The organism is Cryobacterium sp. W22_MBD10_FK3, from assembly GCF_052113745.1.
Classification (GTDB): Bacteria; Actinomycetota; Actinomycetes; order Actinomycetales; family Microbacteriaceae; genus Cryobacterium.
The window spans coordinates 1-55,686 of record NZ_JBGQOH010000023.1 but is presented as its reverse complement, the minus strand read 5'-3'; the positions used below and the strand labels follow the sequence as shown (position 1 = coordinate 55,686).

55 protein-coding genes and 2 tRNA genes are annotated in these 55,686 nt (G+C 68.3%); 35 read left to right on the top strand and 22 right to left on the bottom strand.

Going from position 1 to position 55,686, the window contains the following annotated elements; genetic code table 11:
- The first annotated feature begins 2,033 nt into the window (after nt 1–2,033).
- The 3 genes from ACEN2M_RS16465 to ACEN2M_RS16455 are packed head-to-tail and all read left to right on the top strand — an operon-like array spanning nt 2,034 to nt 4,672.
- Entirely contained in the window at nt 2,034–2,807 is a 774-nt protein-coding gene (locus ACEN2M_RS16465; RefSeq protein WP_441649228.1) for an ABC transporter ATP-binding protein, read from the top strand.
- The gene (locus ACEN2M_RS16460; protein WP_441649224.1) at nt 2,783–4,357 is read left to right on the top strand and encodes a hypothetical protein; all 1,575 of its coding nucleotides are present in this window, start codon (nt 2,783–2,785) and stop codon (nt 4,355–4,357) included. Before ACEN2M_RS16465 ends, ACEN2M_RS16460 begins: the two co-directional genes overlap by 25 nt.
- Nucleotides 4,358–4,375: 18 nt before the next feature.
- Nucleotides 4,376–4,672 carry a DUF3039 domain-containing protein gene (locus ACEN2M_RS16455; protein ID WP_441649223.1) on the top strand — a complete coding sequence of 99 codons (297 nt, stop codon included), beginning with the start codon at nt 4,376–4,378 and terminating at the stop codon, nt 4,670–4,672.
- Between the two features lie 38 nt (nt 4,673–4,710).
- Here the strand turns inward: ACEN2M_RS16455 and ACEN2M_RS16450 are convergent, their stop codons facing one another.
- Both ACEN2M_RS16450 and ACEN2M_RS16445 read right to left on the bottom strand, forming a co-directional pair.
- On the bottom strand, nt 4,711–6,048 hold the full coding sequence (locus ACEN2M_RS16450) for a nicotinate phosphoribosyltransferase (RefSeq protein ID WP_441649222.1): 1,338 nt from the start codon (nt 6,046–6,048) through the stop codon (nt 4,711–4,713).
- A gap of 165 nt (nt 6,049–6,213) precedes the next feature.
- A complete protein-coding gene (locus ACEN2M_RS16445) occupies nt 6,214–7,515 on the bottom strand; it encodes a beta-ketoacyl-[acyl-carrier-protein] synthase family protein (protein ID WP_441649221.1) in 1,302 nt (433 codons plus the stop codon).
- A 109-nt stretch (nt 7,516–7,624) separates the two neighbouring features.
- Here ACEN2M_RS16445 and murI point away from each other — a divergent pair, with 109 nt between their 5' ends.
- The 4 genes from murI (at nt 7,625) to ACEN2M_RS16425 (ending at nt 10,867) form a co-directional block, all read left to right on the top strand.
- The gene (gene murI, locus ACEN2M_RS16440) at nt 7,625–8,512 is read left to right on the top strand and encodes a glutamate racemase (protein WP_441649220.1); all 888 of its coding nucleotides are present in this window, start codon (nt 7,625–7,627) and stop codon (nt 8,510–8,512) included.
- The gene (gene rph / locus ACEN2M_RS16435; RefSeq protein WP_441649219.1) at nt 8,509–9,243 is read left to right on the top strand and encodes a ribonuclease PH; all 735 of its coding nucleotides are present in this window, start codon (nt 8,509–8,511) and stop codon (nt 9,241–9,243) included. Before murI ends, rph begins: the two co-directional genes overlap by 4 nt.
- 1 nt (nt 9,244) lies before the next feature.
- Complete coding sequence (gene rdgB / locus ACEN2M_RS16430; RefSeq protein ID WP_441649218.1) at nt 9,245–9,835, top strand: RdgB/HAM1 family non-canonical purine NTP pyrophosphatase; 591 nt, start codon at nt 9,245–9,247, stop codon at nt 9,833–9,835.
- 111 nt (nt 9,836–9,946) lie between these two features.
- Nucleotides 9,947–10,867 (top strand): cation diffusion facilitator family transporter, encoded by a 921-nt coding sequence (locus tag ACEN2M_RS16425; RefSeq protein WP_441649217.1) that lies wholly within the window; start codon nt 9,947–9,949, stop codon nt 10,865–10,867.
- Nucleotides 10,868–10,880: 13 nt separating this feature from the next.
- Here the strand turns inward: ACEN2M_RS16425 and ACEN2M_RS16420 are convergent, their stop codons facing one another.
- The 4 genes from ACEN2M_RS16420 to ACEN2M_RS16405 all read right to left on the bottom strand — a co-directional run bounded on the left by ACEN2M_RS16420 (nt 10,881) and on the right by ACEN2M_RS16405 (nt 13,278).
- Nucleotides 10,881–11,612 carry a DedA family protein gene (locus ACEN2M_RS16420; RefSeq protein ID WP_441649227.1) on the bottom strand — a complete coding sequence of 244 codons (732 nt, stop codon included), beginning with the start codon at nt 11,610–11,612 and terminating at the stop codon, nt 10,881–10,883.
- A gap of 109 nt (nt 11,613–11,721) precedes the next feature.
- Complete coding sequence (locus tag ACEN2M_RS16415) at nt 11,722–12,399, bottom strand: DedA family protein (protein ID WP_441649216.1); 678 nt, start codon at nt 12,397–12,399, stop codon at nt 11,722–11,724.
- 3 nt (nt 12,400–12,402) lie between these two features.
- A complete protein-coding gene (locus tag ACEN2M_RS16410; RefSeq protein ID WP_441649215.1) occupies nt 12,403–13,065 on the bottom strand; it encodes a heme oxygenase (biliverdin-producing) in 663 nt (220 codons plus the stop codon).
- A gap of 131 nt (nt 13,066–13,196) precedes the next feature.
- Nucleotides 13,197–13,278: transfer RNA gene (locus ACEN2M_RS16405), tRNA-Leu, on the bottom strand.
- Nucleotides 13,279–13,388: 110 nt separating this feature from the next.
- Between ACEN2M_RS16405 and ACEN2M_RS16400 the strand changes: the two genes are divergently transcribed.
- The 10 genes from ACEN2M_RS16400 to ACEN2M_RS16355 all read left to right on the top strand — a co-directional run bounded on the left by ACEN2M_RS16400 (nt 13,389) and on the right by ACEN2M_RS16355 (nt 21,432).
- Nucleotides 13,389–14,621 carry a CpaF family protein gene (locus ACEN2M_RS16400; RefSeq protein ID WP_441649214.1) on the top strand — a complete coding sequence of 411 codons (1,233 nt, stop codon included), beginning with the start codon at nt 13,389–13,391 and terminating at the stop codon, nt 14,619–14,621.
- On the top strand, nt 14,618–15,478 hold the full coding sequence (locus ACEN2M_RS16395; protein ID WP_441649213.1) for a type II secretion system F family protein: 861 nt from the start codon (nt 14,618–14,620) through the stop codon (nt 15,476–15,478). The genes ACEN2M_RS16400 and ACEN2M_RS16395 overlap by 4 nt, the downstream gene beginning before the upstream one ends.
- On the top strand, nt 15,466–16,425 hold the full coding sequence (locus tag ACEN2M_RS16390) for a type II secretion system F family protein (protein ID WP_441649212.1): 960 nt from the start codon (nt 15,466–15,468) through the stop codon (nt 16,423–16,425). Before ACEN2M_RS16395 ends, ACEN2M_RS16390 begins: the two co-directional genes overlap by 13 nt.
- 66 nt (nt 16,426–16,491) lie before the next feature.
- Nucleotides 16,492–16,680 carry a hypothetical protein gene (locus tag ACEN2M_RS16385; RefSeq protein WP_441649226.1) on the top strand — a complete coding sequence of 63 codons (189 nt, stop codon included), beginning with the start codon at nt 16,492–16,494 and terminating at the stop codon, nt 16,678–16,680.
- Nucleotides 16,681–16,697: 17 nt separating this feature from the next.
- Entirely contained in the window at nt 16,698–17,111 is a 414-nt protein-coding gene (locus tag ACEN2M_RS16380) for a TadE/TadG family type IV pilus assembly protein (RefSeq protein WP_441649211.1), read from the top strand.
- Nucleotides 17,077–17,556, top strand: coding sequence for a hypothetical protein (locus ACEN2M_RS16375; protein WP_441649210.1), 480 nt, complete (start codon nt 17,077–17,079; stop codon nt 17,554–17,556). Before ACEN2M_RS16380 ends, ACEN2M_RS16375 begins: the two co-directional genes overlap by 35 nt.
- A 5-nt stretch (nt 17,557–17,561) precedes the next feature.
- Nucleotides 17,562–18,023 (top strand): pilus assembly protein TadG-related protein, encoded by a 462-nt coding sequence (locus ACEN2M_RS16370; protein WP_441649209.1) that lies wholly within the window; start codon nt 17,562–17,564, stop codon nt 18,021–18,023.
- Nucleotides 18,024–18,142: 119 nt separating this feature from the next.
- Nucleotides 18,143–20,053, top strand: coding sequence for an alkaline phosphatase (gene phoA / locus ACEN2M_RS16365; RefSeq protein ID WP_441649208.1), 1,911 nt, complete (start codon nt 18,143–18,145; stop codon nt 20,051–20,053).
- An 87-nt stretch (nt 20,054–20,140) separates the two neighbouring features.
- Entirely contained in the window at nt 20,141–20,425 is a 285-nt protein-coding gene (locus ACEN2M_RS16360; protein ID WP_441649207.1) for a hypothetical protein, read from the top strand.
- 122 nt (nt 20,426–20,547) lie between these two features.
- A complete protein-coding gene (locus ACEN2M_RS16355; RefSeq protein ID WP_441649206.1) occupies nt 20,548–21,432 on the top strand; it encodes an EamA family transporter in 885 nt (294 codons plus the stop codon).
- 102 nt (nt 21,433–21,534) lie between these two features.
- On the opposite strand, the gene rmuC is transcribed toward ACEN2M_RS16355, so the two are convergent.
- Nucleotides 21,535–22,860 carry a DNA recombination protein RmuC gene (gene rmuC / locus ACEN2M_RS16350; protein WP_441649205.1) on the bottom strand — a complete coding sequence of 442 codons (1,326 nt, stop codon included), beginning with the start codon at nt 22,858–22,860 and terminating at the stop codon, nt 21,535–21,537.
- A gap of 98 nt (nt 22,861–22,958) precedes the next feature.
- Nucleotides 22,959–23,576 (bottom strand): exonuclease domain-containing protein, encoded by a 618-nt coding sequence (locus ACEN2M_RS16345; RefSeq protein WP_441649204.1) that lies wholly within the window; start codon nt 23,574–23,576, stop codon nt 22,959–22,961.
- Between the two features lie 129 nt (nt 23,577–23,705).
- Here ACEN2M_RS16345 and ychF point away from each other — a divergent pair, with 129 nt between their 5' ends.
- The 5 genes from ychF (at nt 23,706) to ACEN2M_RS16320 (ending at nt 28,185) form a co-directional block, all read left to right on the top strand.
- Nucleotides 23,706–24,779, top strand: coding sequence for a redox-regulated ATPase YchF (gene ychF / locus ACEN2M_RS16340; RefSeq protein WP_441649203.1), 1,074 nt, complete (start codon nt 23,706–23,708; stop codon nt 24,777–24,779).
- A gap of 128 nt (nt 24,780–24,907) precedes the next feature.
- The gene (locus ACEN2M_RS16335) at nt 24,908–25,507 is read left to right on the top strand and encodes a hypothetical protein (protein ID WP_441649202.1); all 600 of its coding nucleotides are present in this window, start codon (nt 24,908–24,910) and stop codon (nt 25,505–25,507) included.
- Nucleotides 25,508–25,573: 66 nt separating this feature from the next.
- Nucleotides 25,574–26,014, top strand: a complete 441-nt coding sequence (locus tag ACEN2M_RS16330) for a hypothetical protein (protein WP_441649201.1) — start codon at nt 25,574–25,576, stop codon at nt 26,012–26,014.
- Nucleotides 26,015–26,047: 33 nt separating this feature from the next.
- Complete coding sequence (locus ACEN2M_RS16325; RefSeq protein ID WP_441649200.1) at nt 26,048–26,491, top strand: hypothetical protein; 444 nt, start codon at nt 26,048–26,050, stop codon at nt 26,489–26,491.
- Between the two features lie 17 nt (nt 26,492–26,508).
- On the top strand, nt 26,509–28,185 hold the full coding sequence (locus tag ACEN2M_RS16320) for a cryptochrome/photolyase family protein (RefSeq protein WP_441649199.1): 1,677 nt from the start codon (nt 26,509–26,511) through the stop codon (nt 28,183–28,185).
- On the opposite strand, the gene ACEN2M_RS16315 is transcribed toward ACEN2M_RS16320, so the two are convergent.
- The 4 genes from ACEN2M_RS16315 to ACEN2M_RS16300 form a co-directional block, all read right to left on the bottom strand.
- Nucleotides 28,076–28,429: a UBP-type zinc finger domain-containing protein gene (locus ACEN2M_RS16315; RefSeq protein ID WP_441649198.1), complete on the bottom strand. Its 354-nt coding sequence runs from the start codon at nt 28,427–28,429 to the stop codon at nt 28,076–28,078. The two genes, ACEN2M_RS16320 and ACEN2M_RS16315, sit on opposite strands and share 110 nt — an antisense overlap.
- Nucleotides 28,430–28,431: 2 nt before the next feature.
- Nucleotides 28,432–29,043, bottom strand: a complete 612-nt coding sequence (locus ACEN2M_RS16310) for a GNAT family N-acetyltransferase (protein ID WP_441649197.1) — start codon at nt 29,041–29,043, stop codon at nt 28,432–28,434.
- A gap of 104 nt (nt 29,044–29,147) precedes the next feature.
- Nucleotides 29,148–30,227, bottom strand: coding sequence for a hypothetical protein (locus ACEN2M_RS16305; RefSeq protein WP_441649196.1), 1,080 nt, complete (start codon nt 30,225–30,227; stop codon nt 29,148–29,150).
- 330 nt (nt 30,228–30,557) lie between these two features.
- A complete protein-coding gene (locus ACEN2M_RS16300) occupies nt 30,558–31,436 on the bottom strand; it encodes a LysR substrate-binding domain-containing protein (protein WP_441649195.1) in 879 nt (292 codons plus the stop codon).
- Between the two features lie 111 nt (nt 31,437–31,547).
- On the opposite strand from ACEN2M_RS16300, the gene alsS reads away from it, so the two are divergent.
- Together alsS and budA are read left to right on the top strand one after the other, a co-directional pair.
- A complete protein-coding gene (alsS, locus tag ACEN2M_RS16295; RefSeq protein WP_441649194.1) occupies nt 31,548–33,314 on the top strand; it encodes an acetolactate synthase AlsS in 1,767 nt (588 codons plus the stop codon).
- Entirely contained in the window at nt 33,311–34,057 is a 747-nt protein-coding gene (budA, locus tag ACEN2M_RS16290; protein WP_441649193.1) for an acetolactate decarboxylase, read from the top strand. The genes alsS and budA overlap by 4 nt, the downstream gene beginning before the upstream one ends.
- Before the next feature lie 52 nt (nt 34,058–34,109).
- Here budA and ACEN2M_RS16285 read toward each other — a convergent pair.
- A tRNA-Cys gene (locus ACEN2M_RS16285) sits at nt 34,110–34,180 on the bottom strand.
- Between the two features lie 166 nt (nt 34,181–34,346).
- On the opposite strand from ACEN2M_RS16285, the gene ACEN2M_RS16280 reads away from it, so the two are divergent.
- Entirely contained in the window at nt 34,347–34,820 is a 474-nt protein-coding gene (locus ACEN2M_RS16280; protein WP_441649192.1) for a DUF1801 domain-containing protein, read from the top strand.
- 20 nt (nt 34,821–34,840) lie between these two features.
- Here ACEN2M_RS16280 and ACEN2M_RS16275 read toward each other — a convergent pair whose 3' ends face one another.
- The 3 genes from ACEN2M_RS16275 to ACEN2M_RS16265 all read right to left on the bottom strand — a co-directional run bounded on the left by ACEN2M_RS16275 (nt 34,841) and on the right by ACEN2M_RS16265 (nt 37,696).
- Nucleotides 34,841–35,470 (bottom strand): MBL fold metallo-hydrolase, encoded by a 630-nt coding sequence (locus tag ACEN2M_RS16275; RefSeq protein WP_441649191.1) that lies wholly within the window; start codon nt 35,468–35,470, stop codon nt 34,841–34,843.
- Nucleotides 35,470–36,564, bottom strand: a complete 1,095-nt coding sequence (locus tag ACEN2M_RS16270; RefSeq protein ID WP_441649190.1) for an S-(hydroxymethyl)mycothiol dehydrogenase — start codon at nt 36,562–36,564, stop codon at nt 35,470–35,472. Before ACEN2M_RS16270 ends, ACEN2M_RS16275 begins: the two co-directional genes overlap by 1 nt.
- 100 nt (nt 36,565–36,664) lie before the next feature.
- On the bottom strand, nt 36,665–37,696 hold the full coding sequence (locus ACEN2M_RS16265) for a PHP domain-containing protein (RefSeq protein WP_441649189.1): 1,032 nt from the start codon (nt 37,694–37,696) through the stop codon (nt 36,665–36,667).
- A gap of 108 nt (nt 37,697–37,804) precedes the next feature.
- Here ACEN2M_RS16265 and ACEN2M_RS16260 point away from each other — a divergent pair, with 108 nt between their 5' ends.
- A complete protein-coding gene (locus ACEN2M_RS16260) occupies nt 37,805–38,596 on the top strand; it encodes a ZIP family metal transporter (RefSeq protein ID WP_441649188.1) in 792 nt (263 codons plus the stop codon).
- Nucleotides 38,597–38,637: 41 nt separating this feature from the next.
- Here ACEN2M_RS16260 and ACEN2M_RS16255 read toward each other — a convergent pair whose 3' ends face one another.
- A complete protein-coding gene (locus ACEN2M_RS16255; RefSeq protein ID WP_441649187.1) occupies nt 38,638–38,958 on the bottom strand; it encodes a hypothetical protein in 321 nt (106 codons plus the stop codon).
- Between the two features lie 114 nt (nt 38,959–39,072).
- Between ACEN2M_RS16255 and ACEN2M_RS16250 the strand changes: the two genes are divergently transcribed.
- Nucleotides 39,073–39,651: an HhH-GPD-type base excision DNA repair protein gene (locus tag ACEN2M_RS16250; RefSeq protein ID WP_441649186.1), complete on the top strand. Its 579-nt coding sequence runs from the start codon at nt 39,073–39,075 to the stop codon at nt 39,649–39,651.
- Between the two features lie 11 nt (nt 39,652–39,662).
- On the opposite strand, the gene ACEN2M_RS16245 is transcribed toward ACEN2M_RS16250, so the two are convergent.
- On the bottom strand, nt 39,663–40,508 hold the full coding sequence (locus ACEN2M_RS16245; protein ID WP_441649185.1) for an alpha/beta hydrolase: 846 nt from the start codon (nt 40,506–40,508) through the stop codon (nt 39,663–39,665).
- 142 nt (nt 40,509–40,650) lie between these two features.
- On the opposite strand from ACEN2M_RS16245, the gene ACEN2M_RS16240 reads away from it, so the two are divergent.
- The 4 genes from ACEN2M_RS16240 to acsA all read left to right on the top strand — a co-directional run bounded on the left by ACEN2M_RS16240 (nt 40,651) and on the right by acsA (nt 44,759).
- Nucleotides 40,651–41,367: a DUF2461 domain-containing protein gene (locus ACEN2M_RS16240; protein ID WP_441649184.1), complete on the top strand. Its 717-nt coding sequence runs from the start codon at nt 40,651–40,653 to the stop codon at nt 41,365–41,367.
- A gap of 92 nt (nt 41,368–41,459) precedes the next feature.
- The gene (locus ACEN2M_RS16235) at nt 41,460–41,768 is read left to right on the top strand and encodes a hypothetical protein (protein ID WP_441649183.1); all 309 of its coding nucleotides are present in this window, start codon (nt 41,460–41,462) and stop codon (nt 41,766–41,768) included.
- Nucleotides 41,769–41,984: 216 nt separating this feature from the next.
- Complete coding sequence (locus tag ACEN2M_RS16230) at nt 41,985–42,905, top strand: hypothetical protein (protein WP_441649182.1); 921 nt, start codon at nt 41,985–41,987, stop codon at nt 42,903–42,905.
- A 51-nt stretch (nt 42,906–42,956) separates the two neighbouring features.
- On the top strand, nt 42,957–44,759 hold the full coding sequence (gene acsA, locus ACEN2M_RS16225) for an acetate--CoA ligase (RefSeq protein ID WP_441649181.1): 1,803 nt from the start codon (nt 42,957–42,959) through the stop codon (nt 44,757–44,759).
- A gap of 26 nt (nt 44,760–44,785) precedes the next feature.
- Here the strand turns inward: acsA and ACEN2M_RS16220 are convergent, their stop codons facing one another.
- Complete coding sequence (locus ACEN2M_RS16220; protein ID WP_441649180.1) at nt 44,786–46,471, bottom strand: FAD-dependent monooxygenase; 1,686 nt, start codon at nt 46,469–46,471, stop codon at nt 44,786–44,788.
- Between the two features lies 1 nt (nt 46,472).
- Nucleotides 46,473–46,808 carry a toxin-antitoxin system YwqK family antitoxin gene (locus tag ACEN2M_RS16215; protein WP_441649179.1) on the bottom strand — a complete coding sequence of 112 codons (336 nt, stop codon included), beginning with the start codon at nt 46,806–46,808 and terminating at the stop codon, nt 46,473–46,475.
- A 251-nt stretch (nt 46,809–47,059) separates the two neighbouring features.
- Here ACEN2M_RS16215 and ACEN2M_RS16210 point away from each other — a divergent pair, with 251 nt between their 5' ends.
- Entirely contained in the window at nt 47,060–47,812 is a 753-nt protein-coding gene (locus ACEN2M_RS16210; protein ID WP_441649178.1) for an ABC transporter ATP-binding protein, read from the top strand.
- A complete protein-coding gene (locus tag ACEN2M_RS16205) occupies nt 47,809–50,328 on the top strand; it encodes an ABC transporter permease (RefSeq protein ID WP_441649177.1) in 2,520 nt (839 codons plus the stop codon). Before ACEN2M_RS16210 ends, ACEN2M_RS16205 begins: the two co-directional genes overlap by 4 nt.
- Before the next feature lie 23 nt (nt 50,329–50,351).
- Here the strand turns inward: ACEN2M_RS16205 and ACEN2M_RS16200 are convergent, their stop codons facing one another.
- Both ACEN2M_RS16200 and ACEN2M_RS16195 read right to left on the bottom strand, forming a co-directional pair.
- Nucleotides 50,352–51,203 carry an LON peptidase substrate-binding domain-containing protein gene (locus ACEN2M_RS16200; protein ID WP_441649176.1) on the bottom strand — a complete coding sequence of 284 codons (852 nt, stop codon included), beginning with the start codon at nt 51,201–51,203 and terminating at the stop codon, nt 50,352–50,354.
- A gap of 100 nt (nt 51,204–51,303) precedes the next feature.
- Nucleotides 51,304–51,714 carry a GNAT family acetyltransferase gene (locus tag ACEN2M_RS16195; RefSeq protein ID WP_441649175.1) on the bottom strand — a complete coding sequence of 137 codons (411 nt, stop codon included), beginning with the start codon at nt 51,712–51,714 and terminating at the stop codon, nt 51,304–51,306.
- 153 nt (nt 51,715–51,867) lie between these two features.
- Here ACEN2M_RS16195 and ACEN2M_RS16190 point away from each other — a divergent pair, with 153 nt between their 5' ends.
- Nucleotides 51,868–54,690, top strand: coding sequence for a hypothetical protein (locus ACEN2M_RS16190; RefSeq protein ID WP_441649174.1), 2,823 nt, complete (start codon nt 51,868–51,870; stop codon nt 54,688–54,690).
- Nucleotides 54,691–54,926: 236 nt separating this feature from the next.
- A complete protein-coding gene (locus ACEN2M_RS16185) occupies nt 54,927–55,415 on the top strand; it encodes a GNAT family N-acetyltransferase (RefSeq protein WP_441649173.1) in 489 nt (162 codons plus the stop codon).
- Nucleotides 55,416–55,686 lie beyond the last annotated feature (271 nt).

Genomic DNA, 55,686 nt, shown 5'->3' with positions numbered 1-55,686 from the left:
TCTGGGTGGCCCCGCAATGGCCGGACGTTTTCGCCGAGTTTGCCTGCGGTTCACCCCTAAGTTCACATACAGACACACCGTTATGCCACCTTCAGACTAGCTGAAGACCCCGTTCTGGGGGAAGGGACCGCCCAATGCGTGTCCGGATCGTGACGATTCGAGCGGCGGGCGGATCAGGGATTCCGGTCGGAAGTTTAGTGGGAATCCGCCTGCGGAACCCGTCGGCCTCAGCGAGGTCAGACGGTCCTTGGTAAGTTAGCGAGGTGACTCCAGTGCCTCCGAACTCCGAGCCTGACGAGCAGACTCCGGTCTTGCCCGTTCCCGATACGGAGCTGGAACGCGAGGGTAGTGCCATCGAACACGCCACCCCTGCGGACCGCCCCCATGAGCCCGTTTCTCCTGATGCTGCTGCCGCGCCGAAAACCGGCGCGAAGGCCCCTCGCAAGGCCCCCGTGCGCCGTGCGCCGCGCACCGTTGATTCAGCGACCTCCAACGTGGCGATGCCCGAAGCCGCAACGCCTGACGCCGTGACCCCGGAGGAATCTGCCACCCCGGTGAAGCCCGTGCGGAGCACGACCCGCGCACCGCGCACTCCGGCGGCCCCCCGAACCAGCGCCACCACCCGCACCCCGGCCAAGAAGAAGCCGGCCGCGTCCGCGCTGGCAGCGGATGTGACAGCGACCACCGCCCCGGACAGCGCTGCGACTACCGAGAGCGCTGCGCCTGCCGAGAGCGCTGCGCCTACTGACAGTGCTGCGCGCAACGAACCCGCCACGGTCGCCGCCCGGGTCACGGTGACACGCGCCCCCGCAGCTCGCAAGGCGCCGGTGAAGCCCGCCGTGTCCAAGGCCACCCGGCTTCCTGCCACTACGACCGCTACGGCGGACACCGCAGCGGCCGTTGCAGCCGCAGCAGTGATCGACCAGGACGAGCCCGCCGCCGCTGTCGGTGCAGCCCCGACCCCGGTTGAGGCCGGCACCGCCGAGACGGCCGCCGCTCCGGAGAAGCCCGCGAGCGCCGCTGCCCGATCGAGCAGCGCACGAACCGCCGCCTCGAAGGCCGCAGCGGCCAGGGCCGCCGCCGCCAAGACTGAATCGGCCACCAAGGCCGGAGCCGCCAGAGCCGCCGCGACCAAGGCAGCCGCGGCGAAGTCCGCTGCCGCCCGGTCCGCTGCCACAGCATCCGCACGCGCCGCCACCGTTGCTGCTGCGGCCGCCGCTGCGGCACGGTCGAATGCAGACGGTCCCGCGACCGCCGACGCGACAGCCGCGAAGCCTGCTGCTGCCCGGCCTGCTGCCAGGAAGCCTGCTGCTGCCAAGACCGCCGCTGCAGCGCCCGTCGAGGCCAAGCCGCCTGTCACCGAGGCGACTGCGGCCGAGCCGACTGTCGCTGAGCCAGTCGTCGCTGAGCCTGTCGTCGCTGAGCCTGTCGTCGCTGAAAACGACGCCCCTGCGCCCGTCGAAGACGCTCCCACCGTCGTTCTCCCGGTTGCCGTGGCCGGTGCGACGCCGACCGAGCCGGCTGACGCGAGCAGCGCCGACGCGTCTGGGCCCCAGAGCGATGTGAGCGCGTCCGTGCCGACCGGCGACGAAGAGACCATTGTTCTCACCCTGCCGACCATGGACCAGGACGACACGGCGGTGCTGACGCCGGCGCAAAGCACCCCGGCAATCAAGCCGTCGTGGACCGCGAAGCGCCCGTTTTGGCGACTGCCCGTATTCGCGCCGAAGCAGGCCGGGGAGAGGCCTCCGGGTGCAACAGAGGATGCTGCGCCGATCAAGGACGCTGCGCCGACAACGGACGCCGAGCCGACCAAGGACGCTGCGCCGGTCACGCACACGGCGCCCGTCGTTTTGGCCGCGGACACCACCCGGCCCGCCAAAGCAGTGCCGGCGCCAGCCGTCGTCGCACCCATCGTCGCTGCAACGGTTGACGTTGCACCCGTTGTCGCCGCGCCTCTCGCCGCGCCGGCACAGCGCATCCCGCCGGTCGTGCGCAAGCCGCTGGCTCCGCGCACCGGCGCATCCGCCGTCATCGGTGATCTCGCCCCCGTGGAGATCGCCGTCAGCGGGCTGAACAAGCGTTTCGGCCAGAACGTGGCCGTCGCCGACGTCAACCTCGAGGTGCGGGCCGGATCGTTCTACGGCATCGTCGGTCCCAACGGTGCGGGCAAGACCACCACCCTGTCCATGATCACCGGGCTGCTGCGGCCGGACTCCGGTTCGATTCACGTGCACGGTGTCGATGTCTGGGCCGACCCGGTGGCCGCCAAGCGCACCATCGGAGTGCTTCCCGACCGGCTGCGGCTGTTCGACAGGCTCACCGGTGCGCAGCTGCTCTATTACGCCGGCGTACTGCGCGGCCTCGAGAGCGAAACCGTGCGCGCCCGCTCCGCCGACCTCGCTGCGGCCTTCGGCCTCGAGGACGCCCTCAACCGCCTGGTCGCCGACTACTCGGCGGGCATGACCAAGAAGATCGCCCTGGCCTGCGCCATGATCCATTCACCGCGTGTGCTGGTGCTCGACGAGCCGTTCGAATCGGTCGACCCGGTGTCGGCCGTGAACGTGACCGAGATCCTGCAGCGCTACGTCGCCGCCGGCGGAACCGTGATCCTCTCCAGCCACGGCATGGACCTGATCCAGCGGGTCTGCGACCACGTGGCCATCATCGTGCAAGGCTCTGTGCTGGCCGCCGGAACCATCGACGAAGTGCGCGGCAACGTGTCGCTCGAAGAGCGTTTCGTCGACCTGGCCGGCGGACGAAAGGTTGCGGAGGGCCTGGAGTGGTTGCACAATTTCTCGGACTGAAACTGAGGCTTCTCGCCAATCTGTTCCGGCGCAGCCCCTGGCAGGTCGTGGGAGTGGTGCTCGGCCTGATCTACGGGTTGCTCGTCGCCGCCGCGCTGGTGGCGATGCTTGTCGCGTTCCGTTTCGTTGACGATGTCGGAGCCATCCGTGACGGCCTCATTGTGGGCGGTTCGGTTGTGGTGCTCGGATTCATCCTCGTACCGCTGGTCTTCGGCGTGGACGACAGCATGGACCCGCGCAAATTCTCCACCATGGGCATCCCGAACAAACAGCTCTCGCTCGGCTTGGCCGTGTCCGCGCTGGTCGGGGTGCCGGCGACGACACTGGCGCTGGTGCTGCTCGGCACCGTCGTGACCTGGTCAAGGGGAGTGGGGGAAACCCTGTTCGCCATCCTGGCGGCCGCGCTGCTGCTGGCGACCTGCATGCTCGCCTCCAGGGTGAGCACGTCGATCTCCGCCTTCCTGCTCTCCACCCGCCGGTCCCGGGAATTCACCGGAATCGTGGGCATCCTGCTGATCGTCATGATCACCCCGGTGGTGGTGTTGCTGGTCAACGTGGACTGGAGCAAGTACGGGCTGGACATGATCGGCGGATTCGCCGCCATCCTTGGCTGGACGCCGCTGGGTGCTGCCTGGGCTGTGCCGGGCGACGCCGCGATGGGCGACTGGGGCGTTGCCTTCCTGCGGCTGCTCATCGCCGCCCTCACCGTGTACCTGTTCTGGCTCGCCTGGCAGGGGCTGGTGGCGCGGATGCTCGTGTCGCCGGGTCGCGAGGCGCAGGCCAGGGCCTACGGCGGACTGGGCTGGTTCGACCGGATGCCGCACAACCCGATCGGCGCGATCGCGGCCCGCAGTATCACCTACTGGGGCCGGGACCCGCGCTACTGGGTCTCCCTGATCATGATCCCGATCGTGCCGGTTCTGGTGATCCTGCCGCTCGTCTTTGCCGGCATGCCATTCGAATACCTCGTGCTGGTTCCGGTTCCGCTCATGTGCATCTTCCTCGGCTGGACCCTGCACAACGACGTCGCCTACGACCACACCGCGATTTGGCTGCACGTGGTCTCCGGACCCCGCGGAGTGGCCGACCGCGTCGGTCGCCTGGTGCCGGCACTGTTCGTGGGCATCCCGCTGATCGGCCTCGGATCGGCCCTCAGTGTCAGCGTGTACGGCGACTGGGCGGTGCTTCCCGGGCTGCTCGGCGTGAGCACCTGCATCCTGCTCGCCGGACTGGGCTTCTCCAGCTTCACCTCCGCCCGGTTCCCCTACCCGGCGACGAAGCCGGGCGACAGCCCCTTCGCGCAGCCACAGTCCTCGGATACCGCGGCTGCGATCATTCAGTCGTTCACCTTCGTCGGGTCGATCGTCGTGGCGCTGCCGGCCATCGTCTGCGCTGTGCTCGGTATCTTCGTGGATCCGGTCTGGAACCTGCCGGCGTTGTACTGGGGACTCGGCATCGGCTTCGTGATGTTGGTCGGCGGGGTATGGCTGGGCTCGCGCACGTTCGAACGTCGTGGCCCCGAAATGCTCTCCTCCGCATTGCGCGCGTAGCTGCATACACTTGAAGTTATGACACACGACATTCGCGCGAGCATCGCAGAGCCCGGCCGGGGCCCCGAAACCGGTGGCGGAACGTCCACCCTCGATCGTGAACTCGAGGAGCTGCTCAACCAGGAGCAGATCGAACCCGGCGACCACGAGCGTTTTTCGCACTACGTGCCGAAGGACAAGATCCTCGAGTCCGCCATGACCGGCAAGCCGGTCAAGGCGCTGTGCGGCAAGAAGTGGTTGCCGGGACGCGACCCGGAGAAGTTCCCGGTCTGCCCGACCTGCAAGTCCATCTACGAGAAGATGAAGCAGGACTAACCCCGCTCCACCTCCGCTGGTTCTGCCGGCGCAGGTTTCTAGCGGTACACCGTCGGGATGACGGCGTCGCCGCGGCCGAGCCGGAACGCGTCGATCGGCAACTCGCGCATGGCCGCCGCGTTCTGCTCGCGGGCATGACGGGTGCCGGCCGCGCCGAGGTAGCGTTCGTCGACGACGCCGGCCTCCATCAGCGGCACCAGCAGCGAGCGCTCCGTGGCACCGGCGGTGTCCGGATGGCCCTCGGTGTTCGGAGCGACGACCGGGCCGTCGGCGGTGACCATCACGATCTCCTCGCGGGCGGTGCCGGTGGCGTCCAGCCGGCGCAGCGCGCTCTTGCGTCCGCCGACGGAGGCCTTGGACGCCGAGGTCTTCGCCACCGACACCCACTCGTCCGCCGCGTTCTTGTGCGCCACCAGCTTGTACACCATGCCTGCGGCCGGGGCCCCCGAACCGGTGACGAGGGACGTGCCGACACCGAACGCATCGACGGGCGACGCCGACAGTGCTGCGATCGAGTACTCGTCCAGGTCGCTGGTCACGGTGATGTGGGTGTTCACGGCGCCGAGCGAGTCCAGTTGGGCCCGTGCGGCGGCGGCGACGGTGGGCAGGTCGCCGGAGTCGATCCGGATCGAGCCCAGTCCTGTTCCGGCCACAGCGACGGCCAGTTCGATACCGCGTTCGATGTTGTAGGTGTCCACGAGCAGGGTGGTCGACGTGCCGAACGCATCCACCTGGGCGCGGAAGGCCTCCTCCTCGCTGTCGTGCAGCAGGGTGAAGGAGTGCGCGGCGGTGCCCATGGTGGGGATGCCCCAGCTGCGACCGGCTTCGAGGTTGCTGGTGGAGGCGAACCCGGCGATGTACGCGGCGCGGGCCGCGGCCACGGCGGCGTACTCGCTGGTGCGCCTGGAGCCCATCTCGGCCAGCGGCCGGCCCAGGCTCACAGACACCATGCGGGCGGCGGCGCTGGCGACGGCGCTGTCGTAATTGAGCACGCTGAGAATCAGGGTTTCGAGCACGACGCACTCGGCGAACGTGCCGTCGACCTGGATGAGCGGTGAGCCCGGGAAGTACGCGTCACCCTCCCGGTAGCCCCAGATGTTGCCGTTGAAGGAGTAGTCGGCCAGCCAGTCGAGGGTGGGCGGGCGCACCACGTTGTTGTCGCGCAGCCAGTCGAGCTCGGCGTCACCGAACCTGAAGTCGCGGATCAGGTCGAGCAGCCGCCCTGTGCCGGCGACGATGCCGTACCGCCGGCCGGCGGGCAGCCGGCGGGCGAACGCCTCGAACATGCACTCGCGGTCGGCGGTGCCGCTCTGGATGGCGGCATCCACCATGGTGAGCTCGTAGCGGTCGGTTCGAAATGCTGAAGACTCGGTCACGCGAGAAGCCTAGCCGCCTCGCCCGCCGCGCCGCTCGCAGGGTCGCCGTCGCCGAATTGCACAAAAAGACCCCTTCGATCGATCTGAAGGGGTCCATTGCGGCAAGTCGAGCACGCCGCAGGCAGCTGCGTCGCTGTGCGTAGGCCTACTACGCGGGGTGCAGGCCTACAGGGCGCCGAAGGCGACGATGCAGTTCTGCCCGCCGAAGCCGAACGCGTTCACCAGCGCGTGCTTGATGGGCTGGATGCGCGCGGTGAGCGGCGTGTAGTCGAGTGTGCACTCCGGGTCGGGGGTGCGCAGGTTGATCGTGGGCGGCACGATGCCGTTTTTGATCGACAGTGCGCCGACCAGGGCGGAGAGCGCGCCGGCGGCGCCGATCATGTGGCCGGTCATCGACTTGGGCGCGGTGATCGAGATCTTGTCGGCGAAGTGGCGCAGCGAGTGCCGGATGGCGAGGGTCTCGGCCTTGTCGTTGGCCTGGGTGGACGTGCCGTGGGCGACGATCATGTCGATGTCGGCGGGGTTGAGCTTGCTCTTGTCCAGGGCGCGGTTGATGGCCTGGCTGGCGTACTGCCCGGTCGGGTCGGGCGCCACGATGCTGAAGCCGTCGCTGGTGAGCGCCCCGCCGAGAACCTCGGCGTAGATCCGGGCGCCGCGGGCGCGGGCGTGCGAGAGCAGTTCCATCACGAACACCACGGCACCCTCGCCGAAGACCAGGCCGTTGCGGTTCGCATCGAACGGCCGGCTGGCCTCGGTGGGCTCGTCATTGTGGGTGGAGGCGGCGTGCATGGCGTTGAGCCCGGCGAACATCACCGGGGTGATGGCCGCCTCGACGCCGCCGGCGATGACCACGTCGGCGTCGCCCATGACGAGCATGGTGCGGGCTTCGAGCAGGGCGTATGCGCCGCTGGCGCAGGCAAGTGCGCTGGCGTTCACTGGGCCGTGCACGCCCAGGTCGATGGCGATCTCGCAGGCGGCCATGTTCATCAATGACTGCGGTACGAAGCGCGGTGAGATGCGTCGGGCGCTGCCGGCGTTGACGTGCTCGGTGGCATCCTGGATCTCGGCGTAGCCGGACACGGCGCTGTTGACGATGACCGCGGTGTGGATGCCCTCCATCGACGTGCCGAAGCCGGCGTCGGCGACGGCTTCGCGGGCGGCGGCGATGGACATCTGCGAGGCGCGTGAGGCCCGCTTGACCTGCTTGATCGACATCCGGGTGGCCGGGTCGAAACCCTTGACCTCTCCGGCGATCTGGGTGGGCAGGTCGGTGGCGTCGAATTGGGTGATGCGGGCGACGCCGCTGCGGCCGCTGGTCAGGCCGTCCCACGTCTCGGTCCAGGAATTGCCGAGCGGGGTGAGGGCTCCCAATCCGGTGATTACGACTCGATCATTCATGACGATCATCTCCTCAGACGGCGCGAGGGACGTCTCCGGTGCGGGCTCTGCCTGGTTGGCCTGGCCCATATGCCGAGTGTAGTTACGGCTATATTCCGGCCCACGTACGTTGGGCGGTTCTGGGCATATAGCAGTGTCACGCGTGGCCGAATGCCGAACCCGGCTAGGCTTGATCGACGTGACGGATGCACCGATTGGGATTTTCGACTCCGGAGTCGGCGGACTGACCGTCGCCCGGGCCATCAAGGACCAACTGCCCAACGAGTCGATCCTGTACATCGGCGATACGGCCCATTCGCCGTACGGGCCGAAGAAGATCGCCGACGTGCGCGAGTACGCGCTGGAGGTTCTCGACGACCTGGTGTCCCAGGATGTGAAGTTGCTGGTAATCGCCTGCAACACTGCGTCGGCCGCCGTGTTGCGCGATGCCAGGGAGCGGTACAGCGTTCCCGTGGTCGAGGTGATCCAGCCGGCGGTGCGCCGTGCTGTGGGCACCACCCGCAATAAGAGGGTGGGCGTGGTCGGCACATCGGGCACCGTGAACTCCCGGGCCTACAACGATGCGTTCGCCGCTGCCACCGACATCCAGCTCTTCTCGCAGGCCTGCCCCCGCTTCGTGGAGTTCGTCGAGTCCGGGGTCACCACGGGCGCCGAGGTGCTGCGGGTCGCCGAGGAATACCTGGCCCCACTCAAGGCGGCCGATGTGGACACCCTCGTGCTCGGCTGCACCCACTACCCCTTCCTGCGTGGCGTGATCTCCTACGTCATGGGCGACGCGGTGACCCTGGTCTCCAGCCACACCGAGACCGCCAACGATGTCTACAGGGTGCTGGTGGGTCAGGGTCTCGAACGGATCGAGGCTGCCCCGCCCAGTTACCGGTACGAGGCCACCGGCGACAGCGCCGACGACTTCCTGCGCCTGGCGCACCGCTTGCTCGGCCCCGAGATCTCCCACGTGGACCTCGTCGCGACCGGCACCATCAGCCTGAGCGAGGTGGCCAGACTGGCCGCCTCGACCACCCCACCCCGCCTTTTCAGCCCCCGCCTTCCCAAGGAGAACCCGTGACCGACATCCTGCGCGCCGATGGCCGCACCAACGACCAGCTGCGTCCCGTCACCATCGAACGCGGCTGGAGCGACCAGGCCGAGGGATCCGCACTGATCTCCTTCGGCCGCACGAAGGTGCTCGCTACCGCGTCATTCACCAACGGGGTGCCGCGCTGGATGTCCGGCAAGGGCAAGGGCTGGGTCACCGCGGAGTACTCGATGCTGCCCCGTTCCACCAACTCCCGCATGGACCGCGAGTCGGTCAAGGGCCGCATCGGCGGCCGCACCCACGAGATCAGCCGGCTGATCGGCCGCAGCCTGCGCGCCGTCGTCGACATGAAGGCCCTGGGCGAGAACACCATCGTCATCGACTGCGACGTACTGCAGGCGGATGGCGGCACCCGCACCGCAGCCATCACCGGCGCCTACGTGGCCCTGGCCGACGCCCTGGAGTGGGGCCGGGAGAAGAAGTTCATCGCCCAGAAGGCGCAGCCGCTCACCGACAGCGTCGCCGCCGTCTCCGTGGGCATCATCGGTGGCGTGCCGATGCTCGACCTGGCCTATACCGAAGACGTGCGTGCCGAGACCGACATGAACGTCGTCGTCACCGGACGCGGCAAGTTCATCGAGGTGCAGGGAACCGCCGAAGGTGCCCCCTTCGACCGCAGCGAGCTGGACTCCCTGCTCGACCTGGCCCTCGGCGGCGCGATCACGCTCACCGAGCTGCAGAAGACCACGCTGGGCCGCTGACATGCGTGTCGTTCTCGCCACCCACAACGCCCACAAGGTCGAGGAGCTGCGCCGCATCCTCGCGCCGATGCTGCCGGGCCTCGAGGTGCTGGCCTACGACGGCCCTGAACCCGTCGAGAACGGCGCGACCTTCACCGAGAACGCCCTGATCAAGGCGCGTGCCGCCGCCCTGCACACCGGACTGCCCGCCATCGCGGACGACTCCGGCATCTGCGTGGACGTGCTGGGCGGGGCCCCCGGCATCTTCTCCGCCCGGTGGGGCGGGCCGGCCAGGGACTCCGAAGAGAACCTGCGCCTGCTGCTCTGGCAGCTCAGCGACATGACCGACGAGCACCGGGCCGGGCACTTCACCTGCGTCGCCGCGCTGGCCCTGCCGAACGGCGTGGAGCGGGCCGTCACGGGGGAGTGGCCCGGCCGAATCCTGCGGGAACCGGCCGGCGCCGGAGGGTTCGGCTACGACCCGATCTTCCAGCCGGACGGCCACGCCGTCTCTGCCGCCGAACTGCCCGCAGACGTGAAGAACGCCGTGAGTCACCGGGCCATCGCGTTCGCTGCTTTGGGCCCGGTGCTCTCGGAGCTTTTGGGCGCCTGACCGGCACATATCGCCAAACTGGCTCGGTCGGCCTGACCTGCTGAGAACGGCACTCATTCCCAACTAGGGGCTGGGCTGGCTTTCGCCCCTGCGGGCTCGTAGCTTTGAAGCATGGGCCACGATCACGCATCCGCTTCGACGAGTAATCGCTCGCGCCTGTCGATCGTCATCGGCCTGGTCGCGACGATTCTGGTGGTCGAAGTCGTGGGCGCCTGGCTCACCGGTTCCCTGGCGCTGCTCGCCGACGCCGGCCACATGTTCTCCGACCTCGCCGGCCTCATCATCGCGCTCACGGCCACCGTCGTCGCCGCCCGCCCTGCCACGGACCGTCAGACGTTCGGGTACCAGAGGGCCGAGGTCTTCGGGGCGCTGCTGAACGGCCTGATCCTGCTGGTGGTGGCGGGCTTCGTGGTCGTGGGTGCCATCGGCCGCCTCACCGCCGGCGCCCCGGCCGAGGTGCTGGCCGCCCCGATGCTCGTGGTTGCCGTTGTCGGTCTGCTCGCCAACATCGTCGGCATCCTGCTGCTGCGCCCGGCCGCCGCCGGGTCGATCAACATGCGCGGCGCCTACCTCGAGGTGCTCGGCGATGCGCTGGGTTCGGTGGCCGTGATCGTGGCCGCGGTGGTCATCCTCACGACCGGATTCGCCCAGGCCGACTCCATCGCCTCGTTGGTGATCGCCGCCATGATCGTGCCGCGGGCGCTGGGACTGCTCCGCGACGTCGTGCGGGTGTTCAGCGAGTCAGCGCCTGCGGATACCGACGTGCGGGCAATCCGGGAGCACCTCGAGGGCACCGCCGGCGTTGTCGCCGTGCACGATGTGCACGTCTGGGCGATCACGTCGGGGTCGCACGTGTTCAGCGCTCACATCGTGGTCGAGCCGGACCTGCTGTCGGCCGGCAAGTCGGGCGAACTGCTGCGCGAGTTATCCGAGTGCCTGTCTCAGCACTTCGACGTCGAACACTCCACGTTCCAGCTCGAGCCGGCCGATCACGCGGCGGGTGCCGAGCACGAGCACCACTCGCACCGCTGAGCGCGCCGGGGTTCTACGCCTCGTGCTTGCCGTCATTGTCGGTGTCGAAGGTCTCGGGGTCGAGAACGAGCTTGGCCGGGTCGACGGTCACCCCGGCGCGGGACTCGCGGCGGGCCTTCACGGTTGACTGCACGTAGTGGTAGATGGTGGGGAGCAGCGTGAGCACCACGGCGCCCAGCAGGATCAGGTCGATGTAGTCGCGTACGAAGTCGGCCAGCGGGGGAATGTAGCCCAGGAAGTAGCCGAAGAAGGTGAGCCCGGCACCCCAGATCATGGCACCGATGAAGTTGTACAGGCTGTACTTGCGGTAGTCCATGTGCCCGACGCCGGCCGCGACCGGGGCGAAGGTGCGCACGATGGGCACGAAACGGGCAGCGATCACGGCGAAGCCGCCGAAGCGCACGAAGAAGGCGTTGGTGCGTTGCACGTTCTTCACGCTGAACAGCCCGGATTCCTTGCGCTCGAACACGCGCGGGCCCAGCCGGTGGCCGATCAGGTAGCCCACCTCACCGCCGACGAACGCGGCGCCGCCGATGGCCAGCGCCACCCACCAGATGTCGATGGTGATGATGTCGAAGAAGACGAACAGGCCGGTGATCACGAGCAGGGTGTCGCCCGGCAGCAGGAACCCGATCAGCAGGCCGGTCTCGGCGAAGACGATCGCACACACGCCCAACAGCGCCCAGGGCCCGAATCCGTTGATCAGGATCTCCGGGTCGAGCCACGGAATGAGTGCGGTGTGAATCACGAAGAAACTCCAGTCGTCGGCGGCTAGATCGGCCAGTCGGCGGTGATCGCTTGCGTCGCTACAGGTTACCGCGTTCTGGAACAGGAAGGCCTGATGAAGGGGTGGGCTAACCCCCCAAAGTGTTGTGAGACCCGGTGGTCGTGGGGGCGCCCGAACGGCCCTGCGCGCGGTCGGCGAGCCAGGTGCGCAGTCCGAACACTATCGACGCCGTGATGAAGAACCCGGCGATGATGTACGCGGCGCTCTTCACGCCGGGAATCGCGGCGGCGTAGTAGCCGGTGAGGGTGATGCCCACACCCCAGGCCAGGGCGCCCACGAGGTTGCTGCTGAGGAACTTGTAGTAGTTCATGCGGCCGACTCCGGCCACGACGGGAACGAAGACCCGCGCCCACGGCATGAATCGGGCCACGACCACAGCCCACCAGCCGTACTTGAGGTAGAACGACTCGGTCTTCACGATTGCGAGCTGGGTGCGCCGGCCGCCGCGTTTGTCGAGATACCCGCGCCCGTACCGTCGGCCGAGCAGAAAGCCCACCTGGTCACCGAGGAACGCGGCGACGCCGACGCCGACGGCCAGGACCACGATGTTCAGGCTCTGGGTGGACGCGGCCACCAGTCCGGCGCCGAACAGGAGCGAGTCGCCCGTGATGAACGGGATGAACACCCCGAGGAACAGGGCGGTGCCGGCGAAGACGAGCGCCCAGACGAGCAGGTAGAACACCACGACACCCGCGCTCGCGAGAAAATCGCTGAGCTGGCCGTCAAGTGCCGCGGTGCGCAACATCGGCTAGCGCGCCAACCCGTCGAAGACAGCGCCGTTGTAGGTGAAGGCGGCATCGACCTCTGCCACGAGGGTGTCGACCTCGGCCGGAGCGAGCAGCATCGCGTTCAGCCGATCGCGGTATGAGCGCTTGTACTGCACGATGTTGTTGATCGCATCGAATCGGTAGAAGCCCAGCTGCTCGGGTGCTGCGCCGTAATGCCGGGCCACGAGAGCAGCGATGGCCTGGCCGCCCGACAGGTCACCGAGGTAGCGGGTGTAGTGGTGGGCCAGGCAGCGCACGCTGTCGGCGCTGGTGAGGGACTGCAGGTGCGCGATGTACTCGGTGGTCGCCGGCAGTGGTGGATGCTCACGGCGCCAGTCCTGCACACCGAGTGCGGCGAGGTCGCTCTCGATGGCGGGCAGCCGGTCGAGGGCGGGGTCGAAAACGTCGATGCGGTCGACCTGGGAGACCCTGTCGACGAGCTGTTCGAGAGCCTCGTAGACCCAGGCGTACTGCCCGAGATACCGGGTGTAATCGGCGAGCGAGAGCGCACCGCTCATCAGCTCGGTGATGAATGAACGTGTCTCGGTATCACGGTGTTGGCTACTCGAGCTGGCGCGCAGGTAGTCTGCCAGACTCGGCTGCTGGTCCAGGGTGTGCTGCGTGGTGATAGGGGTCGCGGTCATGAGAACCGATCTGCTGGGGGACGAGTAAGGCAATCCTAACCTAAGCAAATTCCGGTGGCCAGAATCGATGATGATCTCGGTATGCAGCGGAGCCGGACAGCATCTGTGTGCTGACAGCCGGCGCCCGTCGGTGCGGGAGAAGGGACTTGAACCCTCACGCCTTGCGGCACAGGTACCTAAAACCTGCGTGTATACCAATTTCACCACTCCCGCGAGTCAGGCTCCAGTCTAGGGCGCTCGGCTTTCGGCCGCGGAGGGACCGGTCGGGCCGCTGCTGTGGATAACTTCCCCGCGCCGTGCGGCTTGTGCAGCAGGATTCCTTCATGAGTGAGGCCGTGCGCATCATCACCGAGCAGGTGCGGCTGCGCGTGCGCCGCGACGGCGTCGACCTGGCAACCGACGACGCCCTCGCGGACCAGTACGTGCGCGACGAGGTGCGTCGGTACAGCGAGCGCGCCCTCGGCGGCTCGATGCCGCTGCTCACCGACGAGTTCCAGGCCAGCCGGGAGGTGGTGGCCGCGCTGACCGGGTTCGGCGCGCTGCAACCGTTCCTCGACGACCCCGACATCGAAGAGATCTGGATCAATTCGCCCACCCGGGTGTTCGTCGCCCGCGACGGGGTGCCGGAGTTGACCACGATGGTGCTCACCGAGCGTGAGGTGCGTGATCTCGTTGAGCGGATGCTGCAGGCCTCCGGCCGGCGGGTCGATCTGTCCTCACCTTTTGTGGATGCCTCCCTGCCCGATGGGTCCAGGCTGCACGTGGTGATCCCCGACATCACACAGCGGCACTGGTCGGTCAACATCCGCAAGTTCACCCGGCGCATCCGGGATCTCACCCAGCTGGTGGCGTTGGGCGCACTCACCCAACCGGCCGCCGACTTCTTGCGCGTGTGCGTGCGCGGCGGCCAGAACATCCTCGTGTCCGGGGCCACCCAGACCGGCAAGACCACCATGCTCAACGCGCTGTTGTCGGCCACCCGCCGCACCGAACGCATCATCACGGTGGAGGAGACCTTCGAGCTGAGCGTGGGCGCGCGCGATGTGGTGGCCATGCAGTGCCGCCAGCCCAGCCTGGAGGGCGCGGGGGAGATCACCCTGCGCCGGCTGATCAAGGAGTCACTGCGGATGCGGCCCGACCGGCTGGTGGTGGGCGAGGTGCGCGAGGCGGAGAGCCTCGATCTGCTGATTGCGCTGAACAGCGGGTTGCCCGGCATGTGCTCGATCCATGCCAACAGCGCCAGGGACGCCCTCGCCAAGCTGTCGACTCTGCCGCTGCTGGCCGGGCGCAACATCGATTCGTCGTTCGTGCTGCCGACGGTGGCCGGCTGCATCGATATAGTGCTGCACTGCGAGATGGACCGACATGGACGCCGCCGGGTGACTGAGATCATCGCGCCGAGCGGCCAACTCACCGGCTCCACCATCGAGGCGAGCCCGCTTTTCCTGATGAAGAACGGGGCGCTCGAGCACACCGGCGGGTTCCCCACCAAGCTCGCCAAGTTCAGGGCGGCCGGGCTCGACCCGGCCGAGGTGCTGCGGAGGGGAGCGGCATGACCCTGATGCTGGGCAGCCTCCTCGGCGCAGGTCTGGTTCTCCTGAGCGCACCGCTGCTGTGGCCGTCCGCCGGCGGGGTCTCCCGCGGCGGCCGCCTGGTGTCGGGCTGGCGGGCCCGGCTCGCCCAGGCCGGGTTCGGGTCCGTGCCGGTATCGGTGTTCGCCGCACTGTCTGCCGTGCTCGCGCTGGCCGCGGCGGCGCTCGCCGAGGCGATCCTGGGGGTGCGGGCGCTCACTCTGGTCGTCGGAGTGGTCTGGCTGATCCTGCCGACCCTGATCGTGCTCTGGCGGGCCAGGGCCAGGCGCCGGCTCAACCGCACCGTCTGGCCCGATGTGGTCGACCACCTCGTCTCCGCCGTGCGCTCAGGGCTGGCCCTGCCCGATGCGGTCAGCAGCCTGGCGCAGGCCGGGCCGGTGGTCACCCGCACGGCGTTCGCCGAGTTCGAGCGGGAGTACCGGGCCACCGGTAACTTCGGCTACAGCGTCGACAGGCTCAAGGCATCCCTCGCCGACCCGTTCGCCGACCGTCTGATCGAGACCCTGCGGATGGCGCGCGAGGTAGGCGGCAGCGACCTCACCGTGGTGCTGCGCAGCCTGTCGAGCTGGTTGCGGCAGGATGCGGCGGTGCGCTCCGAAGTCGAGGCCAAACAATCCTGGGTGGTGAACGCCGCCCGGCTGGGGGTGGCGGCGCCCTGGATAGTGCTGGTACTGATCAGCAGCAGGCCGGAGGCGGCGGAGGCGTTCAACACGCCGGCCGGAACCGTCGTCATCCTCGGCGGCCTCACCGTCTCGGTGCTGGCCTACCGGGTCATGCTCATCGTCGGACGTCTGCCTGAGGAACGTCGGTGGTTCCAGTGACGGCGGTATCCATGACGGCGGTGGCCTGGGGCGCCTTCTTCGGTTCGGTGCTCGGCATCGGACTGTGGTCGCTGGTGAGCCTCACCCCGCGCCTGAGCCGGCCCCGGCTCGCGAACCGGCTGGCGCCCTACCTGCTTGACGTGTCGGAGGAGGCGAGGGTCTTCGTCGGCCGCCGTTCGGTCGATCCGATCCCGGTGCTCGGAACCCTGTTCTCGCCGGTGTTCGAGTCGCTCGCCCAGACCCTCGCCAATGCCCTCGGCGGTGCCGACATCATCGAACGTCGACTGCGACAGTCCGGCTCCACCCGCACCGTCGACGCCTTTCGTGCGGAGCAGTTGGCCTGGGCGCTGATCGGTGCCGCCGGCGCCATGCTGGTCGCGTTCGGTACGCCGCTGGGCCGGAGCTGGCCGGTGATCGTGCACATTGCGGTGCCCGGCGTCGCGGCCGCAGCGGGCGTGCTGCTGCGGGACGCCGTGCTCAAGCGTGCGGCTGCCGCGCGCCTGGCCCGGATCGAGAGCGAGCTGCCCACGATCCTGGAATTCCTCACCCTCTCCCTCGCCGCCGGTGAGGGCATTCTTGACGCCCTGCGCCGGGTCTCCCGCAGTACCTCGGGGGAGCTGTCCCGCGAATTCGCCGGCGTGATCGGCGACGTGCACGCCGGCGTCTCCCTCACCACGGCTCTCACCGAGCTGTCCAGGCGGATTCGCCTGACGTCGTTGACCCGCTTCGTCGACCAGGTGGTCGGTGCGATCGATCGCGGCTCGCCGCTCGCCGAGGTGCTGCGCGCCCAGGCCCAGGACGGCAGAGAGGAAGCCAAGCGGCACCTGCTCGAGGCCGCGGGTAAGAAGGAGGTCGCGATGATGGTGCCGCTCGTGTTCCTGATCCTGCCGATGACAATCCTGTTCGCCATTTTTCCCGGCCTGTTCGTGCTGCAGGCCGGTTTCTAGACGGGCCCGCCCCGGCGCCGAGAACCACCCCGATCCATCCGTGCCCCACCCGAGAGAGAGCAGGACATCGTGAGTCTCACCACCAAGCTGCACAACCGTATCCGCGCAGGGCTGCACGACGAGAGGGGGGATGTGCCGGGCTGGGTTTTGATCACCCTGATGACCGCGGGCTTGGTGATGATCATCTGGGGGCTGGCGGGCCCGGCGCTCAGCGGCATCTTCGAGCAGGCCATTGACAAGGTCAGCGGCATCTAGCCGCACATCAGCACCCCATGATGCGTAGGTGGCGGTTCGAGCCCGGCGAGGCCGAGCGCGGTACTGCGGTGGCCGAATTCGTGATGGTCTCGGCCCTGCTCACCACACTGACCCTGGCCGTGCTGCAACTCGCCCTCGCGCTGCATGTTCGCAACACCGTGCTCGATGCGGCGGCGGAAGGCGCTCGCTACGCCGCGCTGGCCGACAGCGACCTCGACCAGGGGGCGGCGCGGAGCCGCGACCTGATCACCACGGCGATCGGACCTGCCTACGCGGCCGACGTCACGGCCAGTTACGCGGAGGTTGCGGGTCAACCCGGCGTGCAGGTGCGGGTCGTGGCCCCGCTGCCGATGTTCGGGCTGCTGGGAGTGGACCGTGCTCTGGAGGTGAGGGGACATGCGGCCGTGGAAGAACTGGACGAGACCGATTGACCGGCGGTGGACGCCCACCGGGGAACGAGGGTCGGCGTCGCTCGAGTTCATCACAGCGGGCCTGATCCTGCTGGTGCCGCTGGTGTACCTCGTGCTGGCGATGTCGGTGTTGCAGGGCGGTGCGCTGGCGGTGGAGGGTGCGGCGCGACAGGCGGCCAGGGTCTTCGTGCAGGCGCCCGCAACCGGCGAAGCCGAGGCACGCGCCGAGCGCGCGGTACTGGTGGGTCTCGCCGACTACGGCATCGACGCGGCCGATGCCCAGGTGAGCATCACCTGCCCGGGGTCCACCGTGTGTCTGTCCCGCCGAACTGTGGTGACCGTCACCGTTCGGGTGGTCGTCGATCTGCCCTTCGTGCCAGCGGTGATCACCGGGTCACGCGGCGGCAGCATCCCGCTTGAGGCTTCGGCCACCCAGACTGTGTCCAGATTCTGGCACGAGGGGTGAGCCCGATGAACCGCACCGCCGCGGCCGCCCGAGCACGCGGGAACTCGGGCGAGGAAGGGTCCACCCTCCTGCTGACCATCTTCTACGGATTTCTGGCGCTGGTCGTGGTGCTGATCGTCGTCGCCGCCACGAGCCTGTACCTCGAGCGCAAGAAGCTCTTCACGCTGGCGGATGGTGCGGCGCTCGCCGCCGCCGAATCGTTCACCCTGGAATCCGTCTCGGTCGACGACGGGGAGTTGCATGCGGCACTCACGACCGGGGAGATCCGGGCCGCGGCGACCTCGTATCTTGCCGCGGCACCGCATCCGGGCATCGAGAACCTGGTGCTGACCCACGCTGACACCGTCGACGGACAGAGTGCCACCGTCACCCTGCGGGCCTGGTGGCGTCCGCCCGTGCTCACGCTGCTCGTGCCCGACGGTCTACCCCTCGAGGTGACCGCGGTGGCGCGGTCGGTGTTCCACTGAGACTCAGGTCACGCCCTTTGCTGTTCACCGTGGATTCACCACCGCTCTCTGCTGCCCGGTTAGCGTCGTCGTGCCGGTCGGAGTCCAGGGCGGCACACACCAATCTCAGGGGGAACCTCGTGCACCGTGCGTCCAACTCAGCCACCATCCGTGGGCGCCGCAGCGCGCTCATGGTCGCGGCGACCGGCCTCATCGCCGGTGCCAGCATCCTCGCGCCCCTCGGCGCGTACGCAGCCACCGACGACCACGGCGGGGCCACTCGCAACGACGGAGACAAGACCGCCGCGATTCGCGAGTCGATTGTCGACGGACCGGCCAAGAACGTCATCCTGCTGATCGGCGATGGCATGGGCGACAGCGAGATCACGGTCGCCCGCAACTACGCCGAGGGCGCCGCCGGCGAGTTCGCCGGGATCGATGCCCTACCGCTGACCGGCCAGTACACCACCTATGCCCTCAACAAGGACGGCACCCCGAACTACGCGTCGGAGTCGGCATCGACCGCCAGCGGCTGGTCGACCGGCACCAAGACCTACAACGGCGCTCTCTCGGTGGACATCGCCGGCAAACCGCAGTCGACGCTGCTGGAACTGGCGAAGGCCAACGGCTTGCGCACCGGCAACGTGTCGACGGCCGAGATCCAGGACGCCACCCCGGGCGCGCAGATCGCCCACATCTCGGCTCGCGGCTGCTACGGACCGGTGAAGACCACCGCGAGTTGCTCCGCCGAGGCGCTGGAGAACGGCGGACTCGGGTCCATCTCCGAGCAGCTGCTCACGCTGCGCCCCGATGTTGTGCTCGGGGGCGGTTCGGCCACCTTCAACGAGAAGGCCGTCGCCGGCGACTGGGCCGGTCAGACCCTCTTCTCGCAGGCCACCGACCGCGGCTACCAGCTGGTGAACGACGCCGCGGGCCTGTCTAAGGTCACCGCCGCGGACCAGAGCTCCCCGGTGCTCGGACTCTTCACGGCGGGCAACTTCCCCACCCGCTGGATCGGCCCGGAAGCCACCGTGGGCGGCGGCAACCTCGCCCCGGTGTCGTGCACCGCGAACCCCGCGCGCCTGAACACCGGGCTGTCTCTGGCCTCCTTGACCGACAAGGCCATCGACCTCCTGTCTGCCGACAGCAAGCAGGGCTTCTTCCTCCAGGTCGAGGGTGCCAGCATCGACAAGCGTGACCACGCCGCGGATGCCTGCGGCCAGATCGGCGAAACCGTCGACCTCGACGAGGCCGTGCAGTCCGCTCTCGCCTTCGCGAAGGCCGACGGCAACACCCTCGTGGTGGTGACCGCCGACCACGCCCACACCAGCCAAATCGTGGGATCCACCCCGCCCGGCCTCAGCGTTGCGCTGACCACCGTTGAGGGCCAGACCATGCTCGTCGGATACGGCACCGCCAACGCTGGGGAGTCGCAGCAGCACACCGGCTCCCAGGTGCGCATCGCCGGCTACGGCCCCGGCGCCGCGAACGTGCTCGGCCTGACCGACCAGACCGACCTGTTCTTCACCTCCACCAACGCGTTGGCCCTGAACACGAATCTCACGTCGCTCAGCGCCGCCGCCACCCTCACCCTCGACAAGGCCACCGTCGCCCCCGGAGCGGCCTTCACCGCGATGGGAGCCGGCCTGGCCGCCGACTGGCGTGCCACCAGCGAGCTGGGCACCGCCACCTCGGCCGATCCGCTGGGCGTCGCCGACGTGATCGACGGGAACGCCGTCGTCACCGGCACCGCCCCGACCGCCCCCGGGCAGTACACGGTCAGCCTGACCGGAGCGCAGACCGGTGTCACCGTGACGGCGGCGCTGACCGTCGCGGCGGCGGGCAGCACCCCCGCGCCCACGCCGACGGTGGCCGCACCGGCCGCCACCGGGCCCGGCTCGGGGCCTGCCGTGAGTGCCGGCGCTGCCGCGCTCGGGTTCCTCGCCTCCACCGGAGTGCAGCTCGCCCCCGTGGCCGTGCTGGCCGTTGCGCTGCTCGCCGGCGGTGGAGTGCTATTGGTCATCCGTCGTCGTCGCCACGGCCTCGCCTAGCAAAAAGCTGCTCGGGCTGCCCGCCTGGCCGAATAACGAAGGCCGCCCCTCCCGGGGCGGCCTTCTCGGCTCGGTAGAGTTTCCCCCATGAAACGCATCGACTACTACGGCAGAAGCTTCACAGTCTCCGACCGCTTTGCTGACGCGCTGGTGAGCTACCTGAACGACACCGTCACCGCGGGCAAGCCGCTCGGCGAGTTCTTTCCGGTGCGGTGTTACATCACCGATCCCGGTCACACCGTTGACGTCACCATCCAGGTGGTGGCGGGTGTGCCGCTGCTGGTCTACCCGGCTGATGCGGCCTTCGACGGCGCCGCCGAGATCGAGGACGACCCGGCCGCTCTGGGCAGGCTGGGCTACCGGCGCAGCTGACCGAGCGGTCGGACCGGGCGGCTGGACCCGGCGCGGCCGCCCCGGCGCGGCACGAAACGAGCCGCCGCGGGGCTGGCCGGTAGTGTCGTCGGAGTGCCGCATCCGGTCGGCGAAGGAGAACAGTGACAGCCAAGCGTGACCGTCTCACCGGCGCGGGAGCCCAACTCGTCACCGAGGTGACCATCAACTACGGCTCGTCGCTGGCCGGGCTGCTCATTCCGATGGTCGGCTCACCCGTGGTGGTGGCCGTGCGTCAGCTGGTGATGGCGATCACCGTGTTGCCGTTCTACCGGCCCAAGTTCGTCACCTTCACCTGGGCCAGGCTGTGGCCGGCGTTGATGCTCGGCGTGGTGCTCGCCGTGATGAACCTCACCTTCTACGAGGCCATCGCCCGGCTCGGCCTCGGTGTGGCCGCGACCATCGAGTTCCTCGGCCCGTTCGCCGTGGCGCTGGCCGCCTCCCGCCGGTTCCTCGACTTCGTCTGCGCGGCAGCGGCCGCCGGCGGAGTGTTTCTGCTCACCTGGTCGGATGGCACGCTCGACCCGGTCGGCATCGCGCTGGCGCTCACCGCGGCCGCCGCCTGGGCCGGCTACATCCTGCTCACCCGCCGGGTGGCCACGCAACTGCCGGGGCTGGAAGGCATCACCATCGCCAGTCTGGTCAGCCTGGTGCTGCTCGTTCCGCTGGCCGTGGTCACGGTGGACTACTCAAAGCTGAACTGGGGCGTGATCGGACTGCTCGTGGCAGTGGGAGTGCTGTCGTCGGCGTTCCCGTACACGGTGGACACGTTCATCCTGCGCCGCATCACGCCGCGGCTCTACGCCATCATCACCAGCTTCGGCCCTGTCGTCGCGGCGGTCTTCGGGGTGCTGGTGCTCGGCGAAACCCTGCTGCCGCAGCAGCAGGTGGCCATCGTCGTGGTGTGCGCTGCGGCCGGTGCGGCGATCGCCACCCAGCGGGAGCAGCCGGTCTCTGACCTCGAGCGCACGGCTCGCGCCATCCCGTAGCGCCGCGCCGGGCAGCTTCGCGCCCGACTTGCCGCAAGTGCCACCAATGGCCGGCGCTGGTGGGGGATCCTGCCGCAACTCGTGACGCCGGTTCGGTCCGTGTCACTCCCGGGTGGGGATCTCTTCCAACGCTGCCGTCTCCAGCGCCGCCACGAACTCGTAGGCCGCCAGCTCTCGCGGGGACTCCTCGATGCCCGCCAGCGGTGCCAGCACCTTCGATTCGTCGAGGGCGTTGAGCTTGCGGGCCGTGGGCAGCACCTGGCGTTCCATCGAGCCGACGAAACCGTTGTAGTCCTTCACGGTGCGTTCGATTGCGCGGCCGAGCTTCTCGATGTGGGTGGCGGTGGTGGCCAGCCGGGAGTACAGCTCGCGGCTGAGGTCGAAGAGCACCTGGGCATCGTGGGTGAGCACATCCTGCTGCCAGCTGAACGCCACGGTCTTCAGCACCGACCACAGCGTGACGGGGGAGGCCAGCGCCACCCGCTTGCTGAACGCGAACTCCATCAGCGACGGATCGGCCTCCAGCGCCGACGACACCAACGACTCGCTCGGGATGAACGCGATCACCAGTTCGGGGGAGGCCTCCAGACCCTGCCAGTACGCCTTGCTGCCCAACGCCGTGACGTGGTCGCGCACCGCCTTCACGTGCGCCTTCATGAACACGGCGCGCTGGGCGCCATCCGCGCCGGTCGCCGTGGCGGGAATCTGGCTCGCCTCGAGGAACGCGGTGAACGGCACCTTGGCGTCGACGGCGATGTTCTTGCCGCCGGGCAGGTGCACCACCATGTCCGGCCGGCCGGCGCCGGCATCCGAGCTGATGCTGGACTGCACGTCGAAATCGACCCGCTCGATGAGCCCGGCGGCCTCGACCACGCTGCGCAGCTGGGTTTCGCCCCAGACGCCGCGGGTGTTGTTGGCGCGGAGGGCCGAGGCGAGGGATTCGGCGGTGCTGCGCAGGCGCTCCTCGGACTCGGTGGCCGAGCGCAACTGCTCGGTGAGCTCACCGTGCTGCAGGCTGCGCTGCTGCTCGAGCTCGGCGACCTTCTGCTGCATGCTGACCAGGCTGTCTTTCACCGGCGCCAGGGCCTGCAGCACCTGGCTCTCCTGCCGGTCCCGTTCGGTGCGGGCGGCCTGATCGTCGCGCTGCCGGTCGACGATGTCCCGGTACTGGCGCTTCTGGTCGCTGATCTGGTCGCGCAGGCCGTCGGCGGTGGCCTGCATCGACGCGAGTTCCTCCCGCAGCAGCGACTGCACGGCGGCCTCACGGGCGCGCGTCTCGGCCAGCACCACCTGGTGCCGGGCCTCGAGCACGGCCGGGTCGGCGCCCGCCGGCGTGGCCGACTGGCGGCGTTGCAGGAGCACGACGCTCACGAGAGCGCCGAGCACCGCACCGAGAACAAGGCCGAGGAAAAGCGCGAGGAGGTCCATGCGGCCAGTCTGACAGCGCCCACCGACACCGCCGGCAGGCCGGGCGCGCGTCGCACGGGCCGAGCGGTGGGGCGAGCGGCCGGGGGAGAGGCCGGCGGCTAGTTCAACGCCATCGGGCCGTGTGTGGCGCGGTGCTCGCGGGTGGCGACCGGGCCGATGACGCCCACGTTCACGCCGCAGATGCGGGCCAGGTCTTCGATGCTGTCGACGCCGTGCCGGTCGGCGGCGTGGATCATGATCGCCGCGCAGGCCTCGGAGTCGGCCAGGGCATTGTGGTGCGAGAAGTCCTCGAAACCGGCGGCCATCGCCGCGACCGGCAACCGGTAGGAGTCGAGGTGGTAGGTCTTGCGGGCCACCTGCAGGCTGCAGACGTAGCGGAAGTCGGGCACCGTCATGCCGGTGATCGCGGAGGCGGTCTTGATCACGCCCAGGTCGAAGCCCGCGTTGTGCGCTACGAGCACGTCACCGTCGGCGAAGTCGACCAGGTTGGGCAGCTGCTGCGACCAGCTGAGCGCCGCCGCCACGTGCTCGGGGCGGATGCCGTGGATCTTGATGTTCCACTCCTGGAACAGGTCGTGGCCCAGCGGAGGCTTGATGAACCAGCCGATCTTGTCGACGACGACACCGTCCCGCACCTTCACCAGCCCCACGGAGCAGGCCGAGGCGGCCGAAGAATTAGCGGTTTCGAAATCGATGGCGGTGAAGTTGACGGGCACGCCTCATGGTCTCACGCGCCACCGACGTCGCCGCGCGGCAGGCATCCGCTGCCGCGCCCGCTGCCCCGTCAACGCCGTGAAATCCCGCGGCAGAACGCCGAACCGGCAGAGCCGGTACGATGGATGCTCGTGGCTCTTACTATTGCAATCGTCGGACTGCCCAATGTCGGCAAGTCCACCCTCTTCAACGCGTTGACCAAGAACAACGTGCTCGCGGCGAACTACCCGTTCGCCACCATCGAGCCGAACGTTGGGATCGTCAACCTGCCCGACCACCGGCTGGCAAAGCTGGCCAAGGTGTTCGGCAGCGAGCGTTTGCTGCCCGCCCCGGTGTCGTTCGTCGACATCGCCGGCATCGTGCGCGGCGCCAGCGAGGGTGAGGGCCTGGGCAACAAGTTCCTGGCCAACATCCGTGAGGCCGACGCCATCGCGCAGGTCATCCGCGGCTTCGCCGACCCCGACGTGGTTCACGTCGACGGTGCCGTCAACCCGGCCGGCGACATGGAGACCATCAACACCGAGCTCGTGCTCGCCGATATGCAGACCCTCGAGAAGGCCATCGTGCGGTACGAGAAGGAGACCAAGGGTCGCAAGCTCGACCCGAGTGTGCTCAAGACCGCGCTCGAAGCGCAGGCGTTCCTCGACACCGGCAAGCCGCTGTCGGCATCGACCATCGACGTTGAGCCCATCCGCGAACTCGGCCTGCTCACCACCAAGCCGTTCATCTACGTCTTCAACGTCGACGAGGCCGTGCTGCAGGATGCCGAGAAGCTCGCCGTGCTGGCCGCTCTCGTCGCCCCGGCGAAGGCCGTGTTCCTCGACGCCAAGCTCGAATCCGAGCTCGCCGAACTCGACGAAGAGGACGCCGCCGAGATGCTGGCCTCCACCGGCCAGGAGGAGAGTGGACTCAACCAGCTCGCCCGCATCGGCTTCGACACCCTGGGCCTGCAGACCTACCTCACGGCCGGCCCCAAGGAAACGCGGGCCTGGACCATCCACAAGGGCTGGACCGCCCCGCAGGCCGCCGGAGTCATCCACACCGACTTCCAGAAGGGCTTCATCAAGGCCGAGGTCTTCGCGTTCCAGGACCTCATCGACGCCGGCTCCGTCGTCGAAGCCCGCGCCAAGGGCAAGGCCCGCATCGAGGGCAAGGAATACGTCATGCAGGACGGCGACGTGGTGGAGTTCCGCTTCAACAACTAGCAGTAGTAGTCCGATTGATAGCCACTAGGGTGAAGCCAGGTTCTAAGAACTGAATCGGGGGGAACCGGGTGTTCGTTCATGTTTCCAGGTGTGGGCGGCTTCCCGTGGTAGCCGTAGCTGCCATCGGGATGCTGCTGCTGGCGGGGTGCTCGGGCCCGCGGGCGGATGCGCCGGTCGTGAATCCGACCCATTCCGTCGGCACGACGGTCAGTACGGCTGCACCCACACCCATACCGACGCCGACACCGATTGCGATGGACCTGGCCGACCCTGGTTCGTGGATCATCGCCTTCACCGGCGTGGGACCGCTGGTGATCGGGGATGAGCTCAGCGCGACGGACGAGTCGATGACGGCATTTTCCAGCGGTACCGTTTTTGACGGTTGCCCGTCGATTCTCTCCTTCGACCGGCCCGAATTCCCCGGTCTGGTCGTCGCCGACAGGTCCGACAACGGCCTCGTGGAGCTGATCGCCCTGGAGGGAGGGGCGACCTCGTCGGACTACACCGCGACATCGCCGCGCACGACCGATGGCATCGGAATCGGCGCCACGCTCGATGAACTCAAGACCGCGTACCCCGCGATCATCTACCAGGACGACCATTTCACCCCCCACTACGCGTTGTCTGACGGCGACGGGAATTGGATCAATTTCGCCGTGTTTGAAGGCCTGGTGAACAAGATCGTCGTTCGCCCCGCCCCCGACATTCCCCGAGAATTATGCGGCTAAGCGGCTAGAGCCGGTGTGAAGACAACGGACGACCAACCTGAATCGGGCCGCGAAGGAAACCACAAAATGAGCAGCATTGAGGATCTCCTTGCCGATGTCCAGTCCGAACTTGTCGGCCTGAGCTTGGAATACGTCGGGGACGCGGCGAGCGATATCTTCGTCTACGCGTCGATGGAGAACGGCACACTCTTCTTCGACCCGTTCTTCGTGGTTCAGGGAGAGCTCGTGGCCAAGAGCAAGGTTCCTGGCGTCGACACATCGATCCCACGCCAGAAGGCATTGGTGAACTTTGGAACCGCGCAGCTGAAGCGCCTCTATGACGGGTTCACGGAGTTGGGTGTTGCGGTTCCGACTCAGCTCAAACTCCACTACTCTGCCGAGACGCGGTCGTTGGATTCTGAATTCTTGTACACCTCCCAGTACTCGCATGACACGTCGCTGCACAACATAGATTTCAGCAAGAAGTGGCAGTCCGAAGTTCATTCCTGCTTGCGTGACGAGCGGTAGCTCTTCTGCGCACTATTTCTGTGGGGTAATGACATGGCTTCCTTGGAGGAACTTCTCGCGGACACGCAGACCGAGATGATCGCGGTGTGTTTGGAGTACGCAGACGGAGCCGCGAGTGACATCTTCGTTTATGCATCGGTGGAGGACCGGACCCTCTTCTTTGACCCGTTCTTCGTTGTGCGCGGCAGAGTTATGACCCGGGGAGAGCTTCTCGAAGTGGATGCCTCTATTCCTCGCCAAAGGGCAATGGTGAAGTACGGGACTGCGCAGCTAAGGCGACTCTATGACGCGGGTCAGGAATCCGGCCTTGTCGTATCGACCCAACTGAAGCTTCATTACTCCGTTCAGTCAGGGTCGCTCGATGCGGAGTTCGAGTACGAACCGCAATATTCCCACGATGAATCGTTGGACTCCTCGGTGCTGAGCGGCTCCTGGCAGAATGAAGTCCAGGCATCACTCGACAGAGAGCAGCAATAGTCTCGAATAGAGGGGGCATGAGTATCGGCCAGAGCGTTCGCCTCGTCTTGCCGCACCAGCTCTTCGAGCAGCACCTCGACGCGGCCGGCGGCACCGTGTTCGTGCTCATCGAGCATGACCTGCTCTTTCGCCGGTACCGGTTCCATTCCCACAAGCTGGTGCTGCATCGCGCTTCGATGACCCGGTTCGCCCGTCGGCTGCGCGAGCGCGGCTACGAGGTCGTCGTGCTGCCAAGCAATGCCGAGCGCACCTCACACGACCAGCTCGCGGAGTTCGTGCGAAACCGCGACCCGGTGCGGGTGACCTGGTTCGACGTGGTCGACGACTGGCTCGAGAAAGATCTGCTCGCCGGGCTCGCCGACGGCGGGTACCGGATGCGCCAGGACGACGTGCTGGAGACACCGAACTTCCTCACCGACCGGGCGCAGATCGATGACTGGTTCTCCCAGCACGGCTCCCGCATGCAGGACTTCTACGTGTGGCAACGGCGACGGCTCGACATCCTGGTCGAGGACGGCAAGCCGGTGGGCGGCAAATGGTCTTTCGACGCCGAGAACCGCAAGAAGCTTCCGCGCGGGTATACGCCCCGCGCGGTCGGCCGCTTCGCGCGCCATCCGGTCCTCCAGCGGGAGGACACCCTCGATATCGACGCGCTGATGGCGGACGCCGACACCGTCGAGGTACCCCGCGACGTCGCATCGGCCATCGCTTGGGTCAGTGCCGAGTTCCCGGATGCCCCGGGAGACCCCCATCTGTTCGCCTGGCCCACTACTGCCGACGAGGCGCGTGAGCACTTGAATGAATTCGTGCGGGAACGCCTGAACGACTTCGGCCCCTATGAGGACGCGATCTCCACGGTGCATCCGTTCATCGCTCACGGTCTGCTGACCGCCGCGCTGAACATCGGGCTGCTGGACCCGCGTGATGTGGTGCACGCCGTGCTCGAGGCAGCCGCCGAAAGCACCCCGCTCGCCTCACTGGAGGGGTTCATTCGGCAGGTGATCGGCTGGCGCGAATACATGCGCGCCACCTACCGCACCCGGGGCCGCGCAATGCGCACCTCCAACCGGCTGGACCACCATCGTGAACTCGGCGCCGGCTGGTGGGACGCGACCACCGGACTGGCGCCGGTGGACCTGGTCATCTCTCGGGTACTCGACACCGGGTACGCCCACCACATCGAGCGGCTGATGGTGCTCGGCAACGCCATGTCGCTGTTGCGGATCCATCCGGACGCGGTCTACGAGTGGTTCATGGAGATGTTCATCGACGCCTACGACTGGGTGATGGTGCCCAACGTCTACGCGATGAGCCAGTTCGCCGCGGGGGACGAGATCACCACCAAGCCCTATGTGTCTGGCAGCAACTATCTGCGCAAGATGTCGGACCTGCCGGCGGGTGAGTGGATGCGCGACTGGGACGGGCTGTACTGGACGTTTATCGATGACCATCACGCGGTCTTCAAGGCCAATCCGCGCACGAGAATGGTCCTGTCCCTGCTGGAGAAGATGGACCCGAACACTCGAGACGAGCATCGGCGCCGCGCTGCGGCGCTCCTCGACGCCGGGCACGACACGGCTCTACTCAGCCGCCCAGCTGTTCCTGCCAGTCCGCGGGTACTCGACCGGCCGGCCCTGGCACGGGCTGGCTCGCCGGATGATGCTGGGGATCCAGCAGGCGCGGCCCCTCGATGAATGTGTTCTCGCTGTAGTCCCAGAACCAGTCCTCGCCGGGCTCGAAGCTCTGGATAACCGGGTGATCGGTCTCGGCGGCGTGTGCGGTCGCGTGCCGGTTGAGCGAGTCGCCGCAGCAGCCGATGTGGCCACAGGCGGCGCACCGTCGCAGGTGCAGCCACCAGGAGTCGATCGCATCGCAGTTGAGGCATCCGGTGCTGCCCGGTCGGGCGGTGGGGTCGATGCCGTTCGCAGTGGCTGTCATCGTTACATTCTGTCCGTCGAGTGCGCATCAGTCGAGTGTCGGTCGAGCATGAGCCGCATGAGAATGCGGGGGAAACCGCCCGCGACGGAATCGGTGTCGGCGGCCTTGGCGAAGCCCTCCCGCTCGAACATGCTGCGCGTGCCGACAAAGGCCATGGTCAGATCGACCCGGCGACCGTCGTTGTCGACCGGGTAGCTCTCCACACAGGGTGCACCGGATGCCCGCGCGTAGTCGACGGCGCCGGCGATGAGTGCCGGGGTGACGCCCTGTTTGCGGTATCCGGGGCGCACCCGGAGGCACCATAACGACCAGACCGGCAGATCGTCCACGTGCGGGATCTTCCGGGAGTGCGCAAACGGGTACAACTCGGCGCGCGGGGCGATGCCGGCCCAGCCCGCCACCTCTCCGTCGATGTGCGCGAGCACACCTGGTGCGCGCTCGCGGGAACACAGTTCCCGCACCTTGTCGGCTCGGGCCGTTCCCTTGAGCGCCCGGTTCTCCTTGGAATCCAGCCGCCAGGAGAGGCACCAGCACACCGACGATTCGGGCTTCTTCGGCGCGAACATGGTGGCCATGTCGTCGAAATCGTGCGCGGGTGTCACCTCGATTGCCATGCGTTACCCTCCGAGCCTGTGGTTGCCAGCATGATAGGCAGACCGTCGCGCCCGCGACAAGGGAACCAGAGCCGGCGCGGCGCAGCATCAACTACCCAGCTGGGCTAGCCTGCCGCGGGCACGGATGCCGTGTTGAGCGCGTGAAGATCGGCCTCCACGAGATCGAAAGCGGCTCGCTCCGCTTGTGCGGCCGTGACGGAGGCATCCAGTTCTGCCTGTCGTCCGACGAAGCCTGCCTCCTTCGTGTTGATCTCGCCGAGGACCCGTTCCAGATAGCTTCCCCACGCCTCATCGCCCAAGGTGCCGTCGGCATTCATCACAAACAGGCGGGCTCGACCCTGCGGGGTCAATGCGTTGTATTCGCCCACCTGCCGGTTGTGCGTAATGCGGTCGGCGTCCAGCTGTTCGCGGTCGGCCGACAACTGGGCGCCCGCATCGGCGTCGGCCTGCTCGTGAATGAGCAACGCATCCGCTTTCGCCTGGTAATCGGCCCACAGCCCGTCCCACATCGCCAGGAGGCTGCCGTTGATCGCCACGACGGCCTGGCGGTCGACAAAATAGGGCGCGTAGAAGGCCTCAAGCGCTGGGTCGCCCGCGTCGGCGATCTCGGAGCCGAGGTAGGCGAATTGTTCGGTGGCGCGGTTCTCGCCCACTGCGCCCACCGAGGATGTCAGGCTGGCCTGTATTGGATCGTCGGCGGGTACCAACGACCAGCGCGTCTCCAGCAGGGGGTCCAGAACGGCACGATCATCCGGGGGCAACTGGGCGTAGACGGCATGCAGGAACTCGTGGGCAGCGGTAACGACGGTCTGGTCGGCGAGGCGGTCGTCGGTGGGGCGGAATATCGCGATCTGTCCGAAGCCGGCTCCGTTCCCGTAGTAACAACCGACTGTGGCCAGCTGCCCGTCGTTGGGTTCGTCCTCAATGCCGTCGTCCGCCCCGGCGTCTGTTCCGTCCTCGACGGTGACACACGTGTCCAGGAACTCCGCGCTGTCCAGAAGCTGGGGGCCGGAGTCAGCGAAGAGCGCCCGGCCCTCTTCGCTGAAGCCGATCCGTTCGGCGAGGTGCTCCATCTCCGCCGACATGGTGTTCGTGATCTGCTGCCACGCGGCATCGGACGGGAGGGTAGACAGGCCGAGGAATCCGGCGGCGGCGATCGCAGGAACGAGTACGACCCAGAACACCGCGACCCGGAATCCCGACCGGCGGGGTCGCTGGGCCGACAGACCGAGCCCGGTGGGACCAGATTCGAAGAGTGTCACCGGCGGAGTATGACACGGATCCGTGAACGCAGCTGCACGGGCCCAATCGCGCCGTACTCCGCGTCGTCCTATCGACTTACGCTGGAGGATCCCAGCCGGCGGCGAGCAGGGCGGCTGCGCCCACAACTGTTTCCCGTGCGGACAATTGTGGCCGGTGTGCCGGCACCAATTGTCCGCTTCGGGACCACTTGGGCGCGGACGCCGGCGCCGGCGCGGGCACGGCGGCGCCGCGGGGGTACCGGGGTCGCCGGGCTACTCGCCGGAGAGGGCCAGGTTGACGAACGCGCGCACGGCGGCCGAGGCCCGGCGCCTGCGGGAGGCGGCCAGGTAGACGGTGAAGTCGGGCACGTGGGCCACCGGGATGCGGCGCACATTCAGGGCGGCGTGCGCGGCGAACTCGGGCAGCAGCGCCACACCCAGGCCGTTGGTCACGTATTCGGCCGCGGTACCGATGTCGGAGACCTCGATCATCACCCGGCGCTCCACTCCGGCGGCGGCGAACGCGTCGTCCACGATCTGCCGGCTGGCGTACCCGGGCGGCAGGTCGATGAACTCCTCGGCGGCGAGGGCGGCCAGGTCGACACCGGGCGAGGCGGCCAGCGGATGCCCGGCCGGCACCACGAGCACCATCGGGGAGGAGGCGATCGGTACGGCAGAGAGTGTCGCGGGCACCGGTCCGCTCAGAGCCAGGAAGGCAAGGTCGAGCTCGCCGGTGGCCAGTTCCTCGACCAGGTCGGCCGACCCGCGCCGGGCCGCTCGCAGCCGTACGCCCACCCCGGGGTGCGCGGTGCGGTAGAGCCCGAGTAGCCGCGGCACGTTCACCAGCGTGACCGAGGTCATCAGCCCGATCACGATGGACCCGGTGATGGCGTGTGTGGACTGCTGGGCGACATCCCGCACCTCGTTCACGGCGTCGAGCGCCTCGCGCACCTTGGGCAACAGCAGCTCGCCGGTGGAGGTCAGCCGGATCTGGCGGCGGCTGCGGTCGAACAGCTCGACGCCGAGTTCGCCCTCGAGCGAGCGGACCCCGGCCGACACCGCCGACTGGGCGATGGTGAGCCGTTCGGCCGCCCGGGTGAAGTTGAGCTCACCGGCGACGGCGCTGAAGAATTCGAGCTGCCTGAGGTCCATTGATCAATCATCTCATTGTCAGATGGTTACCATCCTCTATTGACGTTGTTCTGGATCGGTTGACGCGGGAGCATTGACTCAGACGCCGGAACGCCGGCACGGAGGTACAACATGGCGAACACATCATCCGCTCGGCCCACCAGCGCACCCGCGGCGGCCCCCACGACCGAAACGAGCGCCGCAGCGGCCTTCGGGCTGGGCACGGGGGCGCTCGGCTCGCCCCGCCGGGCCGGCGACCGGGTGGTCGAATGTCTCGAGGCCTACGGCGTCAAGTGGATCTTCGGCGTTCCCGGCGCCAAGATCGACCCGGTCTACGACGCCCTCCTCGATGGCGGCCCGCAGCTGATCGTGGTGCGCCACGAACAGAACGCCGCCTTCATGGCCGCGGCGGTCGGGCGCCTCACCGGCGAACCCGGCGTCGTGCTCGTCACCAGCGGACCCGGTACCGCCAACCTCGCCACCGGCCTGCTCACCGCCACCACCGAGGGCGACCCGCTGGTGGCGATCTGCGGCGCGGTTTCCCGCGGCGACAGGCTCAAGCGCACCCACCAGTCAATGGATGCGGTCGGCATGCTCTCCGCCGTCACCAAGTCCGCCGGCGAGGTGAGCGTCGCCGACAACGTGCCGGAGGCCATCGCCAACGCGTTCCGCCAGGCCACCCAGGAGCCCAAGGGCGCCGCGGCCGTGGTGCTGCCCTACGACGTGCTCACCGACTCCACCACGGTGTCGATGACCACCCCGCACTGGGTGCCGCAGCTCGGCGCCGCCCCGGCCGCCAGCATCACCGAGGCCGCCCAGCTACTCAAGGACGCCCAGTTCCCGGTGATCCTCGCCGGAGCCCGGGCCGGCTCCGACCGCGCCGTCGCGGCCCTGCACCGTCTGCTTGGCGCCGCCAAACTGCCCGTCGTAGAGACCTTCCAGGCCGCCGGCGTGCTCTCCCACGAGCTCGAGGAGCACTACCTCGGCCGGGTGGGCCTGTTCCGCAACCAGCCCGGCGACGTGCTGCTGCACAAGGCCGACCTGATCCTGGCGATCGGCTACGACTTCGTGGAGTACGAACCGGCGAAGTGGAACAAGGACCACCTGCGCCGCATCATCCACCTCGACGAGCTGTCCGCCGACCTCGATGACTTCTACCGCCCCACGGTGGAGCTGCGCGGTGACGTGGCCGAGACGATGGATGCGCTCGCCCGACAGATCGACGGCCTCACCCTGTCGGCATCCGCGTCTGCGGTCGTCGCCACCGAGCGGGCCCGCCTGGCCGAAGCCGACCGGCCGGCCCGCCAGGAGGACGAGACCGAGGGAGTGCACCCCGCCGAACTGACCCTGGCGATGCGGGCCCTGCTGCCCGACGACACCACAGTGCTCTGCGACGTCGGGTCGCACTACATCTACATGGCCAGGCATTTCCGCACCTACCACCCACGGACCCTGCTGTTCTCGAACGGGCAGCAGACCCTGGGAGTCGCCCTGCCCTGGGCGATCGCCGCGACCCTGGTGCGCCCAGGAACGCCGGTGGTCTCGGTGTCCGGCGACGGCGGGTTCCTCTACTCCGCGATGGAGCTGGAGACCGCGGTGCGGCTGGGCTCAAAGTTCACCCACATCATCTTCAACGACGGCACCTACGACATGGTCGCGTTCCAGCAGCAGGGCAAGTACGGCCGCACCTCGGGTGTGCAGCTCGGCGACTACGACGCCGTGAAGTACGCCGAGTCGTTCGGCGCGCACGGCTACAGGGTCACCCACCTGGACGACTTCGCCGCGGTGCTCGAGCAGGCCATGAACGACGACGGCCCGAGCATCATCGACGTGCGGGTGGACTACCGCAACAACCGCGATGAGCTCATGGCTGACCTGGAAAGCGATGTGCTGCTGTGAGCGACGCGACAACCTCCACCTTCACGGTGTCCAGGCACGAGATCTTCCAGACCAGCCTGATGAGCGCCCTGCTCGACGGCGTCTACGAGGGCGAGATGACCGTGCGCGACCTGCTCGGCCACGGCAGCTTCGGCATTGGCACCTTCAACGGCCTCGACGGCGAGATGCTCATCGTCGACGGGAAGTGCTACCAGCTGCGCGCCGACGGCGGGGTGACCAAAGCCGACCTGGGCGCGTACACCCCCTACGCGGTGGTGACGAACTTCGTGCCGCACATCGAGAGCGAACTGCCCGACAACGTGGTGCGCTCCGAGGCGTCGGCGTTCATCGACCACATGACGGCATCCGAGAACTACATGTACGCGTTGCGCATCGACGGCGATTTCGAGTGGATCCGGATGCGCACCGTCGTCAAACAGCAGAAGCCGTACCGCCCGATGGTGGAGGCGACCGACGAAGACGCCATCGTCGAGCTGCACGACGTGTCCGGCTCCCTCGTCGGCTTCCGCACTCCGCTCTATGAGCAGGGCATCGGCGTGCCCGGCTGCCACACCCACTTCATCACCGACGACCGCACCGGCGGCGGCCACGTGCTCGACTTCAAACTCAAGCGCGGTAGCGCGGCGCTCTGCCTAGGCACCGACCTGCGCCTGCAACTGCCGCTGACGGATGCGTTCCGCGACGCGAACCTGTCACCGGAAGACCTGGCCAGGCAGCTGGCCAAAACCGAGCAGCACGCCTGACCCGCACGTTGTGGCGCACGCCGGGGTCGCTCCAGAGGCCCCGGCGCCGGCGACGCGATGGCGGGATTCGAACCCGCGTACACAGCTTTGCAGGCTGCTCCCTGGCCTCTCGGGCACACCGCGATGGGGATGTCGAACCGTTGAGGTTTGATGTCCTGGTGAACAGCCTTGCCGAGGAAAGGCCTCATCAGAAGCACTATGACGAAGGAAGTCGGGCGCGGCCGACGGGGCATCCGCCCGGCTGGTGCCGGCACTGGTCGAGCGGGGCCGCCGGCGCTAGCGTATGGGTATGGCTACAGGAACCCCCGCTGACCGCGCCGACCACGATGCCGCCGACGCCGAAGTGCGCGCCTTCATCGACGCTGTACCCGGGGCCACCCGGCGGCGGGACGCCGAAACCCTGCTCGAGATGTTCGGGCGCATCACCAACGAGCCGCCGCGCATGTGGTACTCGTCGATCATCGGCTTCGGCAGCTACCACTACAAGTATGAGAGCGGCCGCGAAGGCGACGCGGGTGCGGCCGGCTTCTCGCCCCGCAAGGCATCCACCACGATCTACCTGCCCGACGGGGTCGGCGCGCACGCCGACGCCCTCGGGCGGCTCGGTCCGCACAAGACCGGACTGGCCTGCCTGTACATCACCAACCTCGACAAGGTCGACCTCGCCGTGCTCGAGCAGATCGTCACCGAGTCCCACCGGGCCGTGACCGAGGGCGTGTTCGCGCACCGGGCCAAGGACTCGATGCCCGAGCGCTCGGACTAGTTCCCAAGCTCGCGAGCGCGCTAGTGGCCGCGCGCGATCCAGTCCGGCAGGTCGGGAGCCTCGGCGCCGATCGAGGTCGACTCGCCGTGGCCGGTGTTCACGACGGTCTCGGGCGGCAGGCTGAGCAGCTTCGTCGTGATCGACTCGATGATCGTCGGGAAGTCGCTGTACGAGCGACCGGTGGCTCCGGGTCCGCCGTGGAAGAGGGTGTCGCCGCTGAACAACGTGCCGAACGCGGGCGCGTAGAGGCACACCGATCCGGGGGAGTGTCCCGGCGTGTGCACGACCAGCAGCTCGATGCCGGCCACCGCGATTTGGTCGCCGTCGGCGAGCTCTCGCTGAGGCGCCGCATCCGGGTAGACGACGTCCCAGAGCATCCGGTCGTCGGGGTGCAGGTAGACCGGGGCGTTCTTGGCGGCCGCGACGGCACCGGCTGCACCGATGTGGTCATTGTGCGCGTGGGTGCTGAGGATGCCCAGCAGCGTGCGGTCGCCGACCGCCGTGAGGATCGCCTCGGCGTTGTGGGCGGCGTCGATGACGACGCATTCGGTGTCGTCGCCGATGATCCAGACGTTGTTCTCCAACGCCCAGCTGCCGCCGTCGAGGTCGAAGGTGCCCTCGGTGACGAGGTGTTCGATGCGCGCGGTCATCAGAGCATCACCACCGAGCGCAGCACATCGCCCGACGCCATCTTGGCGAAGGCCGCCTCGATCTCGTCGATGCGGATGCGTTCGCTGACGAAGTCGGCCAGCGGCAATCGGCCCTGCAGGTAGAGCTCGGTGAGCATCGGGAAGTCGCGCTCGGGCAGGCAGTCGCCGTACCAGGAGCTCTTGAGCGAGCCGCCGCGACCGAAGACATCCAGCAGCGGAATCTCCAGCATCATCTCGGGGGTGGGCACGCCGACGAGCACCACGGTGCCGGCCAGGTCGCGGGCGTAGAACGCCTGCCGCCAGGTCTCGGGGCGGCCGACGGCGTCGATGACGACGTCGGCACCGAAGCCGCCGGTGAGAGCCTGCACCGCCGCGACCACGCCGTCCTCGTCGAGGCCGGCGGAGTCGATGGTGTGCGTGGCGCCGAATTCGGTGGCCTTGGCCAGCTTCTTGGCGTCGCGGTCGATGGCGATGATGGTGCTCGCGCCGGCGAGCTTGGCGCCCACCACCGCGGCGTCGCCCACGCCGCCGCAGCCGATCACGGCCACGGAGTTGCCGGGCGTGACGTTGCCCGTGTTCATGGCGGCGCCGATGCCGGCCATGATGCCGCAGCCCAGCAGACCGACGGCGGCGGGGTCGGCATCCGGGTTCACCGTGGTGCACTGACGTTCGTGCACGAGGGTCTTCTCGGCGAACGCGCCGATGCCCAGCGCCGGGCTGAGCTCGGTGCCGTCGACCAGGGTCATCTTCTGCGTCGCATTGAAGGTGTTGAAGCAGTACCAGGGCTCGGCGCGCTTACAGGCCCGGCAGTCACCGCAGACCGCACGCCAGTTGAGCACCACGAAGTCGCCCACGGCGACGTGGGTGACACCGTCACCGATGACGCTCACCCGGCCGGCGGCCTCGTGGCCGAGCAGGAACGGGAAGTCATCGTTGATCCCGCCTTCCTTGTAGTGGAAGTCGGTGTGACAGACACCGCACGTCTCGATGTCGACGATGACCTCGCCGGGCCCGGGGTCGGGGATGACGATGTCGGTGAGCTCCACGGGAGCCCCCTTCGAGCGGGCGATCGCGCCTGTGACGGTGATGGGCATGGAGCTCCTCGTGAGTTGCCGGGGCAGCCGGTGTGGCCGGCATCCAACCTATCGAAGCATCCTGACCGGGTGCCGGCCCGACATCAACGGCCGGAACGTCTCAACGGCGGGAGGAAGCCCACTCCAGGAGCTGCTCGACCGGCCAGGAATTGACGATTCGATCGACGGGAACCCCGTTCGCGCTCGCCCGTTCCGCGCCGTAGGAGAGAAAGTCCAGCTGGCCGGGGGCGTGCGCGTCACTGTCGATGCTGAACAGGCAACCGGCGTCGAGCGCGACCTTGATGAGGTCGTCCGGCGGGTCCTGTCGCTCCGGCCTCGAGTTGATCTCCACCGCCACATTGTTCTCGGCGCAGGCCGCAAAGACCCGGCCGGCGTCGAACGTCGACGGCGGTCTGGTTCCCCGCGTGCCGCTCAGCAGCCGGCCGGTGCAGTGCCCGAGCACATTGCTGTGCGGGTCACGGATGCCCGCGAGCATCCGCCTGGTCATGCTGATGGAGTCGGCCCGCAGCTTGGAATGCACGCTGGCGACGACCAGGTCGAGCCGGCCGAGCAACTCCGGCGTCTGGTCGAGCTGACCGTTCTCGAGGATGTCGACTTCGATGCCGGCGAGCACCCGCACCCCGCCGTGCGGCTTGGCTCGCTGCGCGTCGTTCAGCCCGGCGACCACCTCGAGCTGCTGCTGCAGCCGGTCGGCGGTGAGCCCGTGGGCGACGGTGAGATTGGGTGAGTGATCGGTCACCGCCAGGTACTCCCGGCCGAGGAGCGCGGCCGTGGCCACCATCACATCGATCGAGGTGGTGCCGTCCGACCAGTCGCTGTGCGCGTGCAGGTCGCCCCGCACCGCTGTGAGCACCTCCTGGCCGCCGGTCGCCAGCGGCTCAGAGCCCTGTCGGCGCAGGTTCTCGAGGTAGTCGGGCATTCCGTAGAGCGATTGCCCGATCACCTCGGCCGTGCGGCTGCCGATGCCCTTCATCGCTTGCAGCCGGCCGTCGTGCACACGGTCGGCGAGCTCCTGGCGGTCGAGGTCACCGATCGCGACGGCAGCGCGGCGGAAGGCCTGCACCTTGAACGATGGTGCGAGCTCACGCTCGAGCCAGAAAGCGATCTCATTCAACGCGTCGACGGCATCCATGCAGCCATCATCAGCCCGAACCGGCCGATCCCGCGAGGCCGGCGCGCCAGCCGGATTGAGACCGACGGCCCCACAGCGGCCGCGGCGAGTTCGGCCCATACTGGTTGCGTGATGACGTCGTTGGTGTTCGGAGTCGTGGCTTCCAGCGCACTCGTGCTGGGCGCATTCATCGGGGCACGGTTTCAGTTACCCAAGCGGATTCTGGCCATCCTGCTCTCCTTCGCGGCGGGGGCGCTGATCACCGCCCTCGCGTTCGAACTCTTCGAAGACGCGTATCGACGCGGCGGTATCTGGCGTGCCGCACTCGGGTTGTTCGCCGGAGCTGTGGTGTTCACCGCCCTCAGTGCGCTGCTCGACCGCTGGGCACAGCCGAGATCCCAGAGCGTGCCGGCCGGCGAGCACCCGGGCAGTGTCAAACTCGACACAAACGCGGCAGCGATGGAGAAGGCGCCAACAGCGGCCTCGACCAGGGGCGCGGCCGGGGTGGCGTTGCTGGCCGCTGTCACGCTGGATGGGGTGCCGGAGAACGTCGCATTGGGTGTTTCCCTGACCGAGGGCACCGGCGGGCTCGCGCTGCTCGCCGCCATCTTCGTCTCCAACCTGCCGGAGTCCCTGGTGGGCGCGGCGTCAATGCGCAGCCAGGGATCATCAACCGGCAAGATCCTCGGGCTGTGGGGGGCCTGCGCGGCCCTGCTGGTCGTCGCGGTGATGGTGGGGGCCGGCCCGTTGTCTGGCAGCGACCCCGAGACGATCTCACTGCCGTTGGCCTTCGCCGCCGGGGCCGTGATCGCGTCGCTTGCCGACACGCTGATGCCCGAGGCCTACGAACACGGCGGACCTGCAGTGGCGTTGAGCACCGCGGCCGGATTCGTCTTGTCGTTCGTGCTTTCGCTGGCCTGAATCGAGAGCCGGCAGACGAGCTCAGCGCCCATCGCCCGCGGTCAGGCGACGTCGTAGTGCGCCACGGTGAGCTCTCGGTCGATCAGGAACCTGTCGTCCTCGGGATAGAAGACGGCCATCTCGATGTCATCCCCGGCAAAGGCGACGATGTCGCGGTACGACCGCCACGCCGAAATGGTGCGCACCTCGCACCGACCGTCGGGCAGGTCGCGGAAGATGAGGGCAGCACCCAGGTTGCCACGGGTCGACCTGTAGTCGGCCAGGCCGGTGCGTTCGAGGTACGCGGCGTATGCGGCGCGCGATTCCGGGCGGATCCACCCGGTCCAACTGCGCAGCACGCTCCCTGCGGGTACGTCCAACATGATTGCCCTTCCCTGCCGGGTGCGCCGGCTGGTGTCATCGTGGCATCGACCCGGTCAGGTGCCAACGGCGCGGTCACCCCCCAAAGTGCCGCCGTGCGGTGGCAGAATGGCGCGATGACACTGCATCTCACCGGCGACGCCGCGGCCGACACCTTGCTCAGCGAAGACCCATTCGCCCTGTTGCTGGGCATGCTGCTCGATCAGCAGATCGCAATGGAGGCCGCCTTCGCCGGTCCGGCCAAGATCCGCGACCGGGTCGGCACCCTCGATGCCAGGACCCTCGCCGACTACGAGCCGGATGCCTTCGTCGAGGTTTTCCGGCAGACGCCGGCCGTGCACAGGTTTCCAGGGTCGATGGCCGGCAGGGTGCAGACCCTCGCCGGGGTCGTGGCCGACGACTGGCACGGTGACGCGGCGGAGATCTGGACCGCTGGCGACCCCGATGGCGCCGAGGTGCTGCGCCGCTTGAAGGCTCTGCCCGGGTTCGGGGAGCAGAAGGCGAAGATCTTCCTGGCCCTGCTCGGCAAACGGCTGGGCCTGGCGGCGGCCGGGTGGCGGGATGCATCGGCCCCGTACGGTGAGGACGGTTCGTTGAAGTCGGTGGCCGACATCGTCGACCCGGAGTCGCTGGCCCGCGTGCGGGAGAGCAAACGAGCGGCGAAGGCCGCAGCGAAGGAAGCGACGGCGAAGTAGCCCCGCCCGGCTCAGGCGAGTTCTGCGCGTCGGATATGAGCGGCGCTGGCGTGTGTCACGGCCCAGTCCAGCGCGTAGTCGGCCACGGCCTCCCAGCCTGGTTCTCCGCAAGTCCAGTGCGAACGACCGGGGAACTCGTGGAACTCGGTGAGCGCCTGCGACTTGTCGTAGTGATCGGCGTTGGACCGGTTGACCGACGGGGGCATGATGTGGTCGGCGCCGCCCGCGAGGAAAAGTAGCGGTGCCCGGTCGTTGAACGAGTAGTCCACCCAGGTTTCCTGTTTGCCCGGCTTGAAGTTGGCGATGAGCCCGTATGCCCATACCCAGTTGCCCGGTGCGGGAATGTGGTACCGCTCGTACACGGCATCGGAGTCATCCCGGCTGAGGGTGTTGGCAAAGACGTAGTGGAACTGCTCCGCGGTGTAGCCGACTGCCCGGTGGTAATTGGCGGGGTTGTTGAGAATGGGGAAGAACGACCGGATCTGGGACGGCGGGGTCACTCGCACTCCCTCGGTGGGGGCTGAGTTGATGGCGACTGACGCCACGCCGAGCCCCTGCGCAGTGAGGAGCTGGGTGAGTGTGCCGCCGAAGGAGTGACCCATGATGATCGGCGGGGTATCGAGAGCGCGGATGGTGCTGGCGAGGTGCTCGACGGTCTCCGGCACCGTGAGATTGGCGATGATGTCTGGGTTCTCCCGCAAGGCTTCCACTTCGATGTCGAAGCCAGGGTAGGTGGGAGTGATCACCCGGTAACCCTTGGCCTCATAGTACGGAACCCACTGTTCCCAGCTGCGTGGGGTCATCCAGAGTCCGTGGATGAGAACGATGGTGTTCGGCGTTGCCGTGTCGCTGGTCATGATGATCCCTTCGGGTGCCGTTGATGGTGCCGCAAGGACCGCATGGGGGCGCGGTTGGCGCGAATCTAGCCCGGTGGAACGGCCCGGACAAGGCGGAGAATGGAGGGATCCGACAAAAAGGAACGAACAGGGGAGCGCCCAGGTGGGTCCACATTTCAGCGAGCAGGCGTTCGACTTTCTCGAAGAACTCGAGCACCGCAACAATCGGGCGTGGTTCGAAGAGAACAAGCCCATCTATGAGACCGAACTGAAGGCGCGGATGCTCGAGGTGATCGAGGCGGTCAACTCCCGTCTGGTCCAGTTCGCTCCCGACTACCTGCGTCCCGCTCCCAAGGCCATGCTGCGGATCTACCGGGACGTGCGCTTCTCCAACGACAAGACCCCCTACAAGACCCACCTCGCCGCGAGCTGGCCGCGGCAGGGGTTGGAGAAGGCCGGTGGCGCCGGGTTCTTCCTGCAGGTGGGCGTGCACGGGGTGATGGTGGCCGGCGGAGCCTATTCGCCGGGCTCACCGCAGCTGCGGGCGATTCGGGAGTATCTGCTCGACCACCACGAGCAGGCGAGGGAGCTGCTGGCAGAGAAGTCAGTAGTTCGACTCGCCGAACCCTTCGACGGGCGCCCATTGGTGCGGGCGCCCAGGGGCTTCCCCATTGAACATCCGGCGGCCGACCTGCTGCGGGTGCGCAGTTGGGCGCTGTTCGCACAGTTGCCTGGCGACGTGGCCCTGAAAGACGGCTTCGTCGACTCTGTGGTGGAACGGTTCGCGGCGCTGACCCCGTTCGTGGACTTTTTGAATGTGCCGCTCGCGACGGCCACCCCACTGGAAATCGAGGCATCCGCGGGACTGCGTCGGGCCTGATCGGTTGTCGGCGGCTCGCCGTGTGCACGAGAATGGGGACGAAGAGCGGTCGCGACCCAAACGGTCCAACGGACCCTCAAAGGAGCCGCACAGTGAACGACCCTCGAGCCAAGATGGAGGGCAATCGCCTTCTCGCACTCGGCGCCCCGCAAGCAGACTGGACGAAGGCGCCCGGTCGGGCGCCCGGATTCTGGGTGGCGCTGCTCGGACTCGTCGTCGCGTTCGTCTTCCCTGTTCCCGCGCTTCTGGTGGCCGTCATCGGAGCTGCCTTCACGCTGCAGGCTCGCCGGGTCATCCCGGCCGGCGCCAGGGGGAGCGGCCTGACCCTGGCCGCACTCGTGCTGGTCGGCGTGACGCTGGTGGTCGTGGTGCTGCAGATAATTTTGTCACTCGTCTCCTGAGAGACCCCGGACTGGGGGAGTTCGCCGCCGCACGCCGGCTGTTAGCTTGCGAACGTGATTCCCCGACGTTCAGTCCACCCACTCATGACCCTCCTAGCTCTCAGCGTTGTCGCTCTCAGCACTTTCGCTCTCAGCGGGTGCACGCCCGGCAGCTCGGTCGCGGCGCCCGGGGCCTCACCTTCGGTGACGGACACGCCCGCCCCCAGCCCTGCACTCGTGACCGACCCTGCTCAGGCCTTCGACGGCGACTGCTCCGGGGTCCTCACGAACGACGACGTGAGCGCCGCACTGGACGTGGGTATGGTCATAGCCGCACGAACCTCGCCGGCCACCCCGATGGACGCCGCGGTGGCCGCGGTCGGCGGCATGCCGTGTGACTGGGCGCAGGACGATTCGGCGGCCGCGGCGACCCTGAGCGCTGTGCTCCTTCCGGAAGCTTTTAGCTCCGAATTCGAGAGCACTGAACCGGCGTGTTATGCGTCCAGCGACGAGTCCAGCACCGACCCGCAAGCGATCCGCGCGGCCTGCAGCTTCAACCTCACGGCTTCAGGGTTCTGGCTCAGCGGGGTGGTCTACCCACCGGCAGGCAGCACGGAAGCGGCAGCGCGGTCCGCGATCACCAGACTCGCCGAACGGTTCTCGGCGAATACCGCCGCCGCAGCGGCCTTCACTCCTTCCGCCGCGCTCGACGCGGCGTGGCCAGACGACGTCGACTGCGCAGCACTCGGCGCGTCGGCCCCGGTTGCCGCTGCTTTGCCCGGCTGGAACGCCGCGAAAGGCAATCGCCCCGGCGAGCGGCCGGAGGGGTACCTGCGCGCGGAGGCTGCGGCCGGAGCGACGACCTGCTTGTGGAGTCCTCCGGCTGACGGGGCCGGCGAACTCGCGGCGTTCGAAACCCAGTGGCTGCCGGGCGGCGCATGGGCGCAGGACGGCCTTGCTCCTGGAACCGAGCTGAGGATCGACGGCGTGCAGCGGGCTGTGCTCGTCGGAACCGGTGCGGATGCGCTGGCGCAGGTGTTCGACGGCCCGAACTGGCTGGAGATCAGCTATTACGGCACGTCCGACCCTGCGCCTGAATCGTACGCCCCGGTCGCTGCCGCGCTGATCCAGGCCCTGAACGCTGCGGCCCTGGGCTGACGCGCTGAAGCACCCCTTTTCAGCCTGGCCGGGAGGGAGTTTTATGGGGGCATGACGGCAGGAACGGAACCTCCGACCCGCTGGGCCACCATCCCGAAAGACCCGGCTTCAACCGCTGTGCAGCCCAACCTCCTGGACTACGAGAGCACGTACGCCGACTTCGACTGGGAGAACGCGAGGCAGGCCATTTCCGGTTTGCCCGGCGGGCGCGGCGTCAATATCTCCCACGAAGCCGTCGACAGGCACGCTCACGGCGCGCACGCCACGACCGACGCGTTGCGGTTCGTGCGGGTCGACGAGAGTACCTTGCCGGTCAGCTACGGCGCCCTGGCCGATCAGATCAGCCGGTTCGCCAGTGTGCTGCACCGGCTCGGGCTGGAGCGTCAAGACAGGGTGTTCTCCCTGCTCGGGCGGGTGCCTGAGCAGTACGTGGCGGCGTTCGGCACCCTGAAGAACGGCAGCGTTTTCTGCCCCCTCTACGACGCCTTCGGCCCCGACCCCGTGCGCCAGCGGCTGGCGATCGGCTCCGGCCGGGTGCTCGTCACCACCAGGGCCTTGTTCCGCGAGCACGTCGCCCCGGTGCGGTTGCGGCTGCCCGAACTCGTGCACGTGCTGCTCGTCGACGCCGACGGCGACCCCGACCCAGGAACCCTCGACTTCGCGGCACTGATGAAGGAGGCCCCGCCGTTCGGCGACACCGTTGCCACGCAGCGGGAGGACATGGCCCTGCTGCACTTCACCAGCGGCACGACGGGTGCGCCCAAGGGGGCAATCCACGTGCACGACGCCGTGACCGCGTACTACGTGAGCGCGTTGTTCGCCCTCGACCTGCACCAGGACGACATCTACTGGTGCACCGCCGACCCCGGTTGGGTCACCGGGATGTCCTATGGAGTGTTCGCACCCCTCGTGCACGGGATCACCGCGATCGTCGACGAGGGCGACTTCGATGCCGACCGCTGCTTCCGCATCCTCGCCGACCAGCGGGTCACGGTCTGGTACACCACGCCGACCGAGCTGCGGTTGCTGATGCTCGCCGGGGCGGATGCGGCAACGGGCCGTGACCTCTCGGCGCTGCGCTTCGTGGCCAGTGTGGGCGAGCCTCTCGAACCCGAACTGGTGGTCTGGGGCCAGGAGGTGTTCGGGCAGCCGGTGCACGACAACTGGTGGCAGACCGAGACCGGCGCCATCATGATCGCCAATGTCGCGGCCGAACCGATCCAGCCCGGCTCGATGGGCCGGCCGTTGCCCGGAGTCGAGGCCGCGTTGGTGGCGCGCGGTGAGAACGGTGCGCCGCGGGTGGAGGGCGGCGAGGCCGTGCTGATCGACGCGCCAGAGGTGGTCGGGGAGCTGGCTCTGCGCCCCGGCTGGCCGTCGATGTTCCGCGGCTACGTGCACAACGAGAAACTGTACGAGTCCTGTTTCGTCGGCGGCTGGTACCTCACCGGGGACCTGGCCAGGCGGGACGCCGAGGGCTACTACTGGTTCGTCGGCCGCGGCGACGACGTGATCATCTCCGCCGGTCAGCTGGTGAGCCCGTTCGAGGTGGAGAGTTCGCTGATGGAGCACGAGGCGGTGGCCGACGCCGGGGTGATCGGCGCCCCCGACTCGGTGGCCGGCGAGGTGGTGAAGGCCTTCGTGCAGGTGAACGAGGGCGTCACCGCCACCCACGAGCTGCGCCGGCAGATTCTGGAGTTCGCGGTCGACCGGCTGGGCCCCAACGTGGCGCCGGTCGAGCTCGAGTTCATAGATGCCGTGCCGAAGTCCCAGAACGGCAAGACCGTGCGCCGCCTGCTGAAGGCCCGGGAGATCGGCCTGCCGGACGGCGACACCTCGACGGTGGCCATGGAGTGACACGGCGGGCCGTACGCCCTACCCGGCTAAAACAGCGGATGGGCGCCGATGCCGCGCAGGTATGCCGCCACGCCGGAGAGGTCGGTGCCGCCCGATCGAAAGCCGACGTAGCCATCCCACCGCACCAGGTACTGGGCGACGTCCGGGCGGCGGCGGGAGGACGAGCCGGCGCGCGGAGCCGCTGACCAGCGGGACCGCGGTGCGGCCGGGGTCAGCTCCACGCTGAGCAGATGCGCCCAGCGCGCCTGGAAGTCGCGCACCAGGGTGTCCGGCCAGTCCGCGGAGGGGCCGCAGAGCAGCATCCGGAACACCCGCGGCCCCGGGGCTGCGCCTGCACCGGTCGCCGGGGGCGGCACCTCGGAGATCGGGGTGACGCCCATGCCGGGTTGGGGGAATCTCTCGCCCGGACGTGGACCGCTGGCCAGGCGGGGGAGACCGTTCGTGGACAGCGGGCCGCTTCGATAGTGGACGCCCAACTCGGAGACCCGCCGGAAGCCGGCGCGACGCACCGCCCGGCTCTGCATCAACGTGGCACCCACCCGAATGGCCGGCCCCGCCCGCAGAAATCGGAGCACCGGGTGCTGGCTGGTGGCCACCACGAAGGCCCGGTCGGTGAGTGTCAGAACCGAGCGGGCCACCGGCCGCCGTTCGTGCTCGTAGCTCTGCAGCAGCGCAGGCGCGGCGTCTCCCCGGCAGACGAGGGCGAGTTTCCAGCCGAGGTTCACGGCATCCTGAATGCCTGTGTTCATGCCCTGCGCGCCTGCCGGGCTGTGGATGTGGGCCGCATCGCCGGCCAGGAACACCCGGTCGCTTGAGAAACTCTCGGCGAGCCGGCTGCTGATGGTGAATTCGGTGAGCCAGACCGGGTGGTGAAGCACGATGGGGGCGCGGGTGTACCTGGTGACGGCCGCCTGCGCGAGCTCCAGGGTGACGGGACCGGTGCGCCTGCCCGGTGGCAGCATGACGAGCAGTCGCCAGCCGGCCGGTGCCCCGAGAGGGAAGAGGAACAGCGGTCCGGCTCCGGCCAGGTAGACGTGCACCCGGCCTGGTTCCAGGCCGTCGGCCTGCAGGTCGGCCAGGAGGAAGCGCTGCGGGAAGGCGCGACCGGCGAAACCGATGCCCGCGTTGTGCCTGGTGCTGCTGTGTGCCCCGTCGCAGCCCACCACATACCGGGTGCGCACGGTCCGCGCGGGTACTCCGGGAGACTCGAGGGTGCTGGTGACCCCGTCCGGGTCTTGGCTGAGGCCGGTCAGCGTGAGTCCCCGGCGGATCCCGACCCCCGCGCGGGACAGGCGGTCGACAAACACCCGTTCGGTGCCGGCTTGTGAGAGGAACAGCAGGAACGGGAACCGGGTGTCGCGGAGGGCCTCGTCGAACAGTGGAACCGAGTAGGAGGGTGCCGCTGAGATGTGGCCGCGGCGCCGTCGGCCGCGCCGATGCAGGAGCAACGTGCCGGTGGGGTTGCCGGCGCTCACCAGATCGTCTGCCAGAGCGTTGCGGGAGAGGACTTCGAGGGTGCGCGCCTGAATGGCCAGGGCGCGGGACTCGTGCACCGGGGCTGCCGCGCTGTCGACCACCATCGCCGTGACGCCGAGGGTGTGCAGTTCCCGGGCGAGAGCGAGCCCGGTTGGCCCGGCTCCCACGATCAGGACGTCGGCGTCGAAGGAGGTGCCGGTGCCGACTGTGCGTCCTGACCTCCTGCCACCGGGCATGTCAGTGCGGGGCGTCCTGGTCCGTGGGCGTGACGGGATCCGTCTCGTCCGGGTGCGGCTCCACAGGGGGTGTCGAGTGGGATGGTCCGAATGCGGTCTCCTTCACGAGCCGGCCGGCGCGGTCCCAGGTGCGCCAGATGCCCACCTGATGACCAAGGTCGAATTCGCCGGAGCGCAACAGCGAACCGTCAAGACGAAACCACTCCCAGTGGCCGTGCAGCTCGCCGTCGAGTTCGAACCCGCTGGCCTTCACCGACCCGTCGGAGAACCTGTCGTGGCGGGGGACCGGGGTGCCGACGGAGGGGGAGGGGGCGGGTGAAGACGCTGGAGCGGACATGTCCCCATGCTGCCCCGGAAAGTGTTAGCTCACCAGCGGGTAAATCGCACCCGGCGACGGGCGTAGTGTTGAACCCCAAACGGGGGGATGCCGGTGGGGACAGCGTGAGGTCGCCATCCGGGCCCTGGGGGCGCAGTACCGGCTGACAAACCGTTCTCGGCCTGATGGGGTGCCGGTGAACGCGCGGCCGCGCATCCGGTATGCCAGACGGATGCACTCGCCCCAGCATCGACATCACGCGGGGGACAGTAATGACCGAATCGAACGGTACGCACGGCTTCGCAGTGGTGGCAGACGCCCTCCGCAAGACCTACGGGCGCGGGGAATCGGCCGTCGTCGCCCTCGACCAGGTCTCCGTGGGTTTTCCACGCGGACAGTTCGCGGCGGTGATGGGGCCATCGGGGTCGGGCAAGTCCACCCTGATGCACTGCCTGGCCGGACTCGACACCGCGAGCAGCGGCACTATATGGATCGATGGCACCCCGATCACCGGGCTCCGTGATCGCGGACTCACCAGGCTCCGCCGGGAGAAGATCGGGTTCGTCTTTCAGTCTTACAACCTCGTGCCGACCCTCACGGCGAGGCAGAACATCGTGCTTCCGCTGGCGTTGGCACGGCGCCGGGTGGACCGCGCCTGGTTCGACGAGGTGGTGCAGACTCTCGGGCTCACGGGCCGGTTGAAACACCGCCCGCACGAACTCTCGGGCGGGCAGCAGCAGCGGGTGGCGGTGGCACGGGCACTGCTGAGCCGGCCGGCCGTGATCTTCGCCGACGAACCCACCGGCAACCTCGATTCAGTGGCCGGCGCGGAGGTGCTCGCTCTGCTGCGTGCCAGCGTCAGCCAATGGGGCCAGACCGTGATCATGGTCACCCACGATGCCGTCGCCGCGGCCGCCTCCGACCGGGTTGTGCTCCTCGGCGACGGGCGCCTCACCGGTGAGTTGCACGAACCGACGGTCGGCTCCGTGTTGTCGGCCCTGCACGGCTTTCGGCCGACCCCGTGATCAGGGTCCTCTTCTCTGGCCTGCGCGCCACCCTGACCCGGTTGCTGGCGACAGGCCTCGCCGTGGCGCTCTCGGTAGGGTTCGTCGTGGCAACGCTCACCCTCTCGGCCACGTTCACCCGCACGACCGAGGACTCCCTGGCGGCGAGCATGGCCAAGGCCGATGTTCTGGTCACCCAGACTGTGGCCGATCTGGCCAGCTCCGACCCGCGCACCTCCACCGACGAGTTGCTCGGCCTGCTGCCGGCGGTGCGGGCGGCCCCGGCGGTGGCCGGCGCCGACGTGGAACGGCTCGCCTATGTGGACCTCAGGTTCGGCCAGACCCGCAGCGTGGCTCAGATCAACGCCGTGCTCGAGGAGTCGGTGCGCTGGCAGACGTTGGCCTCCGGCCGTTGGCCCCAGACGCCCAGCGAGGCTACCCTCGATCAACCGGCCGCCGACTCGCTGGGGGTTGCCGTGGGCGACTCCGTGTCCGTCGCCGCCGTCGCCTCCGGGGTGACCCCCAGCACCGTGACGGTGGTGGGCATCACCGCGGCGCAGGCCGCCGGTGTGGGGACCGGTGCTCCCACCCTCCTCATGCAGGCAGAGGCTCTCACCGACCCGGCACTGTTCGCTCTGTCGACGTCCATTCTGGTGGCGGGTGCGGATGCCGGCGACGGCGCGGATGCCGAGGCCGTTGCGGCGTCGGTCGCCTCGGCGGTGGGCGAGCGACCGGGCATCATGGTGCAGACCAGAGCCCAGGCCGTCGACCACCAAACCGCCCAGCTCTCCGGCAGCGCCACCGTGCTCACCAGCATCCTGATGGCCTTCGCCGCCATTGCCCTGTTCGTGGCCGCGATCGTGATCGCGAACACGTTCCAGGTTCTCGTCAGCCAGCGCACCAGGGAACTGGCCCTGCTGCGCTGCGTCGGTGCCGGCGCCGGTCAGGTGCGCAGGCTGATCCTGGGCGAGGCGCTGCTGCTGGGCCTGGTGGCCTCCGCGGTCGGAGTGGGCATCGGGCTGGCCGGGGCCGGGGTGCTGGCAGATCTCAGCCGTGCCGGCGCATCCGGATTGCACCTCGGCCGGCTCGTGATCGACCCGGTCCTGGTGATGGCGGGGTTCGGCCTCGGGGTGGTGCTCACTCTGGGGTCTGCGCTGGCGCCGGCGAACCGGGCCACCCGGGTGCGCCCGGTGGCCGCCCTGCGCGCCGTCGCCGCTCCGGCGGGTCTGCGCCAGGGTGTGCTCGGCGCGATCATCGCCATGATCCTGATCGGGTTCGGCGGCTTCGGGCTGTACGTCGGGGCGACCCGGTCCGGGCTGGCGCTGGCTGTCGGGTCGGGAGTGGTCAGTTTTCTCGGAATCCTGCTGGCCTCTGCCCTGTTCGTTCCGTGGATTGTGCGTGCGGTCGGTTCGACGATCGGCTGGACGTCGGTGCCCGCCCGGCTCGCCGCTCTCAATGCGACCCGCAACCCGGCGCGCACGGCGTCGACGGCCGCCGCCCTGCTGGTGGGGGTGACCCTCGTGACGATGATGGTCGTGGGTGTCGCGTCTGTGCGCACCTCGATCGGCGACAAGATCGACGAGAAACGGCCGGTGGACCTCACCGTGCAGTCGGTGGACCCGGCCGGGATCAGCGCGGAACAGCTCGACGGCATCAGCGCGATGCCCGACGTCGAGGACGCGACCTCGGTGGCCTCGGCTCTGGTCACCATCACCCCGGACTCAGGGACGCCGATGGTGCTGCCGGCCAGGGGCATCGACTCGGCCGAGGCGCAGCACGTGGCACGCTCGAGCGTGGTCGTGCCGCAATCCGGCCAGCTGCTGCTCAATCCCGCCGATGCGGGAGCCATGCGAGCCGGCGACACCGTGACGGTGACCGGCGACGCGGCGGCGGCCGAGCTGACCGTGGCGCTGGAGCCCACCGCTCCGCGCAAGCAGGCGACTCTCACCAAAGATGACCTGCTCACGCTGGTGGCGGCGCCGGTCACCGGACAGGTGCAGCTGCGCTTGGGCGACGAGGTCACCAGTGGCCAGGTGCAGCAGCTGAGCACCGACATCCTGTCGGTGAGCGAGCAATTCACGGTGGGCGGTGGTGCGCCGGAGCGCACCTACTACGAACAGATTCTCGATGTGATGCTCCTCATCGTGCTTGCCCTGCTCACCATGGCCGTGGTCATCGCCTGTGTGGGGGTGGCCAACACCATGGCGTTGTCGGTCTACGAGCGGCGTCGCGAGTCCGCGCTACTGCGTGCCCTCGGCCTCACTCGCGGCCAGTTGCGAACCACCCTGGGCCTGGAGGCGACGCTGATCACGGTGGTGGCCGCGGCGTGCGGTATCGGTTTGGGCGTGTTGTACGCGTGGGCCGGCCTGTCGGCGGTGTCGCTGCAGGCGCAGAAACTCGCATTGAGCGTGCACCTGCCCTGGACCCAGCTGGCCATCGTGCTGCTCGGGGCTCTGGTGGCCGGGCTGCTTGCCACCGTCGTGCCGGCCGGCGGAGCCGCGCGGCGCTCGCCGGTGGAGAGCCTCAGCCACGACTAGTCGGCTGGCAGGATGCGCCGGGTTCAGGTGGCGCGGTCGTCAGGGTCTGGGTCGTCGGGATCCACGTCGTCAGGGTCAGGCTCGTCGGTGGTTAGCTCGTCAGTGTTTAGCTCGTCGGAGTCCAGCTCGTCGGTGTCCAGCTCATCGGTGTCGAGCTCGTCGGTGTCCAAGCCATCCGGGTCGATCTGGCCGGGACCAGGCACCCGGAACGCGTCGGCGGCCGCTTCGGTGTGGTCGAAGATCGAGCGCAGCAGGCCGGCCATGGTCGTGGAGCGCAGCATCGCGACCTGGTCGAGCGGACCCACCGGGGCGATGCCGGCCAGCTGCCAGGCGGCCTCGACGGGATCCTCCGACAGCGCAACATTGGCCGACCAGGCGTCGTCGGTGAACTCGCTGGCCAGCGACAGAGTGCGGCGCACGGTCTGCTCTGCGAGCACCCGCAGCGGTGTCAGCGCGTCGTCCCAGACCAGGGCAGGCAGCTCCCGAACCACAGCCTGCGGATAGGGGGTGTCCTGGCGCCACTCGACGACTTCAATTCGACGGTCGCCCTGCGCAACCAGGCCGACAAAACCTTCCGGCGCCACCAGCTCCAGCACCTGCGCGACGGTTCCCGTGCTGAACGGGTGCTGGCCACCGCCAACCTCCTGGCCGCGCTCGATGAGAACCACACCGAATTCGGCGGGCTCGGATTCCAGGATGCTCGCCAACATGATCAGGTAACGCTCCTCGAACACCCTCAGCTGCAGCGGCATGTAGGGGAAGAGCACCGACCCGAGCGGGAACATCGGCAGGCGGGACGCGCCGACATCGGCGGCGTCGGCGTCGTCGCCGGCCGGGATCTCGGGTTCGTCGGGAGGGTTCCCCTGTATCGACATAACCCCAGCGAATCACGCTCCCGGAGGAAAGCCAAGCACGCAGGCTGCCGGGAATTGCTCTGCCCCGACATTCGGTCGGCTCTGCGGCGCTGAGGGCAGATCAGTCGAGCCGTTTGGCGAGCACGCGCACGTCGGCATCCGCAAAACCGAGCCGGTCGTAGAAGCCGATGACGGCGGTGTTGGTCTCTCGCACCATGAGCTGCAGCTTCACGGCGCCCCGCTGCACGAGCCAGGCTTCGGCAGCCTGCATCAGCCGGCGGCCGAGTCCCGTGCCGCGCTCAGTCATGGTCACGGCGAGGTAATAGACCCAGCCGCGGTGACCGTCGTGGCCGACCATCACCGTTCCGACCAGCCGGTCGTCGCTGAAGGCGCCGAGCACCGTCGACGTCGAGCCGTCCAGCGCGCGACGAAGGTCCGTGGCCGGCGGATTCCGCGGGCGGGTGAGGCCGGCTTCCTCCCACAGAGTGATCACGGCATCAAAATCGGCGGGGGAGACGTCGGTGATGTGCATTCGTCCATTCTGCAGGTGCGCAGTGCGGCGATGTCGGCGGCTCGCACCGAGGGGCGTCAACCGCGTCACTTCGGGATCGGACTAGCCCGCTGGCCAGCCTTTTTTCCGCTACGCTTCGAAACGAAACCTGGGGGCAGCATTAATAATTCAAAATTGAGTGGCAATCTCGATTCCGGAGACGATTCCGGAGCGAGCACCGACGACACAAACACCACAAACAGCGCAGCAGCAGAGCCGGTCGCAGCGGCAGAGCCGGCACCAGCAGAGCCGGTAGCGGAGACCGCCGCAGCAGCAGAGCCGGCCGCGGACACCGCCGTTGCCGACGAGCCGCTGCAACCCGCAGCGCCGGTGCAAGCCGCAGCGCCGCTTGCCGCTGATTCGGTCCCGACCGCAGCGCCTGGCGCTGCTCCGGCCGCATACGGCACTCCGGGCGCTGCGATACCGGCAGTGCCGGTACGCACCGGTCCGACGGTCGGCACCCGCGTCGCCGCACTGGTTCGCGGAATTCCCGGTGAGCGATACATCGCCGCCGCGATCGCGCCCGTCGTCGTCTACGCCGCCGCCTGGCTGCTCGCGCTTGTCTTCACCCTGCTGGTCTTCGTAGCCGCAGCGGACGCCGCCCTGGATTGGGGCCTCGCCTTCCAGGCGCCCGCCCAGATTGTGGGGCTGGCCGTCGGCGGCACTCTCACCGTCGGCGCCACGGTGATGGGAATCTCGGCCGCGGTCTCGCTGCTCTGGCTTCCGCTCCTGGTCACCGCCTTCCTCATCGTCGCCACCGCGTTCGTGGCGCGCAGGGACGAACGCATCACCCCGAGTGCGACTCGCGGCAGTCGCTGGCTGCTGTCGGCGCTCAGCGGTGTGGTCCTGGCGGTTGTCGTTGTTGTCATCGCGGCAGTGACACCGTTGACCTATGCCCTCGGCGACGGATCCGACACCGCATTCGGAGTCCTGACCGGAACCGGCACAGCGTCGTCGGTGTCGTTCACCGCATTCCTCGGCGCGCTCGTTCTGGGAACGCTCGCGTCGTACCTGGCCCGAGCCAAGGTGGCCCGAGTGGCTGCGGGCATCACGCCCGCCGTGGTGGCACCGGCCGCCACGTCTGTGTTCGCATCCGTTCGTTCGACCCTGCCCGTGGTGGGCCTGCACCTCGGTGTGCTGGCGACACTGGTCACCGTGGGTCTGCTGATCTGGTCCGTCGTCAATGGCGGCGTCAACGCCCTCCTGACCGCGTTCTTCTGGCTTCCGACCGCCGTGGTCGATGGCCTGGGCTTCGTGAACCTCGCGCCGATCACACTCGGTGGCGCACTTGCCGCCGTCGGCGGAATGGCCGGCTCGCCGACCAGCTTCTGGATGCCCGCCGAGCTGCCCGGTTGGGCAACCGTGCTCATCCTGGCCGTGAACCTGCTGCTCATCCTGGTCACGGGTACCGTGCTCCGGCTCCGTCGCGCGCAGCTGAGGTTGCCTGCCGCGGTGTCGTGGGCGACCACGGTGGTGACGTTCGCCTGTGCAGGAATCGTCATCTCGATCATCGGTGCGATCGCCGGCTGGACGAGCATCGACACCGGCGGTGCCGGCGCGGATCTCGATGGTCTCCTCGGGGGTGCCGGCTCACTGATCGAGGGTGCCGGTGCGGCGTCCGGATCCGTCGGTCTGGCCGCGTGGACGTTCATCGTCTTCGCCGCGCTGGGTGCGCTGGTGGAGGTCGTCGCGGTCTTTGCCGCGCCGACGCTGGTACAGCTCCTCCCGAGTGCTCTCGTCGTGCGGACGGCCAAGATCACTGGACTGGTCGGCGTGCCGTTCGCGATTCCCGGCACCTACGTCCTGCCTGAACCGACCGCGGTTCCCGTGGTGAGTGAAGCTCCCGCCGCCGACGGAGAACCCGTTCTCGTCGGGGCCGAGGCCGCTCCGAGCACTGTGCAGGTCTCTGGGGGCCCGCTTGGCGAGCCCCTTGTCGATGGTGCGCCGGCCTTCGTGCCGATGACTCCGGAGAAGAAGCGCCGGGTTCGGATCGTCCTCGCCGCCGTCGGTGGCGCTGTCGTTGTCGTTGTCGGAGCGTCGATTGCTATTTCCGTGGTCAACCAGGTGGTCTACAGCGCCGAGCACCAGGTGGAAAGCTACCTGGACGCTCTGGTGGCCGGCGATGCGTCTGCCGCGTTGAAGATCGGCGATGTCGATGGTTCGGCGGCGGAGCGCGTGCTGCTCACCGACGCCGTGCTCAAGGAGACCGACGGCAGAATCACCGGTTATCGGATCACCGACGTGTCCACCAGCGGCGACTCCGCCGTGGTGAATGCCACTGTCGATCAAGACGGGGTGAAGGAGGAAGCCTCTTACACGCTGCAGAAGACAGGCACGACGGCGTTGTTCTTCGACAACTGGACCCTGGACCCGGTCTGGCTGCCGTCGCTGTCGATCGCCTTCTCGCCCGGCATCGACGAGATCGACGTCAACGGCACCGCCATCAAGCTGACCAGTGAAGATCAGGAAGCCGGCTATCTGGACGTGCTGGCCTTCGCCGGCGACTATGTCGTCGGCACGGCGGGCGACTCCAAGTGGCTCGCTGCCGAGTCGCAGACGGTTCAGGTCGGCGTCATGAACGCGTCCGACGGGGCGCAACTCGCCCTGGAACCGACCGACGAGTTCACCTCCAGCGTTGATCAGCAGGTGGCGGAGTACCTGGCCGCCTGCGCCGCCCAGAAGACGCTGTACGCCGACAACTGCCCGATGTACGTGTTCGACTACGGCACCATCACCGATGTCGTCTGGACGATCGACGAACCGGCCGTGACGACGCTGGACAGCTCGTACGACGGTGAGTGGTACGTCTCCACAGAGGATCGCGGCTCGGCTACCGTGACCTACACGAACACGAACTACAGCGGCCAGGCCGAGGCGGAGACGTCCACTGTGGACTTCACCATCAACGGCATGGTCGAAATGGTCGACGGCGCTCCGGTCTTCTCGACCGACTACTAGCCCGGCCGCAAGGCGCGCCGCCTTCGCCCGGACCGCCGCATCCCACCACGCGTGGGCTGTGGCGGTCCGGGCGATCTGCGTCTGCCGGGTTTGCCAGGTCTGTGAACGCACGCGGCCACGCGGCCACGCAGCCACGCAGCCACGCAGGCACGCAGGCACGCAGCCACGCAGGCGTGAGGCGACATGCGCAGGCGGATGTGAGCCGGTGGCGTCGCCCGCGATGGCATGCTGTTCTGATGACTGAGGCTGTTTTCGATCTACCCGGCGGACCTTTCACCCTGCGGCGGGCGTGCGCAGAGGACGTGGCGGCGATCGTAGGGCTCCTCGCCGACGACCAGCTGCGTTCCAGCGAGGAATCCACTTCGGCCGAGGGTCTCGCGCCATACCTGGCTGCCTTCTCGGCGATCGATGAGTCGCCCGATCAGCTTCTGGTCGTCGTCGACGACCCCGCCGGGCGGGTGGTGGCCACTCAGCAGCTCACGGTGCTGCCCGGGCTCGCCCGCTCGGGGGCTACCCGGCTGCAGATCGAAGCCGTGCGGGTGAGCAGTGCCTTGCGGGGCAACGGCCTGGGCAGCGAGATGCTCTCGTGGGCTGTCGAATACGGCCGCGCGCGTGGATGCCGAATGGTTCAGCTCACCTCCGACGTCTCCCGCCTTGACGCCCATCGGTTCTACGAACGCCTCGGTTTTGCGCCCTCCCACGTGGGTTTCAAGCTTCTCCTCTAGTCGGTCTCCTCTAGTCGGTCTCCTGTGGTCGGTCTTCTCTCGTCGGTCTCCTCCGCTAGGTCCGCCGCCACGGGTCTCCTCATGATCTCGTGGGCCCTGCGCCTGGGGCGCTAGAACGGCGGGTTGTCGGGCACCGGTGGCGTCGGGCGCCGCTTCGGCCGATGCCGGGGCAGCAGGTAGCTGTCATCGGCGGTCCGCTTCCGGGTGGTCGGCCCCACCGTCGGTGGCCGCGGCCGGGGTGGTCCCATCGGGTTGGCCGGATCGGTGCGGT

What these genes read in the sequence shown, in the direction of transcription:
- ACEN2M_RS16455 (WP_441649223.1), top strand. Translation starts at nt 4,376, where the DNA reads ATGACACACGACATTCGCGCGAGCATCGCAGAGCCCGGCCGGGGCCCC.
- ACEN2M_RS16445 (WP_441649221.1), bottom strand. Translation starts at nt 7,515, where the DNA reads ATGGGCCAGGCCAACCAGGCAGAGCCCGCACCGGAGACGTCCCTCGCG.
- rdgB (WP_441649218.1), top strand. Translation starts at nt 9,245, where the DNA reads ATGCGTGTCGTTCTCGCCACCCACAACGCCCACAAGGTCGAGGAGCTG.
- ACEN2M_RS16425 (WP_441649217.1), top strand. Translation starts at nt 9,947, where the DNA reads ATGGGCCACGATCACGCATCCGCTTCGACGAGTAATCGCTCGCGCCTG.
- ACEN2M_RS16415 (WP_441649216.1), bottom strand. Translation starts at nt 12,399, where the DNA reads ATGTTGCGCACCGCGGCACTTGACGGCCAGCTCAGCGATTTTCTCGCG.
- ACEN2M_RS16410 (WP_441649215.1), bottom strand. Translation starts at nt 13,065, where the DNA reads ATGACCGCGACCCCTATCACCACGCAGCACACCCTGGACCAGCAGCCG.
- ACEN2M_RS16400 (WP_441649214.1), top strand. Translation starts at nt 13,389, where the DNA reads ATGAGTGAGGCCGTGCGCATCATCACCGAGCAGGTGCGGCTGCGCGTG.
- ACEN2M_RS16395 (WP_441649213.1), top strand. Translation starts at nt 14,618, where the DNA reads ATGACCCTGATGCTGGGCAGCCTCCTCGGCGCAGGTCTGGTTCTCCTG.
- ACEN2M_RS16380 (WP_441649211.1), top strand. Translation starts at nt 16,698, where the DNA reads ATGATGCGTAGGTGGCGGTTCGAGCCCGGCGAGGCCGAGCGCGGTACT.
- ACEN2M_RS16375 (WP_441649210.1), top strand. Translation starts at nt 17,077, where the DNA reads ATGCGGCCGTGGAAGAACTGGACGAGACCGATTGACCGGCGGTGGACG.
- ACEN2M_RS16370 (WP_441649209.1), top strand. Translation starts at nt 17,562, where the DNA reads ATGAACCGCACCGCCGCGGCCGCCCGAGCACGCGGGAACTCGGGCGAG.
- ACEN2M_RS16360 (WP_441649207.1), top strand. Translation starts at nt 20,141, where the DNA reads ATGAAACGCATCGACTACTACGGCAGAAGCTTCACAGTCTCCGACCGC.
- rmuC (WP_441649205.1), bottom strand. Translation starts at nt 22,860, where the DNA reads ATGGACCTCCTCGCGCTTTTCCTCGGCCTTGTTCTCGGTGCGGTGCTC.
- ACEN2M_RS16335 (WP_441649202.1), top strand. Translation starts at nt 24,908, where the DNA reads ATGCTGCTGCTGGCGGGGTGCTCGGGCCCGCGGGCGGATGCGCCGGTC.
- ACEN2M_RS16330 (WP_441649201.1), top strand. Translation starts at nt 25,574, where the DNA reads ATGAGCAGCATTGAGGATCTCCTTGCCGATGTCCAGTCCGAACTTGTC.
- ACEN2M_RS16325 (WP_441649200.1), top strand. Translation starts at nt 26,048, where the DNA reads ATGGCTTCCTTGGAGGAACTTCTCGCGGACACGCAGACCGAGATGATC.
- ACEN2M_RS16320 (WP_441649199.1), top strand. Translation starts at nt 26,509, where the DNA reads ATGAGTATCGGCCAGAGCGTTCGCCTCGTCTTGCCGCACCAGCTCTTC.
- ACEN2M_RS16315 (WP_441649198.1), bottom strand. Translation starts at nt 28,429, where the DNA reads ATGACAGCCACTGCGAACGGCATCGACCCCACCGCCCGACCGGGCAGC.
- ACEN2M_RS16310 (WP_441649197.1), bottom strand. Translation starts at nt 29,043, where the DNA reads ATGGCAATCGAGGTGACACCCGCGCACGATTTCGACGACATGGCCACC.
- ACEN2M_RS16300 (WP_441649195.1), bottom strand. Translation starts at nt 31,436, where the DNA reads ATGGACCTCAGGCAGCTCGAATTCTTCAGCGCCGTCGCCGGTGAGCTC.
- alsS (WP_441649194.1), top strand. Translation starts at nt 31,548, where the DNA reads ATGGCGAACACATCATCCGCTCGGCCCACCAGCGCACCCGCGGCGGCC.
- ACEN2M_RS16280 (WP_441649192.1), top strand. Translation starts at nt 34,347, where the DNA reads ATGGCTACAGGAACCCCCGCTGACCGCGCCGACCACGATGCCGCCGAC.
- ACEN2M_RS16275 (WP_441649191.1), bottom strand. Translation starts at nt 35,470, where the DNA reads ATGACCGCGCGCATCGAACACCTCGTCACCGAGGGCACCTTCGACCTC.
- ACEN2M_RS16270 (WP_441649190.1), bottom strand. Translation starts at nt 36,564, where the DNA reads ATGCCCATCACCGTCACAGGCGCGATCGCCCGCTCGAAGGGGGCTCCC.
- ACEN2M_RS16265 (WP_441649189.1), bottom strand. Translation starts at nt 37,696, where the DNA reads ATGGATGCCGTCGACGCGTTGAATGAGATCGCTTTCTGGCTCGAGCGT.
- ACEN2M_RS16255 (WP_441649187.1), bottom strand. Translation starts at nt 38,958, where the DNA reads ATGTTGGACGTACCCGCAGGGAGCGTGCTGCGCAGTTGGACCGGGTGG.
- ACEN2M_RS16250 (WP_441649186.1), top strand. Translation starts at nt 39,073, where the DNA reads ATGACACTGCATCTCACCGGCGACGCCGCGGCCGACACCTTGCTCAGC.
- ACEN2M_RS16245 (WP_441649185.1), bottom strand. Translation starts at nt 40,508, where the DNA reads ATGACCAGCGACACGGCAACGCCGAACACCATCGTTCTCATCCACGGA.
- acsA (WP_441649181.1), top strand. Translation starts at nt 42,957, where the DNA reads ATGACGGCAGGAACGGAACCTCCGACCCGCTGGGCCACCATCCCGAAA.
- ACEN2M_RS16220 (WP_441649180.1), bottom strand. Translation starts at nt 46,471, where the DNA reads ATGCCCGGTGGCAGGAGGTCAGGACGCACAGTCGGCACCGGCACCTCC.
- ACEN2M_RS16215 (WP_441649179.1), bottom strand. Translation starts at nt 46,808, where the DNA reads ATGTCCGCTCCAGCGTCTTCACCCGCCCCCTCCCCCTCCGTCGGCACC.
- ACEN2M_RS16210 (WP_441649178.1), top strand. Translation starts at nt 47,060, where the DNA reads ATGACCGAATCGAACGGTACGCACGGCTTCGCAGTGGTGGCAGACGCC.
- ACEN2M_RS16200 (WP_441649176.1), bottom strand. Translation starts at nt 51,203, where the DNA reads ATGTCGATACAGGGGAACCCTCCCGACGAACCCGAGATCCCGGCCGGC.
- ACEN2M_RS16195 (WP_441649175.1), bottom strand. Translation starts at nt 51,714, where the DNA reads ATGCACATCACCGACGTCTCCCCCGCCGATTTTGATGCCGTGATCACT.
- ACEN2M_RS16185 (WP_441649173.1), top strand. Translation starts at nt 54,927, where the DNA reads ATGACTGAGGCTGTTTTCGATCTACCCGGCGGACCTTTCACCCTGCGG.